Origin of the sequence: Leucobacter luti (genome assembly GCF_050310065.1) — a bacterium.
GTDB lineage: Bacteria > Actinomycetota > Actinomycetes > Actinomycetales > Microbacteriaceae > Leucobacter > Leucobacter luti_B.
In genome coordinates this window covers 912,469-966,183 of sequence record NZ_CP190007.1, presented here as the reverse complement: position 1 = coordinate 966,183, position 53,715 = coordinate 912,469, and the positions used below count along the sequence as shown (strand labels likewise).

The 53,715-nt window shown below is 69.5% G+C and carries 67 protein-coding genes (2 of these 67 cut by a window edge); 36 read left to right on the top strand and 31 right to left on the bottom strand.

Annotated elements, in window-relative coordinates:
• From rlmB to phoU, 3 genes are all read right to left on the bottom strand, one after another.
• Positions 1–187, bottom strand: the beginning of a protein-coding gene (rlmB, locus tag ACOPJ3_RS04425; protein WP_427870626.1) for a 23S rRNA (guanosine(2251)-2'-O)-methyltransferase RlmB. The gene continues 827 nt to the left of window position 1, outside the view; only the first 187 of its 1,014 coding nucleotides appear in the window; the start codon lies at positions 185–187; the stop codon falls past the left edge of the window.
• Complete coding sequence (gene cysS, locus ACOPJ3_RS04420; RefSeq protein WP_427870625.1) at positions 184–1,623, bottom strand: cysteine--tRNA ligase; 1,440 nt, start codon at positions 1,621–1,623, stop codon at positions 184–186. The genes rlmB and cysS overlap by 4 nt, the downstream gene beginning before the upstream one ends.
• 97 nt (positions 1,624–1,720) lie before the next feature.
• The gene (gene phoU / locus ACOPJ3_RS04415) at positions 1,721–2,362 is read right to left on the bottom strand and encodes a phosphate signaling complex protein PhoU (protein WP_427870624.1); all 642 of its coding nucleotides are present in this window, start codon (positions 2,360–2,362) and stop codon (positions 1,721–1,723) included.
• A gap of 138 nt (positions 2,363–2,500) precedes the next feature.
• Here phoU and ACOPJ3_RS04410 point away from each other — a divergent pair, with 138 nt between their 5' ends.
• Both ACOPJ3_RS04410 and ACOPJ3_RS04405 read left to right on the top strand, forming a co-directional pair.
• Positions 2,501–3,799, top strand: coding sequence for a sensor histidine kinase (locus tag ACOPJ3_RS04410; protein WP_427870623.1), 1,299 nt, complete (start codon positions 2,501–2,503; stop codon positions 3,797–3,799).
• Entirely contained in the window at positions 3,799–4,494 is a 696-nt protein-coding gene (locus ACOPJ3_RS04405) for a response regulator (RefSeq protein WP_427870622.1), read from the top strand. The genes ACOPJ3_RS04410 and ACOPJ3_RS04405 overlap by 1 nt, the downstream gene beginning before the upstream one ends.
• Before the next feature lie 138 nt (positions 4,495–4,632).
• Here the strand turns inward: ACOPJ3_RS04405 and ACOPJ3_RS04400 are convergent, their stop codons facing one another.
• On the bottom strand, positions 4,633–5,214 hold the full coding sequence (locus tag ACOPJ3_RS04400) for a DNA modification methylase (RefSeq protein ID WP_427870621.1): 582 nt from the start codon (positions 5,212–5,214) through the stop codon (positions 4,633–4,635).
• A gap of 166 nt (positions 5,215–5,380) precedes the next feature.
• Here ACOPJ3_RS04400 and ACOPJ3_RS04395 point away from each other — a divergent pair, with 166 nt between their 5' ends.
• From ACOPJ3_RS04395 to ispF, 3 genes are all read left to right on the top strand, one after another.
• A complete protein-coding gene (locus ACOPJ3_RS04395; protein WP_427870620.1) occupies positions 5,381–5,866 on the top strand; it encodes a CarD family transcriptional regulator in 486 nt (161 codons plus the stop codon).
• A 74-nt stretch (positions 5,867–5,940) separates the two neighbouring features.
• Complete coding sequence (gene ispD / locus ACOPJ3_RS04390) at positions 5,941–6,777, top strand: 2-C-methyl-D-erythritol 4-phosphate cytidylyltransferase (protein WP_427870619.1); 837 nt, start codon at positions 5,941–5,943, stop codon at positions 6,775–6,777.
• Positions 6,774–7,262 carry a 2-C-methyl-D-erythritol 2,4-cyclodiphosphate synthase gene (gene ispF, locus ACOPJ3_RS04385; protein ID WP_427870618.1) on the top strand — a complete coding sequence of 163 codons (489 nt, stop codon included), beginning with the start codon at positions 6,774–6,776 and terminating at the stop codon, positions 7,260–7,262. The genes ispD and ispF overlap by 4 nt, the downstream gene beginning before the upstream one ends.
• Here the strand turns inward: ispF and purM are convergent.
• Entirely contained in the window at positions 7,259–8,368 is a 1,110-nt protein-coding gene (gene purM, locus ACOPJ3_RS04380) for a phosphoribosylformylglycinamidine cyclo-ligase (RefSeq protein WP_427870617.1), read from the bottom strand. The genes ispF and purM overlap by 4 nt on opposite strands.
• Before the next feature lie 203 nt (positions 8,369–8,571).
• Between purM and purF the strand changes: the two genes are divergently transcribed.
• Complete coding sequence (gene purF / locus ACOPJ3_RS04375; RefSeq protein WP_427870616.1) at positions 8,572–10,032, top strand: amidophosphoribosyltransferase; 1,461 nt, start codon at positions 8,572–8,574, stop codon at positions 10,030–10,032.
• Positions 10,033–10,127: 95 nt separating this feature from the next.
• Here purF and ACOPJ3_RS04370 read toward each other — a convergent pair whose 3' ends face one another.
• From ACOPJ3_RS04370 to ACOPJ3_RS04355, 4 genes are read right to left on the bottom strand one after another with little or no spacing between them, the layout of a single operon-like run.
• Complete coding sequence (locus tag ACOPJ3_RS04370) at positions 10,128–10,472, bottom strand: twin-arginine translocase TatA/TatE family subunit (protein WP_427870615.1); 345 nt, start codon at positions 10,470–10,472, stop codon at positions 10,128–10,130.
• Positions 10,473–10,505: 33 nt separating this feature from the next.
• Complete coding sequence (gene tatA, locus ACOPJ3_RS04365) at positions 10,506–10,721, bottom strand: twin-arginine translocase TatA/TatE family subunit (protein WP_427870614.1); 216 nt, start codon at positions 10,719–10,721, stop codon at positions 10,506–10,508.
• Between the two features lie 33 nt (positions 10,722–10,754).
• The gene (locus tag ACOPJ3_RS04360) at positions 10,755–11,117 is read right to left on the bottom strand and encodes a hypothetical protein (protein WP_427870613.1); all 363 of its coding nucleotides are present in this window, start codon (positions 11,115–11,117) and stop codon (positions 10,755–10,757) included.
• A 60-nt stretch (positions 11,118–11,177) separates the two neighbouring features.
• Complete coding sequence (locus ACOPJ3_RS04355; RefSeq protein WP_427870612.1) at positions 11,178–11,543, bottom strand: sterol carrier family protein; 366 nt, start codon at positions 11,541–11,543, stop codon at positions 11,178–11,180.
• A 41-nt stretch (positions 11,544–11,584) separates the two neighbouring features.
• Between ACOPJ3_RS04355 and purD the strand changes: the two genes are divergently transcribed.
• On the top strand, positions 11,585–12,838 hold the full coding sequence (gene purD, locus ACOPJ3_RS04350) for a phosphoribosylamine--glycine ligase (protein WP_427870611.1): 1,254 nt from the start codon (positions 11,585–11,587) through the stop codon (positions 12,836–12,838).
• A gap of 128 nt (positions 12,839–12,966) precedes the next feature.
• On the opposite strand, the gene ACOPJ3_RS04345 is transcribed toward purD, so the two are convergent.
• The gene (locus ACOPJ3_RS04345; RefSeq protein WP_427870610.1) at positions 12,967–13,674 is read right to left on the bottom strand and encodes an SRPBCC family protein; all 708 of its coding nucleotides are present in this window, start codon (positions 13,672–13,674) and stop codon (positions 12,967–12,969) included.
• Between the two features lie 189 nt (positions 13,675–13,863).
• Between ACOPJ3_RS04345 and ACOPJ3_RS04340 the strand changes: the two genes are divergently transcribed.
• A complete protein-coding gene (locus ACOPJ3_RS04340) occupies positions 13,864–14,787 on the top strand; it encodes a phosphoribosylaminoimidazolesuccinocarboxamide synthase (RefSeq protein WP_427870609.1) in 924 nt (307 codons plus the stop codon).
• Here the strand turns inward: ACOPJ3_RS04340 and ACOPJ3_RS04335 are convergent.
• Positions 14,784–15,758: an IS481 family transposase gene (locus tag ACOPJ3_RS04335; RefSeq protein ID WP_427870608.1), complete on the bottom strand. Its 975-nt coding sequence runs from the start codon at positions 15,756–15,758 to the stop codon at positions 14,784–14,786. The two genes, ACOPJ3_RS04340 and ACOPJ3_RS04335, sit on opposite strands and share 4 nt — an antisense overlap.
• 169 nt (positions 15,759–15,927) lie before the next feature.
• Between ACOPJ3_RS04335 and purS the strand changes: the two genes are divergently transcribed.
• The 3 genes from purS (at position 15,928) to ACOPJ3_RS04320 (ending at position 17,895) form a co-directional block, all read left to right on the top strand.
• Positions 15,928–16,185 carry a phosphoribosylformylglycinamidine synthase subunit PurS gene (purS, locus tag ACOPJ3_RS04330; protein WP_427870607.1) on the top strand — a complete coding sequence of 86 codons (258 nt, stop codon included), beginning with the start codon at positions 15,928–15,930 and terminating at the stop codon, positions 16,183–16,185.
• Positions 16,185–16,889 (top strand): phosphoribosylformylglycinamidine synthase subunit PurQ, encoded by a 705-nt coding sequence (gene purQ / locus ACOPJ3_RS04325; RefSeq protein ID WP_427870606.1) that lies wholly within the window; start codon positions 16,185–16,187, stop codon positions 16,887–16,889. The genes purS and purQ overlap by 1 nt, the downstream gene beginning before the upstream one ends.
• Positions 16,890–17,418: 529 nt before the next feature.
• The gene (locus ACOPJ3_RS04320; RefSeq protein WP_427870605.1) at positions 17,419–17,895 is read left to right on the top strand and encodes a hypothetical protein; all 477 of its coding nucleotides are present in this window, start codon (positions 17,419–17,421) and stop codon (positions 17,893–17,895) included.
• A 6-nt stretch (positions 17,896–17,901) separates the two neighbouring features.
• Here the strand turns inward: ACOPJ3_RS04320 and ACOPJ3_RS04315 are convergent, their stop codons facing one another.
• From ACOPJ3_RS04315 to hemE, 6 genes are all read right to left on the bottom strand, one after another.
• Complete coding sequence (locus tag ACOPJ3_RS04315; protein WP_427870604.1) at positions 17,902–19,245, bottom strand: glutamate-1-semialdehyde 2,1-aminomutase; 1,344 nt, start codon at positions 19,243–19,245, stop codon at positions 17,902–17,904.
• Complete coding sequence (gene hemB / locus ACOPJ3_RS04310) at positions 19,233–20,201, bottom strand: porphobilinogen synthase (protein WP_427870603.1); 969 nt, start codon at positions 20,199–20,201, stop codon at positions 19,233–19,235. Before hemB ends, ACOPJ3_RS04315 begins: the two co-directional genes overlap by 13 nt.
• Positions 20,202–20,278: 77 nt before the next feature.
• On the bottom strand, positions 20,279–21,184 hold the full coding sequence (locus ACOPJ3_RS04305) for a uroporphyrinogen-III synthase (protein WP_427870602.1): 906 nt from the start codon (positions 21,182–21,184) through the stop codon (positions 20,279–20,281).
• 2 nt (positions 21,185–21,186) lie between these two features.
• Entirely contained in the window at positions 21,187–22,221 is a 1,035-nt protein-coding gene (gene hemC / locus ACOPJ3_RS04300; RefSeq protein ID WP_427870601.1) for a hydroxymethylbilane synthase, read from the bottom strand.
• Positions 22,218–23,762, bottom strand: coding sequence for a protoporphyrinogen/coproporphyrinogen oxidase (locus tag ACOPJ3_RS04295; protein WP_427870600.1), 1,545 nt, complete (start codon positions 23,760–23,762; stop codon positions 22,218–22,220). Before ACOPJ3_RS04295 ends, hemC begins: the two co-directional genes overlap by 4 nt.
• Positions 23,740–24,834 carry a uroporphyrinogen decarboxylase gene (gene hemE, locus ACOPJ3_RS04290; protein ID WP_427870599.1) on the bottom strand — a complete coding sequence of 365 codons (1,095 nt, stop codon included), beginning with the start codon at positions 24,832–24,834 and terminating at the stop codon, positions 23,740–23,742. Before hemE ends, ACOPJ3_RS04295 begins: the two co-directional genes overlap by 23 nt.
• 114 nt (positions 24,835–24,948) lie before the next feature.
• Between hemE and ACOPJ3_RS04285 the strand changes: the two genes are divergently transcribed.
• On the top strand, positions 24,949–26,310 hold the full coding sequence (locus ACOPJ3_RS04285) for a glutamyl-tRNA reductase (protein ID WP_427870598.1): 1,362 nt from the start codon (positions 24,949–24,951) through the stop codon (positions 26,308–26,310).
• Here the strand turns inward: ACOPJ3_RS04285 and ACOPJ3_RS04280 are convergent.
• The 6 genes from ACOPJ3_RS04280 to ACOPJ3_RS04255 all read right to left on the bottom strand — a co-directional run bounded on the left by ACOPJ3_RS04280 (position 26,224) and on the right by ACOPJ3_RS04255 (position 31,960).
• Positions 26,224–26,985, bottom strand: a complete 762-nt coding sequence (locus ACOPJ3_RS04280) for an ABC transporter ATP-binding protein (protein ID WP_427870597.1) — start codon at positions 26,983–26,985, stop codon at positions 26,224–26,226. The two genes, ACOPJ3_RS04285 and ACOPJ3_RS04280, sit on opposite strands and share 87 nt — an antisense overlap.
• The gene (locus ACOPJ3_RS04275; protein WP_427870596.1) at positions 26,982–28,010 is read right to left on the bottom strand and encodes an iron chelate uptake ABC transporter family permease subunit; all 1,029 of its coding nucleotides are present in this window, start codon (positions 28,008–28,010) and stop codon (positions 26,982–26,984) included. The genes ACOPJ3_RS04280 and ACOPJ3_RS04275 overlap by 4 nt, the downstream gene beginning before the upstream one ends.
• Positions 28,003–29,046, bottom strand: coding sequence for an ABC transporter permease (locus tag ACOPJ3_RS04270; protein WP_427870595.1), 1,044 nt, complete (start codon positions 29,044–29,046; stop codon positions 28,003–28,005). Before ACOPJ3_RS04270 ends, ACOPJ3_RS04275 begins: the two co-directional genes overlap by 8 nt.
• Positions 29,043–30,047, bottom strand: coding sequence for a siderophore ABC transporter substrate-binding protein (locus tag ACOPJ3_RS04265; protein ID WP_427870594.1), 1,005 nt, complete (start codon positions 30,045–30,047; stop codon positions 29,043–29,045). Before ACOPJ3_RS04265 ends, ACOPJ3_RS04270 begins: the two co-directional genes overlap by 4 nt.
• 231 nt (positions 30,048–30,278) lie before the next feature.
• Positions 30,279–30,800: a GNAT family N-acetyltransferase gene (locus ACOPJ3_RS04260; protein ID WP_427870593.1), complete on the bottom strand. Its 522-nt coding sequence runs from the start codon at positions 30,798–30,800 to the stop codon at positions 30,279–30,281.
• Entirely contained in the window at positions 30,797–31,960 is a 1,164-nt protein-coding gene (locus tag ACOPJ3_RS04255; RefSeq protein WP_427870592.1) for a hypothetical protein, read from the bottom strand. Before ACOPJ3_RS04255 ends, ACOPJ3_RS04260 begins: the two co-directional genes overlap by 4 nt.
• A 170-nt stretch (positions 31,961–32,130) precedes the next feature.
• Between ACOPJ3_RS04255 and purL the strand changes: the two genes are divergently transcribed.
• Positions 32,131–34,464, top strand: coding sequence for a phosphoribosylformylglycinamidine synthase subunit PurL (gene purL, locus ACOPJ3_RS04250; RefSeq protein WP_427870591.1), 2,334 nt, complete (start codon positions 32,131–32,133; stop codon positions 34,462–34,464).
• A gap of 111 nt (positions 34,465–34,575) precedes the next feature.
• Here purL and tmk read toward each other — a convergent pair whose 3' ends face one another.
• From tmk to ACOPJ3_RS04210, 8 genes are all read right to left on the bottom strand, one after another.
• A complete protein-coding gene (gene tmk, locus ACOPJ3_RS04245; protein WP_427870590.1) occupies positions 34,576–35,208 on the bottom strand; it encodes a dTMP kinase in 633 nt (210 codons plus the stop codon).
• Positions 35,209–35,215: 7 nt separating this feature from the next.
• A complete protein-coding gene (gene topA / locus ACOPJ3_RS04240) occupies positions 35,216–38,020 on the bottom strand; it encodes a type I DNA topoisomerase (protein ID WP_427870589.1) in 2,805 nt (934 codons plus the stop codon).
• Between the two features lie 173 nt (positions 38,021–38,193).
• A complete protein-coding gene (locus tag ACOPJ3_RS04235) occupies positions 38,194–38,985 on the bottom strand; it encodes a peptidoglycan DD-metalloendopeptidase family protein (protein ID WP_427870588.1) in 792 nt (263 codons plus the stop codon).
• On the bottom strand, positions 38,982–39,284 hold the full coding sequence (locus ACOPJ3_RS04230) for a TadE/TadG family type IV pilus assembly protein (RefSeq protein WP_427870587.1): 303 nt from the start codon (positions 39,282–39,284) through the stop codon (positions 38,982–38,984). Before ACOPJ3_RS04230 ends, ACOPJ3_RS04235 begins: the two co-directional genes overlap by 4 nt.
• Positions 39,285–39,436: 152 nt before the next feature.
• Positions 39,437–39,544: a DUF4244 domain-containing protein gene (locus ACOPJ3_RS04225; RefSeq protein ID WP_427870586.1), complete on the bottom strand. Its 108-nt coding sequence runs from the start codon at positions 39,542–39,544 to the stop codon at positions 39,437–39,439.
• 8 nt (positions 39,545–39,552) lie between these two features.
• Entirely contained in the window at positions 39,553–40,977 is a 1,425-nt protein-coding gene (locus ACOPJ3_RS04220; RefSeq protein ID WP_427870585.1) for a recombinase family protein, read from the bottom strand.
• Positions 40,974–41,381 (bottom strand): ImmA/IrrE family metallo-endopeptidase, encoded by a 408-nt coding sequence (locus ACOPJ3_RS04215; RefSeq protein WP_427870584.1) that lies wholly within the window; start codon positions 41,379–41,381, stop codon positions 40,974–40,976. Before ACOPJ3_RS04215 ends, ACOPJ3_RS04220 begins: the two co-directional genes overlap by 4 nt.
• A gap of 8 nt (positions 41,382–41,389) precedes the next feature.
• Positions 41,390–41,893: a hypothetical protein gene (locus tag ACOPJ3_RS04210; RefSeq protein WP_427870583.1), complete on the bottom strand. Its 504-nt coding sequence runs from the start codon at positions 41,891–41,893 to the stop codon at positions 41,390–41,392.
• Between the two features lie 88 nt (positions 41,894–41,981).
• On the opposite strand from ACOPJ3_RS04210, the gene ACOPJ3_RS04205 reads away from it, so the two are divergent.
• The 23 genes from ACOPJ3_RS04205 to ACOPJ3_RS04095 all read left to right on the top strand — a co-directional run.
• A complete protein-coding gene (locus tag ACOPJ3_RS04205; protein ID WP_427870582.1) occupies positions 41,982–42,260 on the top strand; it encodes a helix-turn-helix domain-containing protein in 279 nt (92 codons plus the stop codon).
• Complete coding sequence (locus tag ACOPJ3_RS04200; protein ID WP_427870581.1) at positions 42,257–42,472, top strand: hypothetical protein; 216 nt, start codon at positions 42,257–42,259, stop codon at positions 42,470–42,472. Before ACOPJ3_RS04205 ends, ACOPJ3_RS04200 begins: the two co-directional genes overlap by 4 nt.
• 84 nt (positions 42,473–42,556) lie before the next feature.
• Positions 42,557–42,778, top strand: coding sequence for a hypothetical protein (locus ACOPJ3_RS04195; RefSeq protein WP_427870580.1), 222 nt, complete (start codon positions 42,557–42,559; stop codon positions 42,776–42,778).
• Positions 42,779–42,782: 4 nt separating this feature from the next.
• Positions 42,783–43,016: a hypothetical protein gene (locus tag ACOPJ3_RS04190; protein WP_427870579.1), complete on the top strand. Its 234-nt coding sequence runs from the start codon at positions 42,783–42,785 to the stop codon at positions 43,014–43,016.
• Positions 43,013–43,435: a RusA family crossover junction endodeoxyribonuclease gene (locus tag ACOPJ3_RS04185; protein ID WP_427870578.1), complete on the top strand. Its 423-nt coding sequence runs from the start codon at positions 43,013–43,015 to the stop codon at positions 43,433–43,435. The genes ACOPJ3_RS04190 and ACOPJ3_RS04185 overlap by 4 nt, the downstream gene beginning before the upstream one ends.
• 3 nt (positions 43,436–43,438) lie before the next feature.
• Positions 43,439–43,768 (top strand): hypothetical protein, encoded by a 330-nt coding sequence (locus ACOPJ3_RS04180; RefSeq protein ID WP_427870577.1) that lies wholly within the window; start codon positions 43,439–43,441, stop codon positions 43,766–43,768.
• Positions 43,765–44,796 (top strand): YqaJ viral recombinase family protein, encoded by a 1,032-nt coding sequence (locus tag ACOPJ3_RS04175; protein WP_427870576.1) that lies wholly within the window; start codon positions 43,765–43,767, stop codon positions 44,794–44,796. The genes ACOPJ3_RS04180 and ACOPJ3_RS04175 overlap by 4 nt, the downstream gene beginning before the upstream one ends.
• Positions 44,793–45,698 carry a phage recombination protein Bet gene (gene bet / locus ACOPJ3_RS04170; protein ID WP_427870575.1) on the top strand — a complete coding sequence of 302 codons (906 nt, stop codon included), beginning with the start codon at positions 44,793–44,795 and terminating at the stop codon, positions 45,696–45,698. The genes ACOPJ3_RS04175 and bet overlap by 4 nt, the downstream gene beginning before the upstream one ends.
• Positions 45,695–46,144, top strand: coding sequence for a hypothetical protein (locus tag ACOPJ3_RS04165; RefSeq protein WP_427870574.1), 450 nt, complete (start codon positions 45,695–45,697; stop codon positions 46,142–46,144). Before bet ends, ACOPJ3_RS04165 begins: the two co-directional genes overlap by 4 nt.
• A gap of 5 nt (positions 46,145–46,149) precedes the next feature.
• Entirely contained in the window at positions 46,150–46,407 is a 258-nt protein-coding gene (locus ACOPJ3_RS04160) for a hypothetical protein (protein WP_427870573.1), read from the top strand.
• Entirely contained in the window at positions 46,404–46,601 is a 198-nt protein-coding gene (locus ACOPJ3_RS04155; protein ID WP_427870572.1) for a hypothetical protein, read from the top strand. Before ACOPJ3_RS04160 ends, ACOPJ3_RS04155 begins: the two co-directional genes overlap by 4 nt.
• Positions 46,598–46,957 (top strand): hypothetical protein, encoded by a 360-nt coding sequence (locus ACOPJ3_RS04150; protein WP_427870571.1) that lies wholly within the window; start codon positions 46,598–46,600, stop codon positions 46,955–46,957. Before ACOPJ3_RS04155 ends, ACOPJ3_RS04150 begins: the two co-directional genes overlap by 4 nt.
• Positions 46,958–46,962: 5 nt before the next feature.
• Positions 46,963–47,682, top strand: a complete 720-nt coding sequence (locus tag ACOPJ3_RS04145) for a hypothetical protein (RefSeq protein WP_427870570.1) — start codon at positions 46,963–46,965, stop codon at positions 47,680–47,682.
• The gene (locus ACOPJ3_RS04140) at positions 47,666–48,013 is read left to right on the top strand and encodes a hypothetical protein (RefSeq protein WP_427870569.1); all 348 of its coding nucleotides are present in this window, start codon (positions 47,666–47,668) and stop codon (positions 48,011–48,013) included. Before ACOPJ3_RS04145 ends, ACOPJ3_RS04140 begins: the two co-directional genes overlap by 17 nt.
• Positions 48,010–49,329 carry a replicative DNA helicase gene (locus ACOPJ3_RS04135; RefSeq protein ID WP_427870568.1) on the top strand — a complete coding sequence of 440 codons (1,320 nt, stop codon included), beginning with the start codon at positions 48,010–48,012 and terminating at the stop codon, positions 49,327–49,329. The genes ACOPJ3_RS04140 and ACOPJ3_RS04135 overlap by 4 nt, the downstream gene beginning before the upstream one ends.
• 3 nt (positions 49,330–49,332) lie before the next feature.
• Positions 49,333–49,869 carry a single-stranded DNA-binding protein gene (gene ssb, locus ACOPJ3_RS04130; RefSeq protein WP_427870567.1) on the top strand — a complete coding sequence of 179 codons (537 nt, stop codon included), beginning with the start codon at positions 49,333–49,335 and terminating at the stop codon, positions 49,867–49,869.
• Between the two features lie 19 nt (positions 49,870–49,888).
• Positions 49,889–50,134, top strand: coding sequence for a hypothetical protein (locus ACOPJ3_RS04125; protein ID WP_427870566.1), 246 nt, complete (start codon positions 49,889–49,891; stop codon positions 50,132–50,134).
• A gap of 235 nt (positions 50,135–50,369) precedes the next feature.
• Positions 50,370–51,683, top strand: coding sequence for a DNA cytosine methyltransferase (locus tag ACOPJ3_RS04120; protein ID WP_427870565.1), 1,314 nt, complete (start codon positions 50,370–50,372; stop codon positions 51,681–51,683).
• Between the two features lie 87 nt (positions 51,684–51,770).
• Positions 51,771–52,400 carry a hypothetical protein gene (locus tag ACOPJ3_RS04115; RefSeq protein ID WP_427870564.1) on the top strand — a complete coding sequence of 210 codons (630 nt, stop codon included), beginning with the start codon at positions 51,771–51,773 and terminating at the stop codon, positions 52,398–52,400.
• Positions 52,397–52,705 carry a hypothetical protein gene (locus tag ACOPJ3_RS04110; RefSeq protein ID WP_427870563.1) on the top strand — a complete coding sequence of 103 codons (309 nt, stop codon included), beginning with the start codon at positions 52,397–52,399 and terminating at the stop codon, positions 52,703–52,705. Before ACOPJ3_RS04115 ends, ACOPJ3_RS04110 begins: the two co-directional genes overlap by 4 nt.
• A complete protein-coding gene (locus ACOPJ3_RS04105) occupies positions 52,702–52,983 on the top strand; it encodes a hypothetical protein (protein WP_427870562.1) in 282 nt (93 codons plus the stop codon). Before ACOPJ3_RS04110 ends, ACOPJ3_RS04105 begins: the two co-directional genes overlap by 4 nt.
• Positions 52,980–53,228 carry a hypothetical protein gene (locus ACOPJ3_RS04100; protein ID WP_427870561.1) on the top strand — a complete coding sequence of 83 codons (249 nt, stop codon included), beginning with the start codon at positions 52,980–52,982 and terminating at the stop codon, positions 53,226–53,228. The genes ACOPJ3_RS04105 and ACOPJ3_RS04100 overlap by 4 nt, the downstream gene beginning before the upstream one ends.
• Positions 53,218–53,715, top strand: the 5' portion of a protein-coding gene (locus ACOPJ3_RS04095; RefSeq protein WP_427870560.1) for a hypothetical protein. The gene runs 108 nt beyond the window's last position; the window shows 498 of its 606 coding nt (coding positions 1–498); its start codon is at positions 53,218–53,220; its stop codon lies beyond the right edge, outside the window. The genes ACOPJ3_RS04100 and ACOPJ3_RS04095 overlap by 11 nt, the downstream gene beginning before the upstream one ends.

Sequence of the window (53,715 nt, the reverse complement as noted above, 5' to 3'; positions counted from 1 at the left end):
GATCCTTGGCCGCCTGGTAGCGCTCGCGCGCGGCCTTGGCCTTCGCCGCGGGGTGGTACTCGCGGTCCTCCGCGCGCGGCGTCGGTCCGCGGCCCTCGAGCGCCTGGCGGCCCTGGCCGCCCGATCCGACGGCCTTGCCGAGGCCCTTCTTGCGCACCGCTCCGGTGCGGTTCTTCTTGTTCGTCATGTCAGGCTCCAGCGGGTTCCATTCGGGGTGTCTTCAAGTGCGATCCCTGCGCCGAGCAGACGGTCGCGGATCGCGTCGCTCGTGGCGAAGTCCTTGGCCGCGCGCGCCTCTGCTCGCTCGGCCGCGAGTGCCGAGACGAGTGCGTCGAGCGCCGACTCCGCTGCCTCGGATCCGCTTCCGGATCCGGCTCCCGACCACTCCTCGGAGCGCGGGTTGATGCCGAGCACGTCGAGCATCGCGAGCGTCGCGCGGGCGAGGCGCAGGGCCTCCGGGGCATCCCCGGAGTCGAGCGCCGAGTTGCCGGCCCGGACGGTGCTGTGCAGGACGGCGAGGGCCTGCGGGACCGAGAAGTCATCGTACATGGCTTCTGCGAACGCCGCTGGCAGGTCGTCGCCGACGACGGAATCGCCCCCGGACTCGCTAGCCTCGATGGCACGATCGAGGAAGCCCTCGATGCGTTCGAAGGCGGCCCCCGCCTCGGCCAGGGAGGACTCCGAAAACTCGAGCACGGAGCGGTAGTGCGCTGAGCCGAGGAAGTAGCGGAGCACGATGGGCCGCGCCGCCGCGAGCAGGTCCGCGGCAAACAGCGAGTTGCCGAGCGACTTCGACATCTTCTGGCCACCCGTGTTCACGAGGCCGTTGTGGATCCAGTGCCTCGCGAAGGGCTGGCCGGCCGCCTGCGACTGCGCGAGCTCGTTCTCGTGGTGCGGGAAGCGCAGATCAAGCCCGCCGCCGTGGATGTCGAACTCCTCGCCAAGGTAGCGCGTCGCCATCGCGGAGCACTCGATGTGCCAGCCGGGCCGTCCCCGGCCCCACGGCGAGTCCCATGAGGCCGACGCTGGCTCTGAGTCGCGGTACGCCTTCCAGAGCGCGAAGTCACGCGGGTCCTTCTTGCCGACCGGCTCGGAGTCCGCGGCGTCCTCCATCTGCTCACGGCTCTGCCTCGTGAGCGCGCCATATGCCGGCCAGCTGGCCGTGTCGAAGTAGACGCTCGCGGAGCCATCGGCAGCGGGGTAGGCATGCCCGCGGGCGATCAGCCGCTCGATGAGCGCGATCATCTCCGCGACGTTTGCCGTGGCGCGCGGCTCGTAGTCGGGCGCCTGCACGCGGAGCGCGTCGTAGGCCGCGGTGAACTCACGCTCCACGCGGTACGCGAGCCCCCACCACTCCTCCGAGGAGCCCTGCTCGCTGGCGATCCGGGCGTTCTCGAGGATCTTGTCGTCGATGTCGGTCACGTTGCGGATCAGCGTGACCTCGTTTCCGCTCGCCTCAAACCAGCGCCGCATCTGGTCATAGACGAGCGCGCTCCGCAGGTGTCCGATGTGCGGCGCCGACTGCACCGTCGGACCGCAGACGTAGAGGCCGACCTTCCCCGCGACGAGCGGTTCGAAGTCGACGACGGCCTGGATGCGGGAGTCGTAGAGGCGTTGTTTCACGGGTCCAGCCTAGCGGCGGAGGGGCGCCGGCACCTCACGGGCCGACGCCCCTCCGGGTGTCATGATTCGAGCGAGCCCGCGAGCGGGCCCGATCGGCTCAGTCGGTTGAGCCGTGCAGGAAGAACTGCATCTGCTTCGCGACGCTCACCGCGTGATCGCCGAAGCGCTCGTGGTAGCGGCTCGCGAGCGTCGCGTCGACGACCCCGGTCGGGTTGTCAGTGAGCTTGTCGCTCAGCACCTTCTCGAACACCTTGGCGTGCAGCTCGTCGAGGTCGTCGTCGAGATCCCGCACCTCCTCGATCACCGCGGGATCCTGCTCACGGAGCAGCTCCACGATCTTGGCGGCCATCTCGACGTCGAGTGCTCCCATGCGCACGAACGTCTTCTTCAGACCCTTCGGGATCGCGCTCTCCGGGTAGCGGTACCGCGCGAGCTGCGCGATGTGCTGGGCCAGGTCTGCCATGCGCTCGAGCGAAGCGCTCATCCGGAGCGCCCCCACCATGAGACGCAGGTCAGAGGCGACCGGCTGCTGCCTCGCGAGGATGTCGAACGTCTGCTGATCGAGATCCGCGGCGAGCACCTCGATCTCGTCCGCGCCGTCAATGACCTGCTCGGCGAGAGCGACATCCGAGTTACCGAACGCGGTCGTCGCGTTCTCAATTGCATCCTCGACGAGCTCTGCAATCTTGACCAAGCCGTCCTGCACCTCGCGCAGTGACTGCTGAAAGACCTCACGCATTCGGTTCCTTTCCTTCCGTCTGCGCCCACGCGCACCCTCATCAGTCTGTTCTGCGGTGGTGAACCGTGACGCACGAGCAGGTGAACAACAGTTGAACTCTACCGTTCGTTCAGTTTGCCCGCGCCTACGATGAGAACCATGGATCCGACCTTGATCGTGCTCGCCTCGACAGCCCTTGGCGCGCTGATCGGCGCAGGCATCACGCTCGCCATCGTGACGGCCAGGCGGGCGGGCATCCGGCGGTCCGCCGAGATGCGGCCAGAGCTCCCCGAGGTGGCCACGGCGATCCTCGACGAAGTGGACACCTTTGCCGTCGTACTCGACGCGGCGCTTGCCCCCGTGTACGCAAACCCGGTGGCCAGGCAGGAGCGGCACCTGACCGACGAGGAGCTCACCGATCCGGAGTTCCTGCAGCGGGTGCGGCAGGTCATGTCGACGGGGATCCCGGACACCCACGAGCCGGATCCCGGCGACCCGACGGACACCGTCCGGATCCACATCGTGCGCCTGCAGCGCCGTTTCGTCGTGATCCTCGCGGAGGATCTCGGCGAGGAGCAGCGCGTGAACGCGATGCGTCGCGACTTCATCGCGAACGTGAGTCACGAGCTCAAGACCCCGATCGCCGCGATCGGCCTGCTCGCTGAGGCCGTGCAGCACGCGGCGGACGAGCCGCCGGTCGTGCGCGACTTCTCCAAGAGCCTCGTGAAGGAGGCACGCCGGCTCGGCGAGCTCTCCCGCGACATCATCCAGCTCTCCGAGGCGCAGTCCTCGCTCCGCCCCGAGGACCGCGAGCGCGTCTCGCTGCGGGATCTCGTGCGCGGCGAGGTGGAGTCGCACCGCTCGTACGCAGCGCAGCACGGCGTCGAACTCGTCATCACCGACGATGATGCCCAGCACCGCGAGGCCATCGTGTACGGCAGGCCGACTTCCCTGGGCGCGGCGATCGCGAACCTCCTGAGCAACGCGATCCGGCACTCCGAGGAGGGCCAGCGCGTCGGTGTCGGAATGACGTTCGAACGGAAGCAGTTCCTCGTCACGGTCACCGACCAGGGCGAGGGAATCCCCGCGGAGCATCTTCCCCGGATCTTCGAGCGCTTCTACCGCGTGGATGGCGCGCGCACCCGCGGCGAGGGCGGCACGGGCCTCGGCCTGAGCATCGCCCGGCACACGATGCGCGCGCACGGCGGCGATGTCGACGTGTGGTCGCAGATCGGCGTCGGGTCGAGCTTCACGCTCACCTTCCCGCTCGTCGAGGCCCAGTCCGCGCAAAAGCCGTCCAAGCGCGCGAAGAAGCTGAAGCGTTCGGCCGAGAAATCGCTCGCAAAGGCCGCCTCGCGGGCGAGCGCCGCCGGCGCACCCGGCACGATCTCCCCTGAACCCCGACACGACACCCCACGCCCGCACGCGGGCTCCGAATCACCGAAGGGAACCAGCTAGTGGCACAGCACATCCTGCTCGTCGAGGACGAGGAGTCGATTTCCCGGCCCCTCTCGTTCCTGCTCGAACGCGAGGGATACCGGGTCACGGTCGTGGACGACGGGGCCGCCGCCGTCACGGCCTTCCAGTCCGGCCAGCCCGACCTGATCCTGCTCGATCTCATGCTGCCGGGGTTGCCCGGCACCGAAGTCTGCCGCACGATCAGGCAGACCTCGCAAGTCCCCATCATCATGCTGACCGCGAAGGACAGCGAGATCGACATCGTCGTGGGCCTCGAACTCGGCGCCGATGACTACATCACGAAGCCGTACTCCACGCGCGAGCTGCTCGCTCGCGTGCGCGCCGCGCTCCGTCGCTCCGGCGCTGTGGAGGAGGAGCGGGCCGACGACCAGGACGTCATGGTGCTCGACGAGCAGGGCATCCGGCTCGACTCCGAGCGGCACTCGGTCGAGGTGCGCGGCGAGGAGATCGCGATGCCGCTGCGCGAGTTCGAGCTGCTCGAGATGCTCATGCGGCACTCCGGCCGCGTGCTCACGCGCGGCCAGCTGATCGACCGCGTTTGGGGCAGCAACTACTACGGCGACACGAAGACCCTCGACGTGCACATTAAGCGCATCCGCGCCCGCATCGAGGAGGAGCCCTCGAAGCCGCAGCTCATCTCGACCGTGCGCGGCGTCGGCTACCGCTTCGGGTAGTCGGATCCGGATCCGGATCCGGCTCCGAATCCGGGCCGCGTCAGGCGCGCACCGAGCAACGAACAACGAGCAACGCCCCCGCCAGTCGTCCGACTGCGGGGGCGTTGCTCGTTGCGCTGGCGACTGCCGCGGGAAGCCTTACTGCTGCTGGTCGTCGTTGATCGTCGACTCGGCGGCCTTCTCGTCCTCGGCGCCCGTCTTGAGCTCGGTCTTGGTCTCATCGGCCTGCTGCGAGAAGCTGGCGGGGAGCACGTAGTCCTCGTACTCGGGGAGCGTTCCATCGAGCACGGTGACGCGGGCCTCGGACTCGGAGGCGCCGCTCACCTGGAAGTTCGCGGTGACCGTCGAGCCGGGCTTCAGGTTCGGGATCGTGACGAGCACGGGAGCCTCGTCACCCTCCGGGTTGCCGAAGAGCGTGTTGCCCTCGGGGATCGTGAAGTTTGCGCTCGCGCGGTTCGACCCCTCGCCGGAGAACTCGATCGTGACGTCCTGGTCCTCACCGCTCGTGTTCACCGCACCGAACACCACGTTGAAGTTCTCACCGGTCTTATCCGCGATGAGCATGACGTTGCGCAGCTTGACGTCGCCGACGTTGACATCGATGCCGTCGCTCGGTGCGTACGCCTGGAGCGTACTCTGCGGTGCGATCAGGCCGCAACCGGTCGCGCCGAGCGCGATGGCCGCTGCGAGAGCTACAGACGAGGCGATCCGAATCTTCAAAGTGTTCCTCCGAGCCGAGTTTCGATTCGATGACCTGCGCCGAGTGACTCGGGCACAGTTCGTAGCCATCATATCCGTCAGCACAGCGAACACGCAGCTTAGGCAAGCCTAACTCGGGATCGCAGGGTGTGGTATTCTAGTGGTTGGACTGTAAAGGAGTCACTCCATGCAATTTGAGGTCGGAGAGACCGTCGTCTACCCCCACCACGGCGCCGCAAAGATCATTGAAGTCAAGAAGCGCAAGCTCGGCGGCGAGGAGAAACTCTTCCTCAAACTCCAGGTGAACCAGGGCGACCTCACGATCGAGGTGCCCGCTGAGAACTGCGACCTGGTGGGTGTCCGCGACGTGATCGACAAGGAGGGCCTCGAGCAGGTCTTCGAGGTGCTTCGCGCCCCCTTCACGGAGGAGCCGACGAACTGGTCACGCCGCTACAAGGCGAACCTCGAGAAGCTCGCCTCCGGCGACGTCATCAAGGTCTCCGAGGTCGTGCGCGACCTGTGGCGCCGCGACCAGGAGGTGCGCTCACTCTCCGCAGGCGAGAAGCGCATGCTCGCAAAGGCGCGCCAGATCCTCGTCTCGGAGCTCGCGCTCGCCGAGAAGACGGACGAGGAGCAGGCCTCCGAGGTGCTCGACCAGGTGCTCGCCTCCTAGTCACCCCGCTTGACAGCGCCCCGCGCACTCCGTGCCGGGGCGCTGTCGCGTACCCGGGGCGGTACGCTGAGCGTATGAGCGGATCCGAATCACCGAGGGCTGCCTCGGCCGAACAGGCGCCGCCGCGGGCGCGTCCGGAGATCGGCGTGATCCTGGTCGCCGCCGGCCGCGGCGAGCGGCTCGGGGCTGGGATCCCGAAGGGCTTCGTCGAGGTCGGCGGGCAGACACTGCTCGAGCGGGGCGTGCGCACGATCGCGGCGCTCCCCCACGCCGGGCATCTCGTGGTCGTGGTGCCGGACGATTGGGCCGGGCGCGCGCTCGAGCTCGTCGACGAGGCGCTCCCCGCCGGCACGCTGTGGGAGACCTCGGTCGTTCACGGCGGGCGCGAGCGGCACGAGTCGGTGCGGTTCGGGATCGAGGCGCTGCCCGCGGAGGTCGGGATCGTGCTCGTGCACGACGCGGCGCGGCCGCTCGCTGGCGCGCCGCTCTTCGAGCGGGTGCTCGCGGAGGTCAGGCGGACCGGGGACTCGGTCGTGCCAGCGCTGCCCGTCGCCGACACGCTGAAGCGCGTGGACGGGGACGGGATCGTGCACGAGACCGTCGACCGCTCCGCGCTCGTCGCGGTGCAGACGCCCCAGGGGTTCCGGCGCGAGGCGCTCGAGTCGGCCCACGCGACGGCCGCCCTGCACGCGGAGCACGGATCCGGGGCCGCCGGTGCCGGATCCGGATCCGGGGCCGGATCCTCCGGCGTCCCGACCGACGACGCCGAGGTGATGCAGCGGGCGGGCGGGCGCGTGCGCACGGTCGCCGGCGAGATGCGCGCCCACAAGCTCACGACGGCGGCCGATCACGCGCTCCTCGAGGCGCTCGCCGCGCAGGACACGCAGGACGAGAAGGGCGGCCGCGCATGATTCGCGTCGGGACCGGGTTCGATGTGCACCAGTACGACGAGTCGGCGCCGCTCCGGCTCGCCGGAATCGACTGGCCAGGCGAGCCAGGGCTCGCGGGTCACAGCGACGGCGACGCCGTGTGCCACGCGGTGGTCGACGCGCTGCTCTCCGCCGCGGGGCTCGGCGACATCGGCGGGCTCGTCGGCGTCGACCAGGACGAGACGGCGGGCGCCGCGAGCACTGGCTTCGTGCGTCAGGCGCTCGCGAAGATCGCGGCGGCCGGCTGGGGGCCCGTGAACGTGTCGGTGCAGATCGTCGGCAACCGACCGCGATTCGCCGCGCGCCGGGAGGAGGCGCAGCGGGTGATGTCGGAGCTCGTCGGCGCGCCGGTCTCGCTCGCGGCGACCACGACCGACCACCTCGGCTTCACGGGCCGGGGCGAGGGCCTAGCCGTCATAGCCACCGCCCTCCTTGCCGGTACGGACGGCGCGGGGCCGGTCGGCTAGGAAGCGTAGGCGCCCACGAGGCGGACGGCGCCGCCGTCGACGCCCTTCGCACCCTGCTCGAAGCCCGCGAAGTCGCGCGCGGCGGTCGAAATCTCGCCGGCGACCCACGTCTCGAGGCCCTGCGCGGTGAGCGCGGCGGCGACCTGCGGCGCCCGCGCCCCATCGACGACCGCGAACATCCCGATCCCGAGGTTCCACGCCGACTCGAGGCTCTCGAGCGTGTGCCCGCCGAGCTCCGCGAGGTGCCGGAACACGGGAAGCGGCGACCAGCTCGCCCGCTCCACCTCGACCCAGGCCCCCTGCGGCAGCACGCGCGCCAGGTTCGCGGCGATCCCGCCGCCCGTGACGTGGCTGAGCGCGTGAATCGCGCCGTCGAGCGCCGGATCCTCGAGCACCCGGAGGAGCGGCGAGGTGTACAGCGCGGTCGGCTCGAGCAGCGCCTCGCCGTAGCTCGCGCCGAGCTCCGCGCTGTGCTGCCCGTAGCCGATCCCCCGCTCGGAGAGAATGTGGCGCACGAGCGAGAAGCCGTTCGAGTGCAGGCCGGATGCCGCCATCGCGAGCACGACGTCGCCGTCGCGCACGAGCTCGGGGCTCAGCATCTTGTCCGCCTCGACGACGCCCGTCGCAGCCCCCGCGACGTCGTAGTCGTCGGGCCCGAGGAGGCCGGGGTGCTCGGCCGTCTCGCCGCCGACGAGCGCCGTGCCCGTCGCCTCGCACGCCTCGGCGATCCCGCGCACGATGTCGGCGATGCGCTGCGGCACGACCTTGCCGCACGCGATGTAGTCGGTCATGAACAGGGGCTTCGCGCCCACGACGACGATGTCGTCGACGACCATCGCGACGAGGTCCTGGCCGATCGTGTCGTGCTTGTCGATCGCCTGCGCGATCGCGACCTTCGTGCCGACGCCGTCGGTCGAGCTCGCGAGCAGCGGGCGCTTGTAGCCCGTCAGCGCGGAGGCGTCGAAGAGCCCGGCGAATCCGCCGACTCCCCCGATCACCTCGGGACCGTGCGTGCGGGAGACCGCCGACTTCATCAGTTCGACGGCAAGATCACCCGCCTCGGTGTCGACACCGGACTGGGCATAGATCGACGCGTTCTCGCTCACCCCTCAAGCGTACCCTGCCAACGCGGGGCGCCGGATCCCTGCGCGGCCGCCTGATCCCGCGCAGATTCCGGATCCCGAGCCTGATCCGGATCCGGAGCGAACCAGCCCCGGAGGCACCCGCACCGAGCACCCCGCGCAGTGTGCGACACTAGTCGTTGCGTCTGCCTGACGCTCCACCCCCTCCAAGGAGCAGACCAAGAAGCATGTGCGGCATCGTCGGAATCGTTTCGCCCGAACCCGTCAACCAGCAGATCTACGACAGCCTGCTGCTGCTGCAGCACCGCGGTCAGGACTCGACGGGGATCGCCACCCTCGACGGTGACTTCTTCCACATGGTGAAGGCGAAGGGCCAGGTCCGCGAGGCATACCGCACCCGCGACATGCGCCAGCTCACGGGCAACGTCGGCCTCGGGCACGTGCGCTACGCGACCCGCGGCTCGGCCGCGCAGGAGGAGGAGGCGCAGCCGTTCTACGTCGGCGCGCCCTACGGCATCATCCTCGTCCACAACGGCAACCTCACGAACACCCGCGAGCTCACCGCCGAGCTCTACAACGTGGATCGCCGCCACCTGAACACCCACTCCGACACGGAGCTCCTCCTCAACGTGCTCGCGAACGAGCTGCAGGCCGGGATCACGGGCCTTTCGCTCGACGAGGAGCAGGTCTTCGGCGCGGTCGCCCGCGTCCACGAGCGCGTCGAGGGTTCCTACGCCACGATCGCGCTGATCGCGGGCTACGGGCTCCTCGCCTTCCGCGACCCGTTCGGGATCCGCCCGCTCGTGCTCGGCCGCCGCACGAGCGCGACCGGCGGCGACGAGTGGGTCGTCGCGAGCGAGTCGCTCGTGCTGGAGTCCGGCGGCTACGAGGTCGTCCGCGACGTCGATCCGGGCGAGGCCATCCTCATCACGCCGGACGGCAAGATGACCTCGCGCCAGTGCGCGAAGGAGACGAAGCTCGTCCCGTGCGCCTTCGAGTACATCTACCTCGCCCGCCCCGACTCCGTGCTGAGCGGCATCGCGGTCTACGACGCGCGCCTCCGCCTCGGCGACGTGCTCGCCGAGCAGATCCGCAAGGAACTGCCCGACGCCGAGATCGACGTCGTCATGCCGATCCCGGACTCCGCGCGGCCGAGCGCCATGCAGGTCGCGCAGCGGCTCGGGATCGAGTACCGCGAGGGCTTCTTCAAGAACCGCTACATCGGCCGCACGTTCATCATGCCGGGCCAGGCGGTGCGCAAGCGCAGCGTGCGCCAGAAGCTGAACGCCATGAGCGTCGAGTTCAAGGGCAAGAATGTGCTGATCGTGGACGACTCGATCGTGCGCGGCACGACCTCGCGCGAGATCGTCGAGATGGCGAGGGCCGCGGGCGCCAAGTCGGTCATCTTCGCCTCGGCCGCCCCGCCCGTCGTCTCGCCACATGTCTACGGCATCAATATGCCGTCGCGCAACGAGCTCATCGCGCACGGGCGCACCGCCGCAGAGATCGCCGCCGATCTGGGCGCGGATCACCTCGTCTACCAGACCGTCGAGGGCATGAACCGCGCGATCCTCGCGGGGCAGACCGAGGTCACCGAGCTCGAGGAGAGCTGCTTCACGGGCGAGTACATCGCGGGCAACGTCGACGAGGAATACCTCGCCTGGGTCGAGGCCACGCAGGAGAGCTGAGCCCGGGGCCAGCCCGTCCGCCAACGACAGAGGCGCCGTCCCCGCGGGGGCGGCGCCTCTGTCGTTGCGAAGCTGTTCCGGATCAGGCCTTCGGCTTAAGCCTTCGGTGCGGTCCCGGGATCCTCGGGATCCTTCGGCACGGCCGGGCCGACCGGGCCGGCCGGCGGCTCCGGATCGCCGCCAGCGGCGCCGTTCGGCCGCTCGCCGGCGGCACCGGGCACGGGGTGCTGGGGGCCGGCCGTGGCGGTCGGTGTGGCGGGCTCACCCGTCTGGCCGCTCGGATCCTGAGCATCGTCCGCGTCGCTGCGGACCTCCTTCTTCAGGATGCGCATCGACTGGCCGAGGCTCTTCGCGAGACCAGGCAGCTTCGGCGCACCGAAGAGGAGCAGCACGATGAAGAGGATAACGAGCAGCGTGGGGCCGGAAAGATTTCCGAACATAGCGGTGAGGCTCCGATCGTAAGCGTCAGATCATTATGGCAGATCGCGCTTCGGATCAGCGGTCGCAGAATCCGTCGCGTTCTGCGTCGGGCTACCGTCGCCATCCTGGTCGCTGCGGACCTCCTTCTTCAGGATGCGCATCGACTGGCCGAGGCTCTTTGCGAGGCCAGGCAGCTTCGGCGCTCCGAACAAGAGCAGGATGACGAAGAGGATGGCGAGAAGGTGCCATCCCGAAAGGTTTCCGAGCATGAGTGCACTCCGATTTCGATTGTGTGTTCGCGATTATTGCACGTCGGAATGGATGGCAATTGCGGTTCCGCGCTTGCGCCGGGCCGTGACGCCAAGAATGAGCGCGAGCAGGCAGCCGAGCGCGAGCCCGATGGCCGCCCCAATGAGCGCCATGAACCCCGTGATCTGAGCGAGCGTGTACTGCGCCTCAGGGTCGAGCGGGAACACGAGGCTCGCGACAACGGCGACCAGGATCCCGAGCACCGTCATCCCCGCGATCACTCGTCCGTAACGCACCGAGCGGGTGATCGTGACCTCGCGCTCGGTCTCGTGGACGACGGGGACGTGCTCGGGTGCGGGCTCGTGCTCGGGCGCGGATCCGGGCTCGTGTTCTGGTGCGGGGTCGGGCGTGTTCATACCTTCCATTCTCTCAGCCCCGCCATGCGAGTCTGACCACCCGGCCCGGGACCCGTCGGGCTAGCGAAGGATAGGAAGGAGCGGGGCGATATCCGCGCGAGCGCCGGAGGCCGCGAGGCGGGCCTGCGCGACCGCCTCGTCCCAGCTGAGCCCGCCCGTGGCGAGCGCGAACCAGGTGGCCGCGTCCGTCTCGATCACGTTCGGCGGGGTGCCGCGCGTGTGCCGGGGCCCCGCAACGCACTGCGTCGCACCGAATGGCGGCACCCGCAGCTCGACCGTGTTCCCCGGCGCGAGCTCCGCGAGTTCCTCGAGCAGATAGCGCACGGCCGTCGCGAGCACGGGGCGCGCCGCCCCCTCGACCCCTGTGGCCCGCACGGCGGCGACCGCAGCCATGCCGTCCTCGTGCGAGATTCTCCGCTTCGCCATGCCCTCCACTCTAGGGTCCCGGCGGCAGGTAGTCTGGTGCGGTGAAGATCCTCGTCCTGGGGCCGGGTGCCCGCGAACACGCCATTGTCCTCGCCCTGCTCGCTGAGTCGGCCGATCACGAGATCGTCTGCGCGCCCGGCAACGCCGGGATCGCCGCGAGCGGCGTCGAGACGCCCGAGCTCGCCTACACCGACCCGCACGCGGTCGCGGCATTCGTCGCCGAGCGCGGCTTCGACCTCGTCGTCGTCGGCCCCGAGGCTCCGCTCGTCGCGGGCGTCGCCGACCCGCTCCGCGCCGCTGGCGTGCCCGTGTTCGGGCCCGACGCCGCGGCAGCGCAGCTCGAGGGATCGAAGGCCTTCGCCAAGCGCATCATGGACGAGGCGAACGTGCCCACCGGCCGCGCCGAGCGCGTCGCGGGCGTCGAGGACGCCGGCCGCGTGCTCGACGAGTTCGGCGCCCCCTACGTCGTGAAGGCCGACGGGCTCGCCGCGGGCAAGGGCGTGCTCGTGACCTCCGACCGGGACGCCGCGCTCGAGCACGTCGCCACCTGGGCGCCGCACGGCGACGTGCTCATCGAGGAATTCCTCGACGGCCAGGAGGTTTCACTCTTCTTCTTCGCCGACGGCCACGACGTCGTCGCGCTCACCCCCGCTCAGGACTACAAGCGCATCTTCGACGGCGACGAGGGCCCCAACACGGGCGGCATGGGCGCCTACTCCCCGCTCCCCTGGGTCGCCGACGACTTCGTCGAGGAGATCACCCGCACCGTCGCGCTCCCCACCGTGCGCCAGCTCGAAGCCGAGGGCACCCCGTTCGTGGGGCTCCTCTACTGCGGCCTCATCGTGACCGCGACGGGCGTCCGCGTCATCGAGTTCAACGCGCGCTTCGGCGATCCCGAGACCCAGGTCGTGCTCGCGCGCCTCGAGTCACCCCTCAGCCGCTACCTGCTGGCCGCGGCGACGGGCGAGCTGCCCGCCCAGCCCGCGCCCGAGTTCTCCGAGCAGCCCGCCGTGATCGTCGTGGTCGCGAGCGAGGGGTACCCCGGCGAGGTCGTCACGGGCCGCGCGCTCACTGGGCTCGACGAGGCCGCCGCCGTGCCCGGGGTGCACCTCGTGCACGCCGCGACGAAGCGCGACGCGGAGGGCGGCTGGATCGCGACGGGCGGACGCGTGCTCGGCGTCGTTGCGCGCGGCGACAGCTTCGCCGCGGCGCGCGAGCGCGCCTACGAGGCCGTCGCACTCATCGGGCTCGAGGGCGGCCAGCACCGCACCGACATCGCGGCGCGCGTCGCCTAACCGCGCGCCGCGGGCGCCTGGGCTCCAGCGTTCCCAGGGATTTCTGCACTCAACTCGACCAGATGCCCAAATTCTTCGAATTGAACGCCGAATCCTCTGGGAACGCAGATCCGAGCCTGGCCGGTCGGCTAGTTGCCCCGGATCAGGTCGTCGAAGTCGGGATCCGCGTCAGGCTCGTCCGGCTCGGCGCTTTCGCCGTCGTCAGCGCCCCCGGCACCGTCAACTCCACCGTCGGGACCGTCAACTCCAGCCCCCTCGCCCCCGGCACCGTCAACTCCAGCGACCTCAGCCTCGTCACCATCGGCTTCGGCATCGGCATCGTCCGACCCGACATCCACCGCCTCGGCCTCCACCGCCACGGCGTCAACCGCAGCGCCACCTCCGGCGCCCGCGACAACACCGTCGGCGCCGATCGTCCCGCTTTCCACAGCGACGCGCACGGCCTCGGTCAGATCCCGCAGCAGCACGGCCCACCCCTCCTGCGAAGCGGCGGCGCGCTCCGCGGGCGACGGCAGTGCGTCGAAGCCCGTCTCCGTGACGGTGATCCCGGTCTCGTACCCCTGCGATCGCAGCGTCACGAGCACAGCGGTGTCCCTGGGGTCGCCCGATTCCCTCCAGGTGAAACCGATCGCGTGACCGTCGACCCAGACGTCAACCGTGCCGGAGGCGTCGCGGCTCACCGCGTCGTCACCCTCCCCCTCGGACCAGCGCTCGGAGACCTCGCCGCCCACCTTCGGCTCGAGCCGCAGCTCGGGCCACCATTCGCCCCTGAGCGCCTCCTCCGAAAGGTACGCCCAGACCGCTGCTCGCGCCGCGTTCACTCGGCTACGTGCCACCACAGGTCCCAGCGGAATCATGCTTCTCCTCGAGTCGTAGGTTTCGCTCGGCATCCCTCGTGAGGAATGTCCGCCCCCTATAGCCAATGACCCTAACCGCAACCACTGACATCCGCCCTGAGCCTCCCAGGAATGTCCTGGATCGATACCGAATCGAACCATCGCGGGCAATGGTGGGAGAATGGTCCGGTGACCGAACTCTCAGCGCCCCAGGAGCTCCCCGGCTGGACCCACACCTACTCGGGGAAGGTCCGTGACCTCTACGTCCCGGCCGACGGCGACGAACGCTTCCTGCTCGTCGTCGCGAGCAACCGCGTGAGCGCGTTCGACCACGTGCTCGAACCCCCGATCCCGGGCAAGGGCGCGCTCCTCACGGCGCTCTCGAACTGGTGGTTCAGCAGGATCCAACTGCCGAATCACCTCGCGGGCGAGGGCGCCCCTGAGGTTCCCGAGGCGGTCGCGGATCGCGCGGTCGTGTCCAAGCGCCTCGAGATGTTCCCGGTCGAGTGCGTCGTGCGCGGCGCGCTCACCGGATCCGGATTCGCGGAGTACGAGCGCACCGGCGCCGTGTGCGGGATCGACCTGCCCGCAGGTCTCCAGGACGGCGACCTCCTCGACACCCCCATCTACACCCCCGCATACAAGGCGCCGCTCGGCGAGCACGACGAGAACATCACCTACGAGCAGAGCGTCGAGCTCGTGGGTGAGAAGGTCGCGAGCGCCCTCCGCAACGCTTCGCTCAAGATCTTCACCGAGGCGCGGGAACTCGCGGCCGAGCGCGGGATCGTGCTCGCCGACACGAAGTTCGAGTTCGGGCGGGATCCGGAATCGGGCGAGCTCGTGCTCGCCGACGAGGTGCTCACGAGCGACTCGTCCAGGTACTGGGACGCCGACCGCTTCTTCGATGCCGGGCTGACCGCGAAACAGCGCATGTCGTCGTTCGACAAGCAGATCGTGCGCAACTGGCTGTCCGCGAACTGGGATCGCACGGGCGAGCCGCCCGCGCTCCCCGACGAGATCGTCACCCAGACCTATGAGCGTTACCTCGAGCTCTACCGCCGCCTGACCGGCCAGGAGCCGCCCTTCGCGCCCCTGGCGCCGTCCTCCCTCTAGGTGTACTGACCTCGACCGTTGTTGACTCGGTCGATGGGAGTTTGGCCGTCGATGCCGAGGTGAGCTCTGTCTAGGTTGTAGTAGTCCAGCCAGGCCGTCAACCCTGCTCTGCGTTCGTCGTTAGAAGTCCAGGGCCTCGCGTATGCCCATTCAGTCGCGAGGGTGCGGTTGAGGCGTTCGACTTTCCCGTTGGTCCAGGGACAGTGCGGGCGAATGAACCGGTGCTGAATACTGTGCTGGGTGATGATGTCCCTGAACGCGGCGGAGTGCCGGTACGCGAACGCGTTATCGCTGATGACACGCTCAACACGTACCCCGAGCGACGCGTAGAACCCGATGGCGCGTTCGAGGACACCGGCCGCGGTCACGCCTTTCTCATCGTCGTGGATCTCGGCATACGCGACACGAGAGTGGTCATCGATCACGGTGTGGACGTAGTCGTACCCTTGTCCTCGTTTCCGGTTCGGGCGTTCGCTGCGCCCATGGAGCCGCCACCCACCGCCGTCAGGGATACGGCCGAGCTTCTTCACATCGATATGGATCAACGACCCCGGATACTCGTGTTCGTATCGGTTCGCGGACCGTCGTCCCGCACGGATCCTGATCCCAGTCACAGGATCAAGTTCACGTAACAACGGGGTGTGATGGCGACGCAGCACCCGCCCGACTGTCGAGGCGTGCATGCCGAGCTTGCCCGCGATGAATACCGGGCCACGCCTGGTGAGCGCGCGCATGATCCGCACCCGGGTCTCCATGCATCCGGGCGTACGCCGCGGATGCGACCTGGCCGCACTCGACCGATCCCGTAATCCCGCAACCCCGGCCTCCTGGAACCTGCGCCACCACCGCCACGCAGTCGTGCGCGAGACTCCCATCTCCAAGGCAACATGAGCGACCGGCCGACCCGATTGAATGCGTTGGACCAGGATCAATCTACCGGCAGGAGCGAGCCGGGCATTAGCGTGAGACATGAGAGACCTTCGTTTGAACGAGCAGGGGAACTAGACAGCTCCAACTCGACAACGAAGGTCTCTCCTATGTCAACAACCCTCCGGGTCAGTACATCTAGGGCGCGGGATCCGGGCCCGGATCCATGAGAGAATGAATGTCGATCCTCACCTCGAGAAACGGAGATCCCGGGTGCCCACGATTGTCGTAGATGTCATGCCCAAGGCCGAGCTGCTCGATCCGCAGGGCAAGGCCACCACGGGGGCGCTCGATCGCCTCGGCCACGGCAAGTTCCAGAACGTCCGCATCGGCAAGCGCTTCGAACTCACGGTCGAGGGCGAGGTGACCGAGGAGATCCTCGCTGAGGTTCGCAAGGTCGCCGACGAGATCCTCTCGAACGCGGTGATCGAGGACGTCGTCTCGATCACGGTCGACGGCGAGGCCAAGTAGTGGCACCCCGGATCGGCGTCGTCACCTTCCCCGGCTCGCTCGACGACCGCGACGCGCAGCGCGCGATCCGGATCGCGGGCGCCGAGCCCGTCGCCCTCTGGCACGCCTCGCACGACCTCGATGGTGTTGACGCCATCGTGCTGCCCGGCGGCTTCAGCTACGGCGACTACCTGCGGCCCGGCGCGATTGCGGCAATCTCGCCGATCATGACCGAGGTCATCGAGGCCGCCAAGAAGGGCATGCCCGTGCTCGGGATCTGCAATGGCTTCCAGGTCCTCGTCGAGGCGCACCTGCTGCCCGGCGGCCTGATCCGCAACGCGCACCAGCAGTTCATCCGCCGCGACCAGAAGCTCGTGGTCGAGAACGCCGACACGGCGTGGACCAGCCGCTTCGAGCAGGGCGAAGAAATCGTGATCCCGCTGAAGAACGGCGACGGCGGCTACATCGCCAACGAGGAGACCATCAAGCGCCTCGAGGGCGACGGGCTCATCGCGTTCCGCTACCGCGGCGTGAACCCCAACGGCTCCCTCGACGACATCGCCGGCCTCACGAACGAGCGCGGCAACGTGGTCGGCCTCATGCCCCACCCCGAACACGCGGTCGAGCCCGGCTTCGGCCCGGACATGCCCGACGCCATGCGATCCGGGATCGACGGCCTGCGCTTCTTCGAGAGCGCAATCGACGCCCTCGCCGCGCGGGCCTAGTTTTTCGCCGCGAAGCGGGCGCTCCCTTCGAGGGGGCGCCCGCTTCGTCGTTCCGGGGCTAGCACCGCGCGGCCGAGTAGGCCGTAAAGCCCCAATCGCGGCGGTGAATGGGGCCTTACGGCCCACTCGGCGGGGCATGCGGTCCAGTTTGGGCCCGGATCCGGGCCCGGATCCGGGCCGCGCCGCTCACGCGCGCGAAACTTGGCGCCCGCAGGGTGCCGAGTCGGCCGAAAGGCCCCAATCACGGGCTCGCGTCGGCCGTAAAGCCCCTTTCACTGGCCTGAATGGGGCCTTACGGCCCACTCGGCAGGGCATGCGGGCCAGTTTGGGGCCGGATCCGGATCCGGGCCGCGCCGCTCACGCGCGCGAGACCTGGCGCCCGCAAGGTGCCGAGTCGGCCGTAAGGCCCCTTTCGCGAGCTTGAATGGGGCCTTACGGCCGACTCGGCGGGCGCGGTGGCCGACTCGGCGGGCGCGGCGGGCGCGGCTCAACGAGCCGCCGCTCCCAACCCCCACAAAAGCTAACCTCCATGCATCTCCCGCCGAGCAGCAGCCCCGAGGCCGGGAACTCGGCCCTCGACCAGGAGTTACTGGGGGCCCGGCGCACGCGCGAGTGGGACTGGTCCGAGCGGGAGCCAGGCGCCACGGGGCGACCGGCCGAGGGCGACACCCCAGTAATCCCCGAGCGCTGGTGCACCTTCCCGGCGCGGTTCGGGGAGCTCGTCGCGCCGGGCGAGAGCTGCGCACACGAAACGCAGCGGGCCCAGGTGAGTGAGTTCTGGGAGGCGCACCTCCCCATCCTCATGCGCGCCGACGGCGACTCCGCCTTCCTCACCCTCAACAGGCGAAATGGCGCGGTCGTCTCGGGCTGCGAACCCGCGTTCGAAGAGACGACCGAGCTGGCCGCGAGCGTCGACGAGTTCTTTCGGGCCGTGATCGACGGGTGGCCGCAGGAGCAGCCCGGGCGCGGAGACCCCGCGCTCGAACCGCTCCTGCAAGAGCAGTAGCCGCCCCTACACCCCCACGGGCCGCTCCGCCGCTGCGGCGGCACGCGCCGCCGCAGGCAGCGCGCCCGCGATCTGCGCGACCACGTCACCGTTGTGCGCCGCCGTCACGAACCACGCCTCGAAGGCGCTCGGCGGCAGCGAGACCCCCTGCTCGAGCATCGAGTGGAAGAACGCGCGGTGCCGCCATGTCTCCTGGCCGAGCACCTCGTCGTAGCCGCGCGGCGCCTCCGGGAAGTCCCCGAAGAGCACGCTGAACAGGGTTCCGGCGCGCTGGATCCGGTGCGGCACTCCCGCCTGGGCGAGCGCGGTGCCGACGAGCACCGAGATGCCCTGCGAGGCGAGCAGGAGCCGCTCGTAGGCCGCGGCGTCGGCCCCGCGGAGCGTGGCGAGGCCGGCGGCCGCCGCGACGGGGTTCCCCGAGAGCGTGCCGGCCTGGTAGACGGGCCCGAGGGGCGCGAGCAGCTCCATGATCTCGGCGCGCCCGCCGAGGGCGGCGAGCGGCAGGCCGCCGCCGATGACCTTGCCGAAGGTAAACAGGTCGGGGGCGATGTGCGCGGGCAGGCCCGCGCACTCGATCCCCCAGAACCCGCCGGGACCGGCCCGGAAGCCCGTGAGCACCTCGTCCATGATGACGAGCGCGCCGTGCCGGTGCGCCGTCTCGATGAGCTCGCGCGTGAAGCCGGGGCGCGGCGGCACGACGCCCATGTTCGCGGCCGCAGCCTCCGTGATGACCGCCGCGATCCGGTCGCCGTGCTCCGCGAACGCGGCGTGCAGTGCGACCGTGTCGTTGTACGGCAGCACGAGCGTCTGACCGGCCGTTTCGGGCGTCACGCCGGCGCTGCCCGGGAGGGCGAGCGTCGCGAGCCCGGATCCGGCCGCCGCGAGCAGGCCGTCCGAGTGGCCGTGGTAGTGGCCCGCGAACTTCACGATGAGCGGCCGCCCGGTCGCGCCGCGGGCGAGCCGGATCGCGCTCATGGTCGCCTCCGTGCCGGTCGACACGAGCCTGAGCCGCTCGATCCCGGGCACCCGGGAGATGATCTCCTCGGCGAGCTCGGCCTCGATCGGGGCCGAGGCCCCGAAGCCGAGGCCACGCGCCGCCGCCTCCTTCACGGCGGCGACGACGGACGGCTCCGCGTGCCCGAGGAGCGCGGGGCCCCACGAGGCCACGAGGTCGATGTAGTGCGCGCCGTCGGCGTCGGTCACGAACGCGCCGCGTCCCGAGACGATAAAGCGGGGTGTGCCTCCGACCGAACCAAAGGCACGGACGGGCGAGTTCACTCCGCCGGGGATCACGCGCTCGGCGCGCGCCGCGAGCTCCGCACTGCGGGCGGATCCCGTCACCTGAGCCACCCCGCAACCTCGGTCGCGTAGTAGCTCAGGATCGCATCGGCCCCCGCACGCTTGATCCCGATCAGGGACTCCTCGATCGCGCGCCTGCGGTCGATCCAGCCGTTCGCGGCTGCGGCCTCGATCATCGCGAGCTCGCCGGACACCTGGTACGCCCACACGGGCACAGGGCTCATGGCGGCGACGTCCGAGAGCACGTCGAGGTAAGACATCGCGGGCTTCACCATCACGATGTCCGCGCCCTCGGCGACGTCGAGCTCGGCCTCGCGCACGCCCTCGCGGCGGTTCGCGGGATCCTGCTGGTAGCTCCTGCGGTCGCCCGTGAGCTGGGAGTCGACGGCCTCGCGGAACGGCCCGTAGAAGGCCGAGGCGTACTTCGCGGAGTAGGCGAGGATCGCGGCGCCCTCGTGGCCCACCCCGTCGAGGGCGGCGCGCACGGCGGCGACCTGGCCGTCCATCATGCCGGAGAGCCCGAGCACGGCGGATCCGGCGTCGGCCTGCGCGACCGCCATCGCGGCGTATCGCTCGAGCGTCGCGTCGTTGTCGACCTCGCCGCCCCTGAGCACCCCGCAATGGCCGTGATCGGTGAATTCGTCGAGGCAGAGGTCGGTCTGCACGACGAGGGCGTCGCCGAACTCCGCGGCGATCTCGCGGGTGGCGAGGTTCAGGATCCCCTCGGGATCGTCGGCCGCGGAGCCCTCGGCGTCGCGCGTCTCGGGCACGCCGAACAGCATCACACCGCCGACTCCTGCCTCAGCGGCCTCCCCAGCGGCGCGCTTCAGCGAGTCGATCGTGTGCTGCCGCACTCCCGGCATCGCGGCGATATCCCGCGGCTCGTCGATGCCCTCCCGCACAAAGAGGGGCAGCACGAGCTCTGCCGGGGAGAGCCGCGTCTCGGCCGCGAGCCGCCTGAGGGCAGGCGTCCGGCGCATCCGGCGCGGTCTAATGATGGGGGTCATTCGGTGGTTCCTTCTTCTGATCTGGGGTGGAACTTCGTAACTTCGGCCGGTCGGTGCGGGCGACCTGCCTGTCGGGTCTATGTGTGCTGCTCGAAGTATTCGACGAGGGCGTCAATGAGTCCCGTCGTCGTGTGCTCGCGCGCGATCGCGGTGCTCAGGATCCCGGCGGCCTCGAGGGCACGCGCGGTCGGCTGGCCGATCGCGATCACCGCGGTCCGCTCGGGCAGCGGCGCGAAGCGGGCGGCGAGCGACCTCGCCCCCGAGCCGCTCATCACGAGCACGGCGTCGAGCCCGCGCGCGAGAAGCTCGCGGTCGGCGTCGCCGTGGGGCGCGGCGTCGGTCCGCGCGGATTCTGGGGCAGCGGAGCCTGGCTTCGCGGCGACCGTCCGGTAGGCGTCGACCCTCGTGACCTCGTGGCCGGCCAGGCGCAGCGCCTCCTCGAGCGTCGGCTCGGCGATCTCCGAGAGCGCGAGCAGGAACCGGCTTCCGGGCGCCGCCCCCGCCCGCGGGTCCATGAGCGCTGCGGCGAGGCCGACCGCGCTGAAGTCGCTCGCAGGCACGACGTCGGCCTCCAGGCCCGCGCGGCCGAGCGCCGCGGCGGTCGCCGGGCCGACGGCCGCAATGCGGCCGGACGCGGCTCCGTGTGTGGATCCGGATCCGGATCCCGCTGCGGCCCCGGATCCCGAGGCAAGTCCGGATCCCGAGGCGAGTCCGGCGGCGACAGCCTCGGCCCCGCGCGCGCTCGTGACGACGAGCCAGTCGTGGGCGCCGGCGCGCCAGTCGGCGAGGCCGGCGAGGAGCGGCCCGCGGTCGGCCGGCGGGAGCGTCGCGATGAGCGGCACGACGACCGGCTCGCCGCCGCGATTCGCGATCTCCGCGGCGAGGAGCTCCCCGCCTCTGCCTCCCCTCGGCACGAGCACGCGACGGCCCGCGAGGGGTGCCGCCGAGGCCCCCTCCACGCGCTCCCCCGTCCCCCCGGACACGCTCACACCCGCCCGCCGAGCGGCGCGAGCTCCGCCGCGCCTCGCGCGAGCAGCTCGCCCGCGACCCGCCTGCCGAGCTCGTGCGGCGCGTCAGCGGTATCAGGGTCGTCGAGCCGCCACGGGATGTCGCCGCGGGCCGTGAGACTCGCGCTGCCGTCGAGGCGGTACACCGTGGAGCTCAGGCTCAGCAGGCCTTCGGCAACGACGGCGGTCGCGCCTACCGGGGCGGCGCAGCCCGCCTCGAGCGAGGCGAGCAGCTGGCGCTCGGCCAGCACGGTCGCGCGGCACACCGCGTCCTCGATCGCGGCGAGACCGGCGGCGAGCCGCCCGGCCAGCGGCCCGCCCGCAGCCTCCGCCTCGCGCACCTCGATCGCGAGCGCGCCCTGTCCGGGCGCCGTCGGCGCCTCCGCGAGGCCGAAGCGCTCGGCGATCGCGGCGCCGCGGCCGATCCGGTCGAGGCCCGCGGCGGCGAGCACGACGGCGTCGAGGTCCTGCTCGAGCCGCGCGAGTCGTGTGTCGACGTTGCCCCTGATGTCGAGCACCTCGAGGTCGGGTCTACGGGCGAGCAGCTGCGCCGCGCGGCGCGGTGATCCGGTGCCGACGCGCGCCCCGGCAGGGAGCTCGCGCAGGAGGTCGCCCTCGCTGCTGCAGAGCGCGTCCCGCGCGTCGGCGCGCTCCGGCACGGCGCCGAGCGCGATCCCCGGGGCATCCCCGGTCGGGAGGTCCTTGAGCGAGTGCACCGCGACATCGCACTCACCTCCGAGGAGGGCGTCGCGCAGGGCGCTCACGAAGACGCCCGTCCCACCGAGCTGAGACAGCGATTCCCGCGAGACGTCGCCCTTCGTGCGGACGATCACGAGGCCCACGTCCTGGCCCGTGGCCAGCGCGAGCTTCTCAGCGACCGTCGTGGTCTGCGCGACCGCGAGGGCGCTCCCGCGCGTTCCGATCCTGATCAGCCCCTCCGCCGCGGCGAGGCCGCCCTCGGCGCGGAACACCCGTCCGCTTGCCACTCGCGTTCCGTTGCCGTCGATCGTCATGTCGTCTTCCGTCCTTCGTCCTGCGGTTCTTCGTGCTGCGGGTCATCGACCCGCGTTCCTTCGCGGCGCGTTCCGCGGCTCCCCGCGTGGGCCCTGAGGAGGTCACCTGCGGCCGCTCGCGCCGCGGGCACCACCGACGCGAGACCGGTGCCGTGGACCGAGTCGCCGACGAGCGCGAGGGTTCCCGGTCCTGATCCGGCACCGGATCCCGGCCCAGCGGCCGCCCCGCGTCGCCGCGGGGCCGGCGGGATGCGCCAGCGCTGCCGCGCCTGCCCGCGCACCTTCGAGGGGTCGAGCGCAACGCCCAGGATCCTGGACGCGTCGGCGAGGGCGAGGGCGTAGGCGTCGTCGTCGCCGAGACCGGCGGTCGCCGGGGCGTGCTGCAGGCTGCCGTAGGAGAGCCGCAGCGCGTGCCTGCCCGCGGGGAGCTCCTGGGCGCGGAGAGGCCACTTCGCGGTGACGTGCGTGAGCGCCTTCGCGCGGATGCCCCCGTGCGGCGCCCCCGCGACGAGGGCGCCGGTGCCCCGGGGGGCCGCGTCGAGTCGCTCGTCGTCGATCACGAGCAGCACGACCTCGACCTCGGTCTCGGGCGCCCCGGCCCGGGAGGAAATCCCCGCCGCACCATCGCCCAGCATGCGCGCGGCCTCGGCCCGCGGCACCGCAAGGACGAGCAACTCGGCGCGGGCGAGCTCATCGCCCGATCCGCCGCGCAGGATCCACTCGCCGCCCGCTCCGCCGACCTCGTCTGGAGCGCCGTGGCCCGCGACGAACTCCGTCGCCGCGACCGTCGTCCCGGTCGTGATCCGGCCCCCACGCCGCTCGATGTCTCCGATGAGCGCCCCGATCAGGTCGGACATGCCGCCCCTCAGCCCCGACACGGCGCCTCCGGCTGCGCTCGTGGACCGGCGGAGTGCGCCCGCCGCAGCCCGAAGCGAGCCCGCGCGGCGGATCTCGGCCGCGAGCCCCGGCACCTCGTCGATGCGAATCTCCTCCGGCCTGCGCGAATAGACCCCGAGGGCGACGGGACGCACGAGTCGCTCGAGGACCCTGTGGCCGAGCCGCGCGCGCACGAGCTCAGCGAGCGTGGTGTCTGAGGCAGGTCGCCGCCGCACGCGCGGGAGGCAAGCTTCGGCCGCGGCGCGCGCGGCGCCCGGGATCCCGAGCACGCGGCGCGTCGCCGGCGAGAACGGGGCGACGGGGATCCCCATCGTGCCCGATGCCGGCATCGGCGTCGCACCGCTCGGCGTCACGAGCCAGGAGCCGTGCGAGGCCGGCGCCACGATCCGGTGCCCGATGCCCAGTTCCTCGACGAGTTCCGCGACGGCCCCTCCGCGCGTGGCGAAGGCCTCTGCGCCGAGGTCGAAGTTCACGCCGTCGACCTGCACCCCCGCGATCCGGCCGCCGCAGTAGTTCGCGGCCTCGAACAGCGCGACCGCCACTCCCCGAGCAGCGAGCTCGCGCGCGGCGACGAGCCCGGCCACGCCCCCGCCGACGACGAGGGCGCGAAGCGGTTCGGGATCAGGCTGCATGGGTGAGCTCAACGATCCTGGACAGCACATCGGGGTCGGCGTCTGGCGGCACGCCGTGGCCCAGATTGAGCACGTGACCGGGGGCGCGCTTGCCGCGCTCGAGCACGTCCGTGAGGCCCCGCTCGAGCACCTGCGGCGGCGCCCACAGCAGGGAGGGGTCGAGGTTGCCCTGCAGCGGCAGCGCGTCGCCCAGCCGCCTGCTCGCCTCGTCGAGCGGGGTGCGCCAGTCGACACCGAGCGCCGTCGCCCCGACCGACGCGAGCTCCTCGAGGAGGTGCCCCGACCCGACCGCGAAGTGGATCACCGGAACCGCGGAGCTCGGATCCCCGCCCCCGATTTCCCGCACGCCGGCGATCGCCTCGCGCGAGTGCGGGGCGACGCTCGTCCGGTAGTCGGCGACGCTCAGCGAGCCGGCCCACGAGTCGAAGAGTTGCACCGCGCTCGCGCCCGCCTCGATCTGCGCCTCGAGGAACACGGCGTCGAGCTCCGCGAGCCAGCCGAGCAGCTCGGCCCAGACCTCCGGCTCGGAGTGCATGAGCGCGCGGGCGCGGAGGTGCTCGCGGGAGGGGCCACCCTCGACGAGGTAGGCCGCGAGCGTGAAGGGCGCGCCGGCGAAACCAATGAGGGGCGTCGAGCCGAGTCCGGCGACCGTCAGCGCGACCGCCTCCCTGATGGGATCGAGCGCGGCGCGCAAGCGCTCGGCCCCGAACTCCGCGCGGCAGCGCGCGACATCGGCCGCGGTGCGGACGGGCTCAGCGAAGACCGGCCCGCGCCCGGCCACCAGGTCGACGTTCAGGCCGACAAGCTTCAGGGGAACTACGATGTCGGAGAAGAAGACGGCGGCGTCGACCCCGTGCCTGCGAATCGGCTGCAAGGTGATCTCGCTCGCGAGCGCGGGATCGACGCAGGCGTCGAGCATGCGGTGGTCAGCGCGGATCGCGCGGTACTCCGGGAGCGATCTGCCCGCCTGGCGCATAAACCAAACAGGGGTGCGATCAGGACGATCTCCGCGCAGTGCGCGTACGAGGTCGGAGCGGCCGGTTCGGCCGTCGAGCAGGGGGTGGGTGCACGGCAGGTCATTCATCGCTAGGGAATGTTAGCCTATACATCTGATGTGTCACATCAGATGTGCTCAGCGTGGTCTGGCACAGTTGTCGTGTGAAGCCCTGCCTCAGCCCGACCACCCTCCGAGAGCCTCATGCTGATCTCCATCTCATTTGACCTGCACAGCAGCCCATTCGACCTCATCGAACAGCTGTCACGCCGCGCGCCAGAGATCACCGGCGCGCTCGAGCGGCCCGAGGTATCCGACGGAGTAGTCGTGCTGTCGACGTGCAATCGCTTCGAGGTGTACCTGGAGGCGCCCTCGCCGGAAGCGGCGTCCCACGGAGCTCCGGGCGCGGTCGACCTCGTCGCCGACATCGCGGGGATCCCGCGCGGCGTCGCCGCGGCTGCGGCCGAGATCCGGCACGATCGACGCGCCGCCGAGCACCTCTTCGCGGTCGCATCCGGCCTCGAGTCCGCCGTCGTCGGCGAGGGTGAGATCGCGGGCCAGGTGCGTCGCGCCCACGATGCGGCGCGGGATCGCGGCAGCCTCACGCATGAGCTCGAGCGCCTGTTCCAGTCGGCCACGCGGACCTCGCGCGAGGTCGGGCACCGGACGGGCCTGAGGAACGCCGGGCGCTCGCTCGTGCGGCTCTCGCTACGACTCGCTGAGAGCCGGATCCCCGACTGGTCGCGGGCGCGGGTACTCCTCATCGGGACCGGCGCGTACGCCGGGGCGACCGTCTCGGCGCTCCGCGGCCGCGGCGCTCGGCTCATCAGCGTGCACTCGCCCTCCGGCCGCGCCGAGGCATACGCCGAAAGCCACGCACTCGAGCCCGTGGGGCAGCGCGGCCTGCGCGCTGCCCTCACCGGATCCGACCTCGTGGTCGCCTGCAGCCGCGCCGAGGAACCGCTGCTCACCGCCCCGGATCTCGCGGCCGAAACGCGGCACCGCAGGCTGCTCATCGACCTCGGGATGCCCCGCAACATCGACCCGGCCGTCGATGAGCTGCCCGGGATCGACCTGCTCGACCTCGAGACGGTCGCCCGCCACGCGGGGGTCGCCGAACTCGGCCCGGAGGCCGAGGCGCTCGAGATCGTGCGCCGCGCCGCCGAGGAGTTCGCCGCTGATCAGGCGGAACGCGAGGCCGTGCCGGCGCTCCTGTCGCTGCGGGACCACGTGCTCGGGATCCTCGAGGAGGAGATCTGCCGCGCGCACCGGGGATCCGGGCGCGAGGGCGAGGTGAACGAGGAGGTCGCCGCCGCAATGCGCAGGCTCACCGGCAAGCTCCTCCACACCCCCATGACCCGCATTCGCACGCTCGGGCGCGAGGGTCGCGCGAGCGAGGCCGGCGCAGCGATCGAGGCGCTCTTCGGCCTCGATCCCGCGCCGCGCTCGGAGATCCCCGCGGTGGCGGCCTCCCCCGAATTAGGGCCGGTAGTAGACGGCGAGCGGGTACCCCTGGTGCTCGACGACCTCGACCGGGGTTTCAAAGACACGCTCGAGCACCTCTGAGGTGATGATCTCGGCGGGAGTGCCCGAGGCGACGATGCGCCCGTCAGCGAGGGCGACGATGCGGTCAGCGTATGCCGCGGCGAAGTTGACGTCGTGGATCACGAGGATGATCGTCTTGCCGAGCGCGTCGGCCGCCGCGCGCACCTGCCCCATCATGCTGACCGCGTGGCGCATGTCGAGCCCGGTGAGCGGCTCGTCGAGGAGTACGTAGTCGGTGTCCTGGGCGAGCACCATGGCCACGAAGGCGCGCTGCCGCTGCCCGCCCGAGAGCTCGTCAATGAAGCGCTCCTCCATGCCGGCGAGGTCGAGGAACGCGATCGCCGCGTGAATCGCGCGCCGGTCGGCCTCCGTGATCCGGCCCGCGGAGTGCGGAAATCTGCCGAAGGTGACGAGCTGTCGCACCGTGAGCCTCGCGACGAAGTGGTTCTCCTGCTTCAGGATCGACACGACCTTCGCGAGGTCGCGGGGCTTCGCGGCCCGCACGTCGAGCCCGCCGACGACGACCCGGCCACTGTCCGGTTCGAGCAGCCTGCCGATGATGGTGAGGAGGGTCGACTTGCCTGCCCCGTTGGGCCCGATGAGCGCGGTGACGCCGCCCTCATCGATCGCGAGGTCGACGGGTCCGAGGACGCGGCGCCCCGCATAGTGCTTCTCGATGGCGCTCAGCTCGATCAACGCAATCCCTTTCTGAGGAGGACAACCAGGAAAACGAGCCCTCCGGCGAACTCGATAATGACGGTCACCATGCCGGCGGCCGCGAACACGTGCTTCAGCACGAAGGTGGCCCCGAGCAGGGTCACCAGGCCGATGCCGATCGCGAGCGGCAGGGTGACCGAGTGCCGGTCGCTGCCCGCGAACTGATAGGCGAGCGTCGCGACGAGGAAGCCATAGAACGTCATCGGGCCGACCATCGTGGCCGAGACTGAGACGAGCACGGCAACGAGCACGAGGATCACCACGACCTCGCGACGGTACCGGATCCCGAGACTCACCGCCACGTCGCGGCCGAGCGCCACGACATCGTAGGTCCGCCTGCGCAGCCAGAAGAACACGAGCACCCCAGCCACGATCGTCGCCGCGATCGGCAGATACTCGGGGTTGCCCTTGCCGATGGACCCGAAGAGCCGAGCGCTCAGTACGTCGAACTCGCTCGGGGTGAGGAGGCGCTGCAGGAACGAGGAGACCGAGCCGAAGCCGATCCCGAGCACGACGCCGACGAGGAGCAGCAGGTGCAGATTCGCCCGCCTCCCCGAGAACAGCCAGCCGTAGAGCGCGGTCGCGAAGAGCACCATAAGGGTGCTCTGCGCGACGATCTTCGGGATCCCCTCCATGGAGCTTGCCGCGGTGCCGAACACGAACACGAGCGCCGTCTGCGTGAGCACATAGAGCGCGTCGAAGCCGAGGATAGAGGGGGTCAGGATCCGGTTCGAGGTCGCCGTGTGAAACATGACGGTCGCGACGGCCTGGGCGACCGCGACGAGCGCGATCGTGCCGAGCGCCGTCGAACGGGTCTGCACGATGACCCAGAAGCCAGCGCTGCCGGGCGCCGCCGGGTTCTCGTACCAGAGGATCGCGACGGCAAGCGCCGCAGCGACCGCGAAGACCAGACAGACGGGGAGGTTCGCGCGCAGCCACGACGGGCGGTCCGCCGTGCGCGCGGGCTCCTCCCCCGTGCTCGCGAGCTGGACGATGCTACCCACGGCGCTGCCTCAGGAGGATGGTGATGAACACGACGGCGCCGACGATCCCGAGCACGAGCGAGACCGGCACCTCGAACGGGATCCGCACGGTGCGGCCGATGAGGTCTCCGACCGTGACGAGGGCGACCCCGCCGAGGCACACCCACGGCAGGTTCCCGCGCACGTTGTCGCCCCGGATCATCGATACGACGTTGGGCACGACCAGGCCGAGGAACGGCAGGAAGCCCACCACGACCGTCGTCACGCCAGAGGCGATGGCGACGAGCGCCGTGGCCGCGACAAGCGTCCACTCGTAGCGCACGCCCACGCTCGTCGCGATGTCTTTGCCGAGGCCAGCGACCGTGATCCGGTCGGCCATCAGGAACACGAGCAGCGTCACGACGGCCACGACCCAGAGCACCTCGTAGCGGCCGCGCACGACCTGTGTGAAGCTCCCGAGGAACCAGGTGCTCACCATCTGCAGCAGGTTGAACTGCGCCGCCAGGAACGTGGTGAGCGCGCTCACCACGGCGCCCAGCATGATCCCGATGAGTGGCACCACGAGCGTCGACCGGATCACGATCCGGCGCAGGATCAGCATGAATGCCATTGCGCCGACGAAGGCGAAGGCACTCGACACGACCATGCGGCCAACGAGTCCGAGCTGGGGTGCCAGGATCGCCGTAGCCAGGAGCCCGAGGGCCGCCCACTCGGTCGTTCCCGAGGTGGTCGCGTCGACGAAGCGATTCTGGGTGAGCATCTGCATGACGAGCCCGCAGGTGGCCATCGCCGCGCCGGCGAGCAGGAGGGCGACGGTGCGGGGCACCCGGGTGATCCAGAACATCTCGGCGCCGAACTCCCCGCTCGAGATGTCGTAGACGCCCACGAGGAGGGACGCCGCGAGGAGCGCCGCGACGATCAGCGAGGCGGCGACGAGCGCCAACGCCCCGCGGGCCTCCCCCACGGCGCTGCGGATACGCCCGTCGGGGCGCCTGCTCGGAAGAGCGGGCGCCCCGACGGACGAGGCGGTCATGCCTCGTTCGACATCGCGACTCATGCGGCGGCGAACGCCTCCTTGATCTGCTCGAACAGGGCCGTGTACGCCTGGATGTCCTCGGTCAGATAGAAGTTCGAATCGAGCACGATGACCTTGCCGTCCTGCACCGCCGGCACGTTCTTGAGCGCCTCGGAGTTCATGATGAGTTCCTCCGCGGGCTTCGAGCCCTCCTCGCGCTCATCCGGGGCGAAGGAGGCGTCGCGGTCCAGGGCGATGATCCAGGACGGGTTCGAGGCGGCGATCGCCTCGACCGAGATGTCGTCGCCCTGGTGGTCGTCGCTCGCACCCTCCACCTCGAGCGCCGGGGTGAGATCCAGCGCGCCGAACACCGGGCCGAGCGCGCGGCCGAATCCGGGGGCAACGAAGCCGATCTTGCCCGCCGAAGTGTTGACGGCCATGACCTTCTCGCCGCTCGGGTACGCGTCCTTCGCGCCCGCGATCGCGGCGTCGAGCTTGTCGTTCAGCTCCTTGGCCTCGTCCTCGTGATCGAAGATCTGCCCGAGGATGTCGCTCTCGCGCTTGAGCTCGGAGAACATGTCCTCGCCGTCGCGGGGATTAATCTCGATGACCACGGCATCCGGGTTCTGCTTCTTGATCTCGTCGTACGAGTCACCGAAGCGGTAGCCGCCGATGATCAGATCCGGATCCGCGGCGACGATCGCCTCGAGGTTGGGCTCGCGGTGGTTGCCGATGTCGGCGACCGCCTCGTCGTCCGTGTACTTCTCCCACGCGCTCCCCATGATGCCCTTGGGGGCCGCAACGAGCGGCACATCCCACTCGTTCAGCGTCTCGAAGACGTGGTTGTCAAGCGCGACCACCTTCTTCGGGTTGACGGGCACCTCCACCTCACCGTGGTTGTCGGTGATCGTGATGGTGCTGGGGGCCTTCGCGTCGCCCTGGGCGTCGCCGCCCGTGTCCGCGGAGGAGCAGCCGGTCAGGATCAGGGCCGCACTCAGCGTGAGTGCCGCGCCAAGGACGGGGCGTGAGAAGCGTGTTGACACGGTGAAACCTCATATGGTCGGTGAGAGAGGAAACGCGCCGGTGATCTGAATCGCAGCGGCGCGCAGGACCCCGCGGCGGTGAGCGGTGCGCCGCATCCGGGATCGGTAAAGTCAGCCTAACCTCATATTCATCAGATGTTCAAGTCATTGCGCACTGTTGGCTCCTGACCTGGGGTTTGTGCGGTATGCCCCGCCGCTGGGCGGCGCGGCGAGGCGCTCCCCGCAGCGACCTCACCGCGCGATGTCGTACGCGTATGCGATGATTCTCCGCCGCTCACCGAGCGCGATGAACTCGTGGCCCCGATCCGGGATGACGGTGAACCCCATGCGCTCATAGAGTGCCTGCGCCGCGTGCATGATCGAGCCCGTATGCAGCACGAGGCGGCGCGCGCCGCGCTCACGGGCAAGCTCGAGCGCGTGGCGCATGAGCGCCTCTCCGACGTCGCGCCTGCGCGCGGCAGCGGACACCGCGAGGAGGCGGACGTCCATCTCACCCGCCGCCGTGTCGTCCTGCAGTCGCTCGCCCGGGCGTGGCGCAGTCAGCGTGCCGACGAGCGCGCCGGAGCTTGCGTCCGCAGCAACCCAGATCTCCGCACTCGCCGAGCGCCCGCGAGCATCGGCGATTTCCGCGAGATATTCCGGCGAAAGCATGTAGGCATCCTCGTAGGCCGCGCGGGCAAGCGCGCCGACCTCGTCAAGCTCATCGACGCGCGCGAGCCTGATCTCGATCCCCGGCGACCCGGGCGAGCTCACCGCACGGTCGGGGGCTGGTTGCCCTGCTGGGGCTGCTGGAGCACCGAGAAGTCCGGTTGCCCATCCGCGCCCATGGGGAGCGGGCGGCCGTCAGCGAAGGTCGGCCAGGGCAGGAGCTCAGCCTCGCCCGGCGCGGGCTGCTGCGGGGCGGGCTGCTGCTGCGCCTGCTGAGCGACGAGCTGCTGCTGCACCGGGTATCCCTGCTGCGGGTAGCCCTGCTGCGGATGAGACGCGAGCGCCTGTTGCTGCGCCGCCTGCTGCGCCGCACGCTCCTGGCGCGCGCGTTCCCGCTCCTCGGCGCCGTAGGACCACCGCAGGAGCAGGGTGATCGAGAGGCCGAGCGCCGTCAGGATCAGGATCGCGGTCGCGATCTTCCAGTAGAGGTCCGGGACCCGCAGGTCGAAGGCCTCGATCCCGACGGGAGCCGTGAACAGAATGCCGGAGAGCACCGCGAGAATGCTCGTGACAAATGCGAACGTCGTCACGACGGGCGGGAGCTTCTGCCCGACCTTCAGCAGGAGCTGGCAGCACAGGATCACGGCCCGGGTCACGACGATGACGAGCAACGACTTCCAGAAGATCTCCCAGAGCAGACCGAAGGGATCGTACTTGGACATCCAGATGACGATGAGCAGGAGCCCGAGGATGTACGCGTTCGCGATGAGCGCGACGGGCGCGTACCACTCAGACTTCTGCTCGCGCCTCGTGTCGAGCGCGGTGAAGAGCACGAACACGGCGAACAGCACGAAGGTGGAGAAGACGCGCTCGAACTTGCCCTCGAACTCGCCGATGAACAGGAGCGAGATGGAGGCGATCGTGAGGCCGGCGAGCAGGATGATGCTGACCTTGAGGAACGTCGAGAGTCCGCCCTTCTCCTTCGCAGCGCGCGGCGGCTTCGGAGCCTTCGGAGCCTTCGGAACCTTGGGCGCCTTGGCCGGCCGGCCGGGGGTCGCTGCGGCGGTCTGCGCGTGCGGCGCGGCGGGCGCACCGGCCGGCGCCCCCACGGGCGCACCCGGCGCCGGCTGCGTCCCCGGGGCTGCCGGTGGCGCCTGCGCGATCGGCGCGGATCCCGCTGGCGCTCCTGCGGTCTGGGGCGCCTGAGGCGGCCGCTGCGCAGCCGAGGCCTGGGGGTCTGGTGCGTTCGAGTTCGGATCGCTCATGGCTCATAGTCTCCACCGTCCGGCTGAGAATCGCCACCCTGGTGGGCACGAAGCCGCTGCTCAGGCCACACACAGGGCAATCGCGCGCGCGATCCCGCGTAGACTGGAGGGCGACCCACGGCCCCCTCGGGGCCGCCGAGCCTGGATTCGATTAACGGAGCACATCGAGCGTGACTGACACCGCCGCCCCCACCACCGGTCCCCGCCCCGATACCGTCGCCGACGCGATCGCGACGCCCGACAAGGAGCAGCCGTTCGAGGCCCTGGGGCTGAAGCCGGACGAGTACGCGCAGATCCGCGAGATCCTGGGCCGCCGCCCCACCTCGGGCGAGCTCGCCATGTACTCCGTCATGTGGTCGGAGCACTGCTCCTACAAGTCCTCGAAGATCTATCTCCGCCAGTTCGGCAAGAAGGTCAACGACAAGATGCGCGAGCGCCTGCTCGTCGGCATGGGCGAGAACGCCGGCGTCATCGACGTCGGCGAGGGCTGGGCCGTGACGTTCAAGGTGGAGAGCCACAACCACCCCTCCTACATCGAGCCGTTCCAGGGTGCCGCGACCGGTGTCGGCGGGATCATCCGCGACATCATCTCCATGGGTGCGCGCCCCGTCGCGGTCATGGATCAGCTGCGCTTCGGCGACATCGACGACCCTGACACGGCGCGCGTCGTGCACGGCGTCGTCGCCGGCATCAGCTCCTACGCGAACTGCCTCGGCCTGCCGAACCTCGGCGGCGAGACCATCTTCGACGGCGTCTACCAGCAGAACCCGCTCGTCAACGCGCTCGGCGTCGGCGTGCTCCGCCACGAGGACCTGCACCTCGCGAACGCCTCGGGCACGGGCAACAAGGTCGTGCTCTTCGGCGCGCGCACGGGCGGCGACGGCATCGGCGGCGCGTCGATCCTCGCCTCCGACAGCTTCAGCGAGGGCGGGCCGACCAAGCGCCCCGCCGTCCAGGTCGGCGATCCCTTCGCGGAGAAGGTCTTGATCGAGTGCTGCCTCGAGCTCTTCAAGGGCGAGCTCGTCGAGGGGATCCAGGATCTCGGCGCCGCCGGCATCTCGTGCGCGACCTCCGAGCTCGCGGCGAACGGCGACGGCGGCATGTTCATCTCGCTCGACGACGTGCTCCTGCGCGATCCCTCGCTGACCGCCGAGGAGATCCTCATGTCGGAAAGCCAGGAGCGCATGATGGCGATCGTGCACCCCGACAAGCTCGACGCGTTCCTCGAGGTCACCGCGAAGTGGGACGTCGAGACGAGCGTGCTCGGCGAGGTCACCGACACCGGCCGCCTCGTCATCAACTGGCGCGGCGAGGAGATCGTGAACGTGGATCCCTCGACCGTCGCGGTCGACGGCCCCGTCTACGAGCGTCCCGTCGCCTACCCCACCTGGATCGACGCGCTGCAGGCCGATACGGTCCGCGCGGCGGGCCTCGCCCGCCCCGAGTCCGGCGAGGAGCTGCGCGCGCAGATGGTCGCCGTCGCGGCCTCCCCGAACCAGGCCGACGTGTCCTGGGTCACGAACCAGTACGACAAGTACGTGCTCGGCAACACGGCGCTCTCGTTCCCCGACGGCGCGGGCATGATCCGCGTCGACGAGGAGAGCGGGCTCGGCGTCGCGATCGCGACCGACGCAAACGGCCGCTACTGCCAGCTCGATCCGTTCGTCGGGGCGCAGCTCGCGCTCGCCGAGGCGTACCGCAATGTCGCCACCTCGGGCGCGGTGCCAACCGCCGTGACCGACTGCCTGAACTTCGGCAGCCCCGAGAACCCCGAGGTCATGTGGCAGTTCTCGCGCGCCGTGGAGGGCCTGTCGGACGCCTGCCTCGAGCTCGAGGTGCCCGTGACCGGCGGCAACGTGTCGCTCTACAATCAGACGGGTGACACCCCGATCCACCCGACCCCGGTCGTCGGCGTGCTCGGCATCATCGACGACGTCGCGCGCCGGATCCCGAGCGGCTGGCAGGACCAGGGCGAGCACCTCTACCTGCTCGGCACGACCCGCGACGAGCTCGACGGCTCGGCCTGGGCTGGCACCGTGCACGACCACCTCGGCGGTGTGCCGCCCGTGGCCGACCTCGCGGCTGAGCGCTCGCTCGCGGAGCTGCTGCAGGCCGCGGCGCTCGGCGGGCTCGTGTCCGGCGCCGTCGACCTCTCCGAGGGCGGGCTCGCGCAGGCGCTCACCGACGGCGCGCTCCGCTTCGGCGTCGGCGCCCGCGTGTGGATCGACGAGATCATGTCGCGCGACGGCGTCGACGCGGTCGCCGCGCTCTTCTCGGAGTCGCAGGCGCGCGTGCTCGTCGCCGTGCCGCACGAGGAGGACGTGAAGTTCCGCGGGCTCTGCTCGGGGCGCGACTTCCCGGTGCTGCGCATCGGCGTGACCGACGGGGCCGGCGCAGACGCAGCGATCGAGGTGCAGGATCGCTTCACGCTCCCCCTCGCCGAGCTCGGCGCCGCGGCCCGCGAGACGCTCCCGTCCCGCTTCGGCCCGGTCATCGCGGAGTAGCCCGCGCTCCGTCGCCCCGGCCTACCCGTTCCCTGGCCCTGCCAGAGCGAACCCCGGCAAGGTAGGGGCAGAATTGAGCTTGGCGTGGGTGGGCGACCCTGGTTGGCGGGGCTACTGCGGGAGGTAGGAGCTCGCGGCCGCTACGATGCGGGCGTGGAGCTCCTCCACAGGGAGTGACGCGTCGAGCACGATGAAGCGGTCGCGGTCCTCGCGCGCGAGGGCGCGAAAGCCCTCCCGCACGGCCTCGTGGAACTCCCTGGCCTCGGCCTCGAGCCGGTCATCTGTGCCGCCGCGCTCGGCCCTGCGCTCGGCGCCCGTCTCCGGATCCACGTCGAGGAGCACCGTGAGCGCGGGCCACAGCCCACCCGTCGCCCACTCGCTGATCCGGCGCACGTCGGCGCCGTCGAGCACGCGCCCGGCGCCCTGGTAGGCGAGCGAGGAGTCAATGTAGCGATCCTGCACGACGACGGCCCCGCGTTCGAGCGCGGGACGCACGACCTTCGCGATGTGCTGGGCCCGATCCGCCGCGTAGAGCAGCGCTTCGGCGCGCGGGTCTACGTCGCCGATGTCGTCGCCGCCGTGGAGCAGCAGCGACCGGATCTCCGCACCGAGCCGCGTTCCGCCCGGCTCGCGCGTCTGCACGGCCTCGAGGCCGCGCGCCTCGAGCCACGAGGCGAGCAGCCGGGACTGGGTCGTCTTCCCAGCCCCGTCGCCACCCTCGAGCGTGATGAAGAGCCCGCTCATCTGGCGATCATCCGGCCTCGGCCGCCTTCTTCGCTGCGGCGTTCGCGGCGCGCGTCGCGGCCGCCTTCTTCGCCGCGGCCGAACGCGCCGGGTCGACGGCCTTCTTCGCGCCAGACTTCGCCGCGGTCGCCTTCTTCGCTGCGGGCTTCTTGGCCGCCGCCTTGCGGGCCGGCGCCTTCTTCTTTGCGGGGCCCTTCGCGCGCTTGATCGCGAGCAGCTCGATCGCGCGCTCGAAGCTGATGTCCTCGACGCTGTCGCCGCGCGGGATCGTCGCGTTCGTCTCGCCGTCGGTCACGTACGGCCCGAAGCGGCCGTCGCGCACGCGCACGGGCTTGCCGCTCACGGGGTCGGCGTCGAACTCCTTGAGCGCGCTCGAGGCCTTGCGGGCGCCGTACTTCGGCTGCGCGAACAGCTCCTGCGCCCCGGCGAGGTCGATCGAGAAGATCGCGTCCTCGCTCGGCAGCGAGCGCGTGTCCGTGCCCTTCTTGAGGTACGGGCCGTAGCGGCCGTTCTGCGCCGTGATCTCGGCTTCAGACTCCGGATCGACGCCTACGACGCGGGGCAGCCCGATGAGGGCCACTGCGGCGTCGAGGTCGATCGTCGCGGGGTCCATGCTCTTGAAGAGCGACGCGGTGCGCGGCTTGTGCCCCTTCGGGAGCTCCTCGTCGTCGTTCGGGAGCTCGGTCACGTAGGGGCCGAAGCGGCCGTTCTTCGCGACGATCCGCTTGCCCGTCTCCGGGTGCAGGCCGACGACGCGATCCTCGGCGGGCTCGGCGGCCGCGAGCTCGTGCGCGCGCTCGGGCGTCAGCTCGTCCGGGGCCATCCCGTCGGGAATGTTGACGCTGCGCGGTTTGAGCGCCCCGTCCTCTCCGACCTCGCTCTTCTCGTCGAAGACCTCAAGGTAGGGCCCGTACTTGCCGTTGCGGAGCGAGATCTGGTCGTCGATCCGGATCGTGTTGATCGCTCGCGCGTCGATCTCGCCGAGGTTGTCGACGACGCCGCGGAGGCCCGGGTGGGAGTCGGATCCGAAGTAGAACTCGGTGAGCCAGCTGCTGCGGTCGGTCTCGCCCGCGGCGATCTTGTCGAGATCGTTCTCCATCTCGGCGGTGAAGTCGTAGTCGACGAGGGCGTTGAAGTGCTCCTCGAGCAGGCGCACCACGGAGAAGGCGATCCAGCTGGGGACGAGGGCCTGGCCCTTCTTCGCGACGTAGCCGCGATCCATGATCGTGCTGATGATCGCCGCGTAGGTTGAGGGGCGCCCGATGCCGAGCTCCTCGAGCCGCTTCGTGAGGCTCGCCTCCGTGTAGCGCGGCGGCGGGCTCGTCTCGTGCCCCTTGGCCTCGGGCTCGCGCACCGCGAGCTGCTCCCCCTCGGCGAGCTGCGGCAGTGACACGTTCTGCTCCTTGTCGCCGCGCTTCTCGTCGCGCCCCTCCTCGTATGCCAGGAGGAAGCCGGGGAAGGTGATGACCGTGCCGCTCGCGGTGAACTCCGCCGAGGTGGGGGCCGAGGCGCCCTGCTCCTGGAGCTGGATCCCGAGCGCGACCGTGTCGGTCGAGCCCTTGGCGTCGGCCATCTGGCTTGCGACGGTGCGCTTCCAGATCAGCTCGTAGAGCGCGAACTCGCCCTGCGAGAGCTTCCCGCGGAGAGAGCTCGGCCGCTGAAAGACGTCGCCGGCGGGCCGGATCGCCTCGTGCGCCTCCTGGGCGCCCTTCGACTTGCCCGTGTAGACGCGGGGCTTCTCGGGCAGCGTGTGCGCGCCGTAGAGTTCGGAGGCCTGGGACCTTGCGGCCTGGATCGCCTGCTTCGAGAGCGTGGGCGAGTCGGTTCGCATATAGGTGATGTAGCCGTTCTCGTACAGCGACTGCGCGAACGACATCGTCTGACGCGAGCTGTAGCGCAGCTTGCGCGAGGCTTCCTGCTGCAACGTCGAGGTCGTGAAGGGCGCGGCGGGGCGGCGGGTGTGCGGCTTCGTCTCGACCGACAGGACCTTCGCTTCCGTTCCTGCCGTGATGAGCGCGGCGAGCGCCTTCGCGCGCTCTTCGCCGAGCGCGAGCACGCCCGCCTTCTCGGCCTTCTCCTTCAGCTTGCCGCCGTCGGTGAAGTCGCCGCCGGTCGCGAGGCGCTTGTCGTCGAGACGGATGAGGCGTGCCTCGAACTCGGATCCCGCCGCCGCGGCGGCGAAGACGGCCGTCAGGTCCCAGTACTCGGCCGCGCGGAACGCCTGACGCTCGCGCTCGCGGTCGACGACGAGGCGCGTCGCGGCGGACTGCACGCGACCGGCCGACAGCTTCGGCGCGACCTTCCGCCACAGCACCGGGGAGATGTCGTAGCCGTAGAGCCGGTCCAGGATCCGGCGGGTCTCCTGCGCGTCGACGAGCGCGATGTCGAGGTCGCGCGTGTTCGCCTTGGCCTGCTCGATCGCCTCCTTCGTGATCTCGTGGAAGACCATGCGGCGCACGGGCACCTTCGGCTTCAGGACCTCGAGCAGGTGCCAGGCGATGGCCTCACCCTCCCGGTCCTCATCCGTTGCGAGCCAGACTTCGTCGGCACCCTTCAGGGCGCGCTTGAGCTCCGCGACCGTCTTCTTCTTGTTGTCGTTCACGACGTAGTACGGCGCGAAGCCGTTATCGACGTCGACGGCGAAGCGGCCAAACGACCCCTTCTTCAGCTCGCTCGGGAGCTCCGAGGGCTCGGCGAGATCGCGGACGTGGCCGACCGAGGCAATGACCTCGTAATCATCTCCGAGGTAGCCTCCGATCGTCTTCGCCTTGGTGGGCGACTCGACGATGACGAGTTTCTTCGTACCCTGCACGGGTCTCCTTCTTCACTGCTTCACTCCGGCCGCCGGCATCCCGAGCGGGGCGGCAGACGGTTCTGCACCGACACGATACACACTCTCTCGTGAGAATCCACTCACGCGGCGCGCCTCCCTTATTTCTACCACCACCTTTCGGGATCGTCGCGGCCGTGGAGTGTTCTGGCGCTTTACGGGCCCCCGATCAGGGGCAGGGGATCGATGTCTGCGATCGCGTTGCTCGGCCTCGTGGACATCGTGAAGTGGGTGTGCGGCCCCGAGGTGCAGCCGCTCATTCCGGCCGTGGCGATCTGCTGGCCGGCGCGCACCCGGGACCCCACGCCCAGTCCGAGCCGCTCGACGGAGCCCGGCTCGATGTGGTTGTGGGAGCTGAAGATCACCCGCCCGGCGTCCTCGTGCCGCACGATGACCGTGTGGTTCGGGCCGCGCCACCAGTCCGGATGCTCCCGGCACGCGGCCGGCATTCCGCCGCCGTCCGCGCCGGCGCTCACGATGATGCCGCCGCGGGGCGACAGGAGGGGCCCGCCCGGCACCACGGCGAGGTCGAGCGCGAAGTCCAGGTGGTGGCCCTGAGTGATCCCCGGCTGTGTTGAGGGCCAGACCCAGCGCCCCGGCGGGTCGTCAGATCCAAGCACCGCCGCGAGTTCCGGATCCGGCCCGGCACGCGCGCGGGCACGCACCTGCCCGAACGGCGTCGCCGCACGGAGCACGACCCGCGCTTCGCCCAGGCCCGTCACCCCACAGCTCTCCACCGTCGCCGCCCGGGTCTGCGCGAGCCGCTCGGCGAGCTCGCATGGGCCGCCCTCGGCAAACCCTGCGGTGGAGTCCGCTGCGGCGAGCGCCGCGGCATCCGCTGCCGCCGCGACTCCGACCCTGAGCTCGATCGCCGCGGAGGCCCCGATCACGGGGAGGGCGAGGCACGCCGCCACCACGACGCACGCCGCCATCGCCGGGACGCTCACGATGCCGCCGCCCTGTGCCTCGCCTCGGCCGCGCAGGCGGTGACCGAGATGCTGATCGCGCCCAGGATCCCGCGGCCGGGCGACTCGCTCAGGGTCGCGCAGAGCAGCGGCCCGTCGTGGCGTCGTTCGACCTGCACCTGTCCTGGACGCTCGCGCAGCAGCCGCTCCGCGGCGCCAGCGTCGCCCCTCGCCTCGAGCCGCACGAGCTCGCCGGCGAGCGAGGACAGTGTGACGCGCTGGGCCGCGATCGAGATCCCGCCAATCATCAGGCCCAGTACCGCGACCACGGCGGGGAGCACGATCGCGAACTCGGCCGTGACCGCTCCGCCGCAGTCTGCGGCGAGCGCGCGAAGGCGCCTTCCGACCCGACCGCAGCCGCGGTACCCGCGGACGCTCCGGGGGCGCCGAGGCGCCCCCGGAGCGTCGCGGCCACGCCATCGTGTTCGACGAATCACATGTCCCCACTGAGCGCAGAAGAGATGAAGGACATGAGTTGCTGCCGGATCTCGGGCGACCGCACGATGGTGACGAGCACCCCGCCCAGTACAACGGCCGCCATGATCACTATCAGGTATTGATAACTACATGCGAACCCCAACGAGTGAAGATCGTGATGGTGCTGTCGGTCTCGACTCGTACGACCTCGATGATCGCTCGGAGGATCTGCTGCTTCTCGTCGACGGGGATCGTGTCCCACCGTGTGAGTGCGGTCTCGATTCCTGCGAGGTAGAGGTCTGGGGTGATCTTGTGTTCACGCTCAGCTTTCGCGAGCTCGGCGCGTAGGCGGTCGCTCTCCGCGGTGAGGCTGTCTCTGGTTGCACGGTAAGCGGGCTCGGGGACGAGGCCGGACACGAGGTGCTCTGTGAGCTTCACGAGCCGCCGCTCTACGGCGGTTATCTCCCGAGCTAGGGTCTCAGTGTCAACGTGGTCGAGATCGGGCGCTGACGGGGCGGCAGTGAGCGGGAGGGTCTTCACCCACTCCCCCACTGCGCGGTCGACTCGCCAGGTTGCGATCGTCTTCGCGCGTGGCGGGTGCGGCATCGTCGATGGGCACACGTACGAGTGGTAGATCGTGGTGCCGTCGTGCCTGGCCTTGGTCGTGTTGCCGTACCGCTTGCGGCCGCAGTGGCAGACGACGAGGGAGGACAGCAGGTGCACGGACTTGCGCGGCTTCATCGGCACGGTGCGGTCCTTGCGCATGCGCTCGTACATCGCCCAGGTGTCGCGGTCGATGATGCCTTCGTGAGCGCCCTCCCGGATCTCGCCGTGGTACTCGACCAGGCCCGCATGGATTGGTGAGTCGAGGAGCTTGCGCACGGTCGCGGGGATCCAGTCTCTGCCGTTGATCGTGGTCGCGCTGCTCCGGTTCAACCAGGCGCTGATCGCGGAGAACCCGTGCCCCGAGATGTACATCTCAAACAGCTTCGGCACGAACGGTGCACGGTCTGGGTCGGCTTCGATGTGGGTCTTCTTGCTCACCCACCCCCAAGGCACGGATCCCGTCGGGGGTAGCCCGAGGTTGAAGCGGCGCGCCCTGACTTCGGCCCACTGCTCGCCGATCTGCTCGGACTGAAATGCGGCGTACTCGGTCATGACGCCGCGCGCGAAGCGACCCGACGCTGTTGCCGTGTCGATCGGTTCGGTCGCTGACTCAATGCGGCCGCCGGCGAGGTCAACGCGGTCGGCTGCGAGCGCCCAGTCTTTCCGCGAGCGCGACAGGCGCGACCATTTCCAGAGGATGATAACCTCGGCGTCGCGGCGCTCGATCATGTCCATCACACGCTGCACCGCCGGTCGCTTCGACCAGGTGCGCCCGGACAGTCCTTCGTCAGTTTCGACGGCGACGACTTCGTATCCGCGCGCCGTGCAGTAGTCGCGGCCTGCGATCTCCTGCAGCTCGAGACTGATCGACTCGTCGCGGGCAACGGACTGGCGCAGGTAGAGGACCGCCCGCGGCGCGACGGACGGGACGGGGCGAAGGTTCGTGCTCATGCGAGTTGCCTGCGTGGCGGGCGTGCGTAGGTGCGCAGACCGAGACGCTGCAACGCGAACCGCTGGTAGTTGCGCACCATCGTCTCGGTCACGCCGAGCTCGTCCGCGACGTCTTCAACGTACGGCGAGATGCGCTCTGCGCGCGCATACGACTCAGCGTCGATCAGGAGCTGGCAGGCGTACTCGTTCGCCTGGTCCTCGGTTCGTGCGGTGGAGCAGTCGTGGTCGTAGTAGGCGTGCCCGAGCTCGTGCGCGAGGGTGCATCGAGCCTCGACCTGCGTGAGGCGGCGCGACAGGTAGATCGACTTCGTCGGCCGGTCGTAGAAGCCAAGCAGGCCCGGCGTGATGGTCGCGGAGCGCACGGCGACACCGAGGTCGGCAGCGATCGAGATCAGGCGGTGCATTGGTACTCCTATCGGTCTTCGGGTGCCTCGTCGGCGGCGGTGTGGCGGTCTGCCTCATGCTCGCCCGTCTGGGCCGCTTGACCGTAGTACTCGACATTCCCTGCGTCGTCGATCAGGTCATCTGCGGTGAGGCCCTGAGTGTGGCGCAGACGGGTGACATTCCCGGCAGAGGTGATGGCCTGGTCAACCGGTGCGTCGAACATGATCGATGCGGGTGTGACGTCGAGGCGGCGCCCTACTTCGAGCACGAGCTCCTCGTCGCTCGCAGCTTGAAGTGCTCGCTCTACGCCTTCGACGCCGGCGTCCTCGATGGTGAGGTGCCCGGTCGCGATGAGGTCGTTGACGACTGCACGACCGTAGGCGCGGGACACAGCACGAACGGTCTCGAATGCCAGTGCGTCGTCGTTCACTTGCCGAATGAGTTTCGCTGCAGTCACTCCCGCTTTCCGCGCTGCTGCTCGGAGGGAGTCTTGCCCGCGTACGTCGTCGATCCACTTCATGGCGATGTTCATGTCTCAACCGTAAGACAAATGCGTCTCGCGTGCAAGACAATTGACTCACACGCTTGACACGTTGTATCACCCGTGATTCGATTGCATCATGAACGAAACAAATGACACGGCTGTGATTCACCCGGTGCCGATCGTCCGGCCGGGCCTCCTCGACCGACTCAAGACCAACTCCGGGATCCGCACCGACGAGGCCTTCGCAGCATCGATCGGCATCAGCCGGGCGACGCTCGACCGCCTCAGGAAGGGCGACACCCCAGACCTGCGGACCGTGGTCATGATCGCCCGCTCGTACGGGATCGGCCTCAGTGAGGTCGTCACCGAGGTCGACCCCTCCGAGCTCGACGCTGAGTTGGCGGCCGCGGGATGAGCGCCGGCCAGTACGCGAGTGAGGCCGATGTCCTCGCGGCTGCTGGCCGGATGCTCGCCCGCGGGATCGTCCGCAGCATGTCCATGGATCCGCACGATGCAGCGCTCGCAGCGTTCATCCCTAACGTCACCCCACCTGTTGAAGAGCTCGAGGCGCAGATTCGGAGCTTCCACGTCGAGGCAGAGGCCCGCGTGAAGCAGCTCGCCGCCTAGCTCGCCCATTCTCCAGCCACACGTTTTCGCGCGACTGCTGGGTCGCGTGGTTCAGCACACCCAATTTCGGAAGGAAACCGATGAATGTCTACCTCTCAGCCCACTCGACGCCGCGACTGGACGTCGCTCGTCTGGCGATCTTTGTGCGTCCTGGCCGCCGTTCCGGCCGCCGCGGTCTTCACCGGCTTGTGGTGGTGGATGCCAGCCCTCGGGCAGGCGCTGCTCGCCGCACCGGGCTTGGTCGTCACGCTGCTGCTCGTCCTGGCGTGGTTCGCCGAGTCCTCGCCGGGTTCCGGAAGGCGGTGATCGCATGAGCAGGATCCAGCCCGAGGAAGCGCGGCACGTGCTCTGGTCGATCGGCGACCCGCGCGGGTACCGGCCGGGGAGCTTCACTGAGACGTTGCTCTCCGCGATCGCGAAGGCCGACGTCGGCAACCGGCAACGCCTGTTCCAAGCGTTCCCCGGACTCGTGCAGGCCGCCACTCTCGCTCGCACCGCGGGCGGCCGTGAAGAGCTCGCACGCATCGCGGAGGCACGGCCATGAGCCGCCGTCTCCTCGTCTCGTTCCGTGCTGACGGCACCCCGCGGCCGCAGGGCTCAAAGAAGGCGTTCGTCGTGAAGGGGCGGGCGGTGATGGTCGACGACAACAAGCCGCAGCTCAAGGAGTGGCGGAATGCAGTCAAGGCCGCTGCGGCCGCCGCGCTCGTCGCGCACGGCATCGAGCCGAAGGCGGAGGGGGCTCTCGCGGTCGCGCTCGAGTTCACGTTCGAACGGCCGAAGTCGGTGAAGCGTGCGATGCCGCACGTGGCCCCCGACCTCGACAAGCTGCAGCGCTCCGTCCTGGATGCGCTCACGACCGCCGGCGTCTGGAAGGACGACGCGCAGGTCACCACGATCTCGGCCCGAAAGATCTACGGGCCGAACCCTGGCGCTCTGGTGAGCGTCTACCGAGAGAAGGAATGAGAAATGACTGTCAAGTACACGAGCAAGCGCCCCGATGAGGAGCTCGACGGCATGCAGGCCCTCGAGGATCACTTCACCACTGGCGCACCCGATGACGTCGTGGTGGTCGCTGTGATCTCGCGGCACGGGATCGCGAAGACGGATCCGTCGAACGACTGGCAGGCGACGGTGCGCGTGAAGCACATCGAGCAGGTCACGGGTGAGGACGAGCGCGTCGTCCGCACGCTCCTCTCCGAGGGGTACGGGAAGCGCACGGGGAACACTCCCCTGCCGATCGAGGACATCGCGGCCGTCGCCGAGCTGCCGATCCCCGAGGGCGGTGAGGAGCAGTGAGCCTCACCTTCACCGACCTCGACCCTGTGCCCGCGCTCGTCGACCTCGAGTCGCGTGCCGGCGCATCCGACAAGAACCGTGCGGAATGGCTCGCGCAGCGCGCCGGCGGGGTGACGGCGACCGAGCTCGCGAAGATCATGATCGCCCCGAACCGGGAGCTCGCGATCGCGGACCTCGTGAAGCAGAAGCGCGAAGGCGACTCGTTCACCGGGAACGCGTACACGGAGTGGGGGAATCAGCGCGAGCCAGTCATCGCCGCGCACCTCGCCCGCTACGGAGTATCCCCGGAGTCGCGCGTCTTCCACGCGGCCGACAACTCCCGCTACCTCGCATCCCCTGACGGGATCTCGGTGAACTTCGACGGGGAGCTCGAGCTCGACGAGATCAAGACATCGGGAGTGCCGCTCCCGAAGGGGTCCGAGGCGCTCGCCTCGAAGGGGTACGAGTGGCAGATGCAGTGGTGCAACCGCGTGACGGGTGCCGTCGGCTGTCACCTGAACGTGGAGCAGCGCCTCGGGCAGCCGGGCCAGTTCTCCGTCGGCGAGCTGTCGCCGCGTGAGTGGTTCCCCCGCGACGAGGGCATGATCGCGCAGCTCGTCGAGGTCGCCGACCTCGTGCTCGCGGCGATGGATAGCGAGTCGGGGCCGGCGATCAACGAGGAGGTGGACACGCATGCCGTGAACTACCTCCGCGCGATCGACGAGGAGAAGGCGTGGGCGGCGCTCAAGAAGCGCGAGTATGCGGCGCTCATTGATCTCGGGATCTCGCAGGAGTCGCCGCTCGCGCGGGTCACGATCACGCCCGGCACTCCGGACGTGGACTGCGTGGAGGAGGTCGTCGACCTCGAGGCGGCCGAGGCGGCGCATCCGAAGGAGGCGCAGCAGCTCGCCAGGGCGAAGGCCCGCGTCGAGAAGCTGCAGGCCGCTTGGGACGCGCTGGCGGACCAGCACACGAAGACGGTTCAGGCCGTGAAGAAGGGCAAGGCGGCTCGGGCGACCGTGACCGCTGGGAAGGGAACGAAGAAATGAGCACGGCAGTAGCAGAACGCGAGTCGGCGGGAACGAACCTCGTGCTCGCTGCAGAGCAGACGTTCTTCAATGAAGCGCAGCAGGCCGCGCTCGTGCAGATGGGTCTCGGCAGTGCGCCTCGTGGTGACATCGAGACGTTCTTCCATCAGGCGAAGCGTTCCGGACTCGACCCGTTTGCTCGCCAGATCTACATGATCGAGCGCAGATCGAAGGTCCGCGGAGAGTGGGTCACGAAGTACACGATCCAGACGTCGATCGACGGGTTCCGTGTGATCCGCGACCGAAAGGGCACCTTCCGCGGCATGGAGGAGCACTGGTGCGGGACCGACGGCGTGTGGCGCGAGGTGTGGCTGGAACAGCGTCCGCCGGCCGCCGCTCGCATCACGCTCTACCTGGATGGGTTTGTGAAGCCCGTGACGGCGGTTGCGCGGTACGACGAGTATGTGCCGTTGCGAGACGGCAAGCCAACGGGCCAGTGGGGCAAGATGCCCGCTCTGATGACCTCGAAGGTGGCCGAGGCTCTGGCATTGCGCAAGGCCTACCCGCAGGACTTCTCAGGTCTCTACACCGCCGACGAAATGGCGCAGGCTGAGAACGCTCCTGCCGCGCAGGCTCCTGCCCAGCGGCCGACTCCGGCGCCCGCCCCTGCCCACGCCGAGCCGGATCCGGTCGCGGCCGAGGAGGAGCCGGTCGAAGCGGAGATCGCGTTCGACGGGGCTGCCTGGATCGAGCGCATCCAGGCCGCGCTCGCCGCAGAGCCCAACGAGCGGGGTATCGAGATGCTGCGCGCCCTGCATGGTGAAGCGCGAGCGGAGGGCCTGCTCAGTGAGGTGCTCGTCGAGGACATGACCCTCAATCACGTGCTGCGCGCGTCGAAGTCCGAGATCGAGGCGCGGCCGTGACCACGCCACAGCCGCACACCGCGGCCGAGGTCGAGGGGTGGGTGGCTCGGATGCGGCAGGAGATCGCAATCGAGCCGCCCGCTCCGGGCGAGCTGCGCACCCCGGACGACATCGTGCATCAGCTCGAGCTCGTCGACTCGGTCGCGAACAAGGCGCTCTGGATCGTGAAGGAAGCGGACCGGGTGCGGGGCGACGCGGCGGAGGTACTGCTCCGGGTGAAAGCCAAAGCGCAAGCAACGGTCGAGGGCAAGAACGCCGAGCAGCGTGCGGCCGCGGTCGACATCGCGACGGAGGCGGAGCGGGCCGAGGAGTCGGCAGCGCAGATCTCCTACCGGTACGCGAAGGGCCTCGCGGATCTCGTCGATTCGCGTAAGAGCAGCTTGCAGACGCAGGCGAAGTTGGTGCTCGCGACTTACCAGTTGGCGGGCGACCCGAGAAGGGGATGAAGGAAATGCAGGCAGACGAAGAGATCGACTGGTCGGACGTGGCGAACGTCGCCGACCTCATCGCCGAGCGTGATGCGGCGAAGGAGGAGGCGCGGAAGGCGCGCATGGAGCAGGCGAACGCTGTCGCGGATCTCGCCGAGGCGCGAGCACACCTCACGAAGGGTGTCTTGTTCGAGGCGAGGCGGCAGGCGCGCAGGATCGGCGGTGACTCGGCGATGGAGGTCGTGACGAGCACGGCGAAGCGGTTCGGGGTGACGCTGTGACGCTCGAGCGGCGCCTGCAGGAGGTCGTGGTCGGCGACCCGGTCCGGGTGGATGACGACACCGACACGTGGCGCGTTGATGAGCGGGATCCCGTGACGGGGATGCTCACCCTCGAGTCGTTGCGGTCGACGACGCGGATGCGCTGGGAAGGCGTGCACGAGTTCCGGGTGACGAAGGCAGGGCTGTTCGCGTGAGCAACAAGCGGATCGGCCCAATGCCGGAGGACCACGTCGAAGCTCTCGCAGTCCGCTCGAACGGCAAGTGCGAGGCCGGCTGCGGGAAGGCGGCGACGCAGATCCACCACCGGCGGTTCACGGGCCGCGGCGGCCGCCACAACCTCGCGAATCTGCTGCACCTGTGCGGGTCGGGGAACCACACGGGCTGTCACGGGGTCGCGCATAAGGGGCGTGCCCCTGCGGGGTGGGCGATCAGCCGGCACGACCTTCGGGACGAGGCGCAGATCCCGTTCGTGGATCTCGGCGGCCGGACGAGGTGGCTCGACGATTTGGGCGGCAAGCATGCCCGCCCTCAGATGACAAGGAAGGAGTGATTGAAATGGCTGAAGGTTTCGCAGCGATCCCGACCTGGATGATCCGTGACGAGCGCGTGAGCGCGAACGCGATCATGGTCTACGGGTCTCTCGCGTCGCGGGGCGGCCTGGACGCGGTGATCCCGGGTCGGGTGACGATCGCCCGTGAGGCTCGGTGTTCGGTGCGCTCGGTCGCTTATGCGCTCGCCGAGCTCGAGGCGCTTGGCGTGGTCGAGCGCATTGAGCGGCGCGGCCCGGGTGGGGCTCAGCTCTCGAACGAGTATGTGCTTTCGAACCGCCCCCGTGCACGTGCTGCACGGGGGGAGGGTGCAGGGAGTGCACACCCCCCGTGCAAGAGCGAGCAAACGCTCCCTCTTATAGAGGTAGATAGTTCTGAGGTAGATACATGCGCAAATGCGCATGCGCAGAGTGCGCACGACTTCGACGAGTGGTGGCAGGTCTACCCGTTGAAGAAGGACAAGGGTCGCGCACGGTCCGCGTTTAAGTCGGCTTTGAAGAAGGCTTCGTTCGAGGTGCTGCTCGATGCTGCGGCGGCGTATCGGGATGACCCGAACCGGGTTCCTGAGTTCACGAAGTATCCGGCGTCGTGGTTGAACGCTGAGGCGTGGGAGAACGGGGCGCTTCCAGCGCGTGGGCTGGTTGCTGGCGGTTCGGCTGCGGAGCGGATGGCGGCTCGGGTTCGGGGCATGCAGTCAGAGGGGGTGCGCCATGAGCTCGGGGCGTGAGGTGCTGACGCATGCGGAGCGCGCCGCGCTGCGGGCTACAGCGGGCGATCAGGCCAGGGTGGGCCAGTCGGTCACCCCGGCCCCTGATCGGCCCTTAGATCGCCGCCCAGCGATCCAGCAGTGGGAGGACGTGCTCGCCGTTCTGACGTGGGCTGCCGGCTACGACCGCATCGAGCGCGGCCGGTACGAGGCCGAGGCGTGGCTCGAGGTGCTCCGGGGGCTTGCGGTCGAGGACGTGAAGAACGCGATCACGGACCACTACCGCCGCTCCCGCTACCCGGTGATGCCTGCCGACATCATCCAGACCGTTGAGGAAGGACAGGACTGGTGAACGAGCCGATCCAGTACGACCCCCAGACCGAGGCGTTCATGCTCGGTGCGGTGTTCGCGGATCCGTCCGCGATCTGGGAGGTCCGGCAGATCGTTCGCGCGAGCGACTTCGCGATCCCCCGCAACGCTGCCCTGTTCTCGACGATGTGCGACATCGCCGACGCCGGGACGACGGTGTCGCCGATCACGGTGAACGATCGCCTCGTCGCGGTGGGGCGATCGCATGAGGTGCCGGCCACCTACTCGCACGAGCTCTACGGGCTCGGCGCGTACGGGTGGCAGGCGATGCAGTACGCCGAGATCGTGCGCCGCTTCGGGGAGCGCCGGAAGCTGCACGAGGCTGCCGTCGGGATCCAGGAGATCGCCGCCTCGGGTGATGGGGAGGGCGACATCGTTGAGAAGGCGGCCAGCCTAATCGCGGATCTCCGGGAGGGGACGCTCAGGCAGTCGCGTCCGATCGGGTCGGTGTTCGGGGAGCTCGTCGAGGAGATGCAGACGCAGGCACCGTTCGTCCCGTCGCCGTGGCCGTCGCTGAACGCGATGATCGGCGGGATCCGGAAGGGGTCGCTGTACACGGCCGCTGCGCGCTCCGGCGGCGGCAAATCGATCTTTGGGCTGCAGCTCGCCCTGCACATCGCGGAGAGCGGGAAGCGGGTCGGGTATGTGTCGCTCGAGATGACCGAGAAGGATCTCCTGAAACGGCTGATCTCGATGATGCAGGGCATCCACCAGGGCGCCTTGCAGAATCACCAGCTCACCGCGCAGGGGTGGGAGGCAGTGCAGGCCGCGAAGGCCGCCGTCGAGGCGCTCCCCCTCGAGGTGTTCGATCGTCCCGGCGCACGCTGGGAGGACATCGTCGGCTTCGGGAACGCCCTGCACCGGAAGGGTGACCTGGGTCTCATCGTGATCGACTACCTCGGCCTCGTGAAGAGCCCGCCCGGGTCGGCGTCACGGCAGCAGGATCTCGAGGACTGGGCGAACGCGGCGAAGCAGCTCGCGAAGCAGCTCGGCTGCGCGGTCCTGATCCTCGAGCAGCTGAACCGCAACATGACCAATCGTCCGAACCCGCGCCCGATCATCTCCGATCTGCGCGGCTCCGCGGGGCTCGAGCACGCATCTGATGCGGTCGTGCTCTTGCACCGCGGCGAGAAGAAGATCGGCGGGAAGCTCGTCAAGACCTCCGACATCGACTTCATCACCGCGAAGAACCGGCAGGGAGAGACCGGGACTCGCACGCTCCGCTTCGAGGGGCAGTACGCACGCATCGTCCAGAAGGAACACGAGAACACGGCTCTTATCGAGTCGGGAGAGGTCTAGATCATGGCCGGAGAACCGATCATCACCATCGTTGGAAACGTCGTCGCGGATCCTGAGTCGCGCGTCTCGCAGGCGGGGAAGCCCTGGGTGACGTTCCGCATCGTGTCGACGCCGCGCGTCCGCGACCGCCAGTCCGGGGATTGGGCTGACGGCGAACCCCTGTGGGTGGGGTGCCGCGCGTACGGCGACTACGCCGAGAACATCGCAGCATCCATCACGAAGGGGATGCGCGTGATCGTGCAGGGTCGACTCACGCAGCGCAGCTACACCGACAACCAGGGCCAGCAGCGCACCGCACTCGATCTCGAGGTTGAGGAGGTCGGGCCGTCGCTTCGCTTCGCAACCGCGTCGGTGGCGCGCGCCGGCAGCGGGCCCGCGGGTGGCGGTTACGCGAAGACCGGGTTCGGCAGTCAGCCGGAGTACGGGCAGACCGAGGGCGGCGGCTATGGGCAGCAGGCCTGGGGTCAGCCATCCAATCAGCAGCAGGCGGAGTCCGGGCAGCAGCAGTTCGCCGGCTTCGACGACGAGCAGCCCTTCTAGGGCGGGAAGGAACACGATCATGGCCATCAGGGAACAGATCACGGTCGACATCGCGACTGTCGCGATCAACGACGAGTACCGAGTCGACCTCGTGCAGCTCAGTGTCGTGCAGGACTACTCGCCTGAGCAGGCGCGCGCTCTTGCTGACGAGCTTCGGCAGGCCGCGGACCTCGCGGAGCAGGCGTTGCGGGATGACGAGGCGGAGCGCTTCGCCCGTATGCGTGCAGCGACCCCGCGCACGATCAGTGGGGAGGCCGTGTTGTGAACATCCACTCACGCAGGACGTGCCTCATATTTCGTGCGGCCCAAAGCCAGAAGCCGAATGGAGGCGATTTCGTTCTAGCGCTCCTGAAGCAGAAGAGGGCGAGCGAGCCGAGTGCCCGCGTTTCGAAGACCAAGTGCCAAATAATGGCACCGAACTCGTCCAGCGCGGGAGCGGTGAGCCATTCAATCGTTGTCATGCCGAGGTATATGCGCGGCGGCGCGAACAGGGTGCATGGATGAACGCCAAGATGGGTTCTTTGTGCACCGGCTACGGCGGGCTCGACATCGCCGCGGAGGCGCTGCTCGGCGCGCGCACGGCCTGGTGCGCCGAGTTCGAAGACGCTCCTTCGCGAGTGATCGAGGCCCGCTACCCTGGCGTGCCGAACGTGCTCGATGTGAAGCGGATCCCGTGGTGGATCATGGCTCCTATCGACGTGATGACCGCGGGTTACCCGTGCCAGCCGTTCAGCCTCGCCGGCGCACGGAAGGGTGAGGATGATCCGCGGCACCTGTGGCCGTCGATCGCGGAAGGCATCAAGGTCACGCGTCCCCGGCATGTGCTCCTCGAGAACGTGCGCGGGCACCTCTCCCTTGGCTTCGACAAGGTGCTGCACGACCTGAACGCGCTTGGGTATGGGGTTGCGTGGCGGATCCTCTCGGCTGCCGCCGTCGGCGCGTGCCACAGGCGGGAGCGTCTATTCATCTATGCGCAGCCGGCGGAGCACGTCGCCGCACCGGGGAGCGTGGTGCTCGCGGTCGCGGGCGCCTACGGCTGGACCGCTGCCGAGGCCGATCTCTTCGGGGAGCGGGCGCCGTACCGGGAGGCGCTGCCGGTGTCAGGGGTCATGGTTGAAGGCCGGATCTACGCGACGGCGATGCCACAGCCAGTAGTCGAGTCGCCGTTGTTCCCAACCCCGGATGCGTCGGTCGCGAACGACGGGGAGGGACTGGATACGTGGCTCGCTCGTCGCGAGCGGGTGAAAGCGACGGGCATCAACGGGAACGGGATGGGGATGCCGCTCGCAATCGCCGTGCAGACGCTGCCGACGCCGACCGCTCACGACTCACTATCGGGCCCGGACTACGCTCGCTCAAAGCGAGTTGGTTCCGGAGGAGACGATCTCGCCACTGCGGTTGCTCTCCTGCCTACGCCGGCCGCCGGCGATGCTGCCTTTGGGATGCCTCGCACGTCTGGCCGCCCGCCTGAGAAGTCGACGCACCTCGCGACCCGACTCGCGTTCACCGACTTCGGTGCGTTCGGGCCAGCGGTCGCCCGCCATGAGCGGATGCTCGGAAGGCCGGCCCCAGCGCCGACTCGACCGAACACCAAGGGCAACCCCGAGCACACGCCAGAGTTCGTTGAGTGGATGATGTGCCTCGAGCCGGGCCGCGTCACGGACCCCGCACTCTGGGGCCACCTCACGCCACGGAAGGCCCGTGAGGTGCAGCTGAAGATGCTCGGCAACGGGGTCGTCCCCCCGCAGGCACTCGCCGCATTCCAGAGTCTCACGGCGGTTGTGTGCAAGCGAGTTGAGGTGATCGCGGCATGACCACACGAAATCTCACCGAGGTCGAACTCGAGGTACTCGAACGGCTCGGCGTCAGCAAGAACGAACTGGAACAGAAGGAGCAAGACAATGAATGAAATCGTGAAGCTGGTTGCGAAGAACCTGGCTGGACGCCTCGGGTGCGTGCCCGATGATGCGGGGTGCGTGGAGCATCCCGAACGCGCCTGGGATGCGGGCTACGGGCTGTGCGGGGTCGCGGTGATGCTCGCAGAGGACGCCGTCGCGACGGTGCAGGCCGAGCCGGACGAGACAGCGGAACGACCCTACGCAGAGGAAGTCGATCACGAGTACGGCGCGTGGGACACCGATGACCTGGAAGAGCACGCGCACGAAATGCTGGCAGTCGTTCGACACCGACGCGCCGCCGCTGGCCCTGCCCCGCAGGCCCCAAGCATCGACCGAGAGAAGCTGATCGAGCGCGCGGCGAGCGCGATTAGCGAGCACCTGGTAAAGCGCGGCCGAGTCTCGACCTATCTCGAGATGGCCGAGGACGCCTTGACGGCCGTCGGCTTCATCACCACGCCCACTGTGCTGGATGAGGGCAAGATCGCCGAGGTGGCAAAGATGCTCCGAGTCAAGGCGAACGCGATCCACGAGAGCGACCCTGACGGGGCGTGGAGCGACTGCTACGAGAGCGAGCGCGAGTCGTGGCTGAAGCTCGTCCGTGCCGTGGTTGAGGCGCTGGGCGGTGCGCGATGAACGAGTACACGCCGACGACTGAGCAGATCGAAGGCGCTTTCATGCTGGGGGCCATTGAGGCGGCAGGCGGCGAGGACAACCTGGACGTCGAGGAGACAAAGCGGATGTTCGACCGCTGGCTTGCCGAGGTGGAACGTGCAGCCGCTCTCGCCAGTATCGCCAGGATCGAGGCACTAGCGGCTGAGGTGCAGGCGGCCGACACTGCCGAGGGTCGCACGCATTACGAGAGCTGCTGGAAGCACCACCCGGGATGTTTCGCGGCAGCAGTGATCGACGAACTGGAAGGGGAGGAGCGGGAACGATGAGCTTCGATCTTGAGCGTGAGCAGCGCGCCGCAGCGGCCAGGCTGAGCACCATCCTCGACCGTGACGTCGCGGCCGCAAGGGCCCGCATCCACAACTACACCGCGACGGAGGAAGCAGAAGTCGCCGCCGGTCTTCGCCCTACGAAGCGCCAACGCGACAGGGAGCGCCTCGCAGCCTCTGTCGAGGAGTTTGGGCGGATGTGGGGGGTCAACCTGAAAGCAATTTCCACCATCGCCGCCGCATTCAACAGGGGCTTCTCTCAGGGGGTACGAAAGTGACCATCATCTATAACCGTGACGAGCGGCGCCGTGCTCGTCGAGCAGCCAGGGTGGAGCGTTGCCGCTTCCACGTCGAGTGGAGTGAGGCCGTACGCGGCACAGCCTATGGGGTGCCTGCCTGGCGCTGGTCGCTGGCGGGCGTGCATCGCACGCGCTGGGTGGCGATCGCGCACGCCTGGTGGATCAGCGTCTGCGGCACCGAGGCCAGGGTCATTGACCGGGAGGAAACCAAGCATGAGGGCTGAACAGGAGTGGGCTGGGTGGTTCACGTCGCACATCACCTCGGCACCATTCCAGCTCCAGCACATGCGCGACCTCGCCGAAACCACCGTTGCCGCACAGGATACCTCCGCAGTCATCGTCTCCGGCAGCAACGAGAAGACACGACTCCCCTACCGCGTCGACCCCGCCGACGACGCCGACCTCCTCTACGCCACCCTCATTCTCTTCGGGCGAGAAGTCGCAGAGAAGATCGGCGGTGCCTCACCCCGCCCACTCCGCGAACGCATGTGGCGCGGCCGCGACGAACCCCAAGGCCTCCCGCTCTGCACCCCACACGAAGCCTTCGCGCTCGCCACCGAGATCGTCCGGTGGCTCACCGCCTGCACGCACCAGATCGCACACGACAGCACCCTGAACTCCGCCCCAGACGACCTCATCGACGTCATCCGGCAAATGCGAGGCCGCTACCCCCGAGCCGAGCCAAAGTTCCAGACGTACCGGCCCCGCCCC

Coding starts and splice junctions, on each gene's coding strand:
- phoU (WP_427870624.1), bottom strand. CDS start 2,362: ATGCGTGAGGTCTTTCAGCAGTCACTGCGCGAGGTGCAGGACGGCTTG.
- ACOPJ3_RS04410 (WP_427870623.1), top strand. CDS start 2,501: ATGGATCCGACCTTGATCGTGCTCGCCTCGACAGCCCTTGGCGCGCTG.
- ACOPJ3_RS04395 (WP_427870620.1), top strand. CDS start 5,381: ATGCAATTTGAGGTCGGAGAGACCGTCGTCTACCCCCACCACGGCGCC.
- ispD (WP_427870619.1), top strand. CDS start 5,941: ATGAGCGGATCCGAATCACCGAGGGCTGCCTCGGCCGAACAGGCGCCG.
- ispF (WP_427870618.1), top strand. CDS start 6,774: ATGATTCGCGTCGGGACCGGGTTCGATGTGCACCAGTACGACGAGTCG.
- purF (WP_427870616.1), top strand. CDS start 8,572: ATGTGCGGCATCGTCGGAATCGTTTCGCCCGAACCCGTCAACCAGCAG.
- ACOPJ3_RS04370 (WP_427870615.1), bottom strand. CDS start 10,472: ATGTTCGGAAATCTTTCCGGCCCCACGCTGCTCGTTATCCTCTTCATC.
- tatA (WP_427870614.1), bottom strand. CDS start 10,721: ATGCTCGGAAACCTTTCGGGATGGCACCTTCTCGCCATCCTCTTCGTC.
- ACOPJ3_RS04360 (WP_427870613.1), bottom strand. CDS start 11,117: ATGAACACGCCCGACCCCGCACCAGAACACGAGCCCGGATCCGCGCCC.
- ACOPJ3_RS04355 (WP_427870612.1), bottom strand. CDS start 11,543: ATGGCGAAGCGGAGAATCTCGCACGAGGACGGCATGGCTGCGGTCGCC.
- ACOPJ3_RS04335 (WP_427870608.1), bottom strand. CDS start 15,758: ATGTCTCACGCTAATGCCCGGCTCGCTCCTGCCGGTAGATTGATCCTG.
- ACOPJ3_RS04320 (WP_427870605.1), top strand. CDS start 17,419: ATGCATCTCCCGCCGAGCAGCAGCCCCGAGGCCGGGAACTCGGCCCTC.
- hemB (WP_427870603.1), bottom strand. CDS start 20,201: ATGACCCCCATCATTAGACCGCGCCGGATGCGCCGGACGCCTGCCCTC.
- hemC (WP_427870601.1), bottom strand. CDS start 22,221: ATGACGATCGACGGCAACGGAACGCGAGTGGCAAGCGGACGGGTGTTC.
- hemE (WP_427870599.1), bottom strand. CDS start 24,834: ATGAATGACCTGCCGTGCACCCACCCCCTGCTCGACGGCCGAACCGGC.
- ACOPJ3_RS04285 (WP_427870598.1), top strand. CDS start 24,949: ATGCTGATCTCCATCTCATTTGACCTGCACAGCAGCCCATTCGACCTC.
- ACOPJ3_RS04270 (WP_427870595.1), bottom strand. CDS start 29,046: ATGAGTCGCGATGTCGAACGAGGCATGACCGCCTCGTCCGTCGGGGCG.
- ACOPJ3_RS04255 (WP_427870592.1), bottom strand. CDS start 31,960: ATGAGCGATCCGAACTCGAACGCACCAGACCCCCAGGCCTCGGCTGCG.
- tmk (WP_427870590.1), bottom strand. CDS start 35,208: ATGAGCGGGCTCTTCATCACGCTCGAGGGTGGCGACGGGGCTGGGAAG.
- ACOPJ3_RS04225 (WP_427870586.1), bottom strand. CDS start 39,544: ATGGCGGCCGTTGTACTGGGCGGGGTGCTCGTCACCATCGTGCGGTCG.
- ACOPJ3_RS04220 (WP_427870585.1), bottom strand. CDS start 40,977: ATGAGCACGAACCTTCGCCCCGTCCCGTCCGTCGCGCCGCGGGCGGTC.
- ACOPJ3_RS04215 (WP_427870584.1), bottom strand. CDS start 41,381: ATGCACCGCCTGATCTCGATCGCTGCCGACCTCGGTGTCGCCGTGCGC.
- ACOPJ3_RS04210 (WP_427870583.1), bottom strand. CDS start 41,893: ATGAACATCGCCATGAAGTGGATCGACGACGTACGCGGGCAAGACTCC.
- ACOPJ3_RS04205 (WP_427870582.1), top strand. CDS start 41,982: ATGAACGAAACAAATGACACGGCTGTGATTCACCCGGTGCCGATCGTC.
- ACOPJ3_RS04200 (WP_427870581.1), top strand. CDS start 42,257: ATGAGCGCCGGCCAGTACGCGAGTGAGGCCGATGTCCTCGCGGCTGCT.
- ACOPJ3_RS04195 (WP_427870580.1), top strand. CDS start 42,557: ATGTCTACCTCTCAGCCCACTCGACGCCGCGACTGGACGTCGCTCGTC.
- ACOPJ3_RS04190 (WP_427870579.1), top strand. CDS start 42,783: ATGAGCAGGATCCAGCCCGAGGAAGCGCGGCACGTGCTCTGGTCGATC.
- ACOPJ3_RS04185 (WP_427870578.1), top strand. CDS start 43,013: ATGAGCCGCCGTCTCCTCGTCTCGTTCCGTGCTGACGGCACCCCGCGG.
- ACOPJ3_RS04180 (WP_427870577.1), top strand. CDS start 43,439: ATGACTGTCAAGTACACGAGCAAGCGCCCCGATGAGGAGCTCGACGGC.
- bet (WP_427870575.1), top strand. CDS start 44,793: ATGAGCACGGCAGTAGCAGAACGCGAGTCGGCGGGAACGAACCTCGTG.
- ACOPJ3_RS04160 (WP_427870573.1), top strand. CDS start 46,150: ATGCAGGCAGACGAAGAGATCGACTGGTCGGACGTGGCGAACGTCGCC.
- ACOPJ3_RS04145 (WP_427870570.1), top strand. CDS start 46,963: ATGGCTGAAGGTTTCGCAGCGATCCCGACCTGGATGATCCGTGACGAG.
- ACOPJ3_RS04140 (WP_427870569.1), top strand. CDS start 47,666: ATGAGCTCGGGGCGTGAGGTGCTGACGCATGCGGAGCGCGCCGCGCTG.
- ssb (WP_427870567.1), top strand. CDS start 49,333: ATGGCCGGAGAACCGATCATCACCATCGTTGGAAACGTCGTCGCGGAT.
- ACOPJ3_RS04125 (WP_427870566.1), top strand. CDS start 49,889: ATGGCCATCAGGGAACAGATCACGGTCGACATCGCGACTGTCGCGATC.
- ACOPJ3_RS04120 (WP_427870565.1), top strand. CDS start 50,370: ATGAACGCCAAGATGGGTTCTTTGTGCACCGGCTACGGCGGGCTCGAC.
- ACOPJ3_RS04115 (WP_427870564.1), top strand. CDS start 51,771: ATGAATGAAATCGTGAAGCTGGTTGCGAAGAACCTGGCTGGACGCCTC.
- ACOPJ3_RS04110 (WP_427870563.1), top strand. CDS start 52,397: ATGAACGAGTACACGCCGACGACTGAGCAGATCGAAGGCGCTTTCATG.
- ACOPJ3_RS04105 (WP_427870562.1), top strand. CDS start 52,702: ATGAGCTTCGATCTTGAGCGTGAGCAGCGCGCCGCAGCGGCCAGGCTG.